40 protein-coding genes and 1 riboswitch (2 of these 41 only partly in view) are annotated in these 57,671 nt (G+C 45.3%); of the genes, 16 read left to right on the top strand and 24 right to left on the bottom strand.

The genetic code is table 11. The annotated features are described in order from the left end of the window. Positions 1 to 79: riboswitch (ZMP/ZTP riboswitch) on the bottom strand; it reaches 1 nt to the left of the window's first position. A 217-nt stretch (positions 80 to 296) separates the two neighbouring features. Beyond that, positions 297 to 959 (top strand): class I SAM-dependent methyltransferase, encoded by a 663-nt coding sequence (locus tag LOZ80_RS11675; protein ID WP_238171597.1) that lies wholly within the window; start codon positions 297 to 299, stop codon positions 957 to 959. An 84-nt stretch (positions 960 to 1,043) separates the two neighbouring features. Here LOZ80_RS11675 and LOZ80_RS11670 read toward each other — a convergent pair whose 3' ends face one another. From LOZ80_RS11670 to LOZ80_RS11645, 6 genes are all read right to left on the bottom strand, one after another. Continuing rightward, complete coding sequence (locus LOZ80_RS11670; RefSeq protein ID WP_238171596.1) at positions 1,044 to 1,937, bottom strand: DMT family transporter; 894 nt, start codon at positions 1,935 to 1,937, stop codon at positions 1,044 to 1,046. 55 nt (positions 1,938 to 1,992) lie between these two features. Next, positions 1,993 to 3,531 carry an extracellular solute-binding protein gene (locus LOZ80_RS11665; protein ID WP_238171595.1) on the bottom strand — a complete coding sequence of 513 codons (1,539 nt, stop codon included), beginning with the start codon at positions 3,529 to 3,531 and terminating at the stop codon, positions 1,993 to 1,995. A gap of 215 nt (positions 3,532 to 3,746) precedes the next feature. Continuing rightward, entirely contained in the window at positions 3,747 to 8,213 is a 4,467-nt protein-coding gene (locus LOZ80_RS11660) for a heparinase II/III domain-containing protein (protein WP_238171594.1), read from the bottom strand. Between the two features lie 341 nt (positions 8,214 to 8,554). Then, positions 8,555 to 10,558: a helix-turn-helix domain-containing protein gene (locus LOZ80_RS11655; RefSeq protein WP_238171593.1), complete on the bottom strand. Its 2,004-nt coding sequence runs from the start codon at positions 10,556 to 10,558 to the stop codon at positions 8,555 to 8,557. Between the two features lie 336 nt (positions 10,559 to 10,894). After that, positions 10,895 to 12,121, bottom strand: coding sequence for an MFS transporter (locus LOZ80_RS11650; RefSeq protein WP_238171592.1), 1,227 nt, complete (start codon positions 12,119 to 12,121; stop codon positions 10,895 to 10,897). 155 nt (positions 12,122 to 12,276) lie between these two features. Further along, positions 12,277 to 12,750 (bottom strand): MarR family transcriptional regulator, encoded by a 474-nt coding sequence (locus tag LOZ80_RS11645; RefSeq protein WP_238171591.1) that lies wholly within the window; start codon positions 12,748 to 12,750, stop codon positions 12,277 to 12,279. A 194-nt stretch (positions 12,751 to 12,944) separates the two neighbouring features. Between LOZ80_RS11645 and cyoE the strand changes: the two genes are divergently transcribed. Then, entirely contained in the window at positions 12,945 to 13,859 is a 915-nt protein-coding gene (gene cyoE, locus LOZ80_RS11640; protein WP_238171590.1) for a heme o synthase, read from the top strand. Positions 13,860 to 13,881: 22 nt separating this feature from the next. On the opposite strand, the gene LOZ80_RS11635 is transcribed toward cyoE, so the two are convergent. Then, positions 13,882 to 15,231: an LLM class flavin-dependent oxidoreductase gene (locus LOZ80_RS11635; protein ID WP_238171589.1), complete on the bottom strand. Its 1,350-nt coding sequence runs from the start codon at positions 15,229 to 15,231 to the stop codon at positions 13,882 to 13,884. A gap of 195 nt (positions 15,232 to 15,426) precedes the next feature. Here LOZ80_RS11635 and LOZ80_RS11630 point away from each other — a divergent pair, with 195 nt between their 5' ends. The 5 genes from LOZ80_RS11630 to LOZ80_RS11610 all read left to right on the top strand — a co-directional run bounded on the left by LOZ80_RS11630 (position 15,427) and on the right by LOZ80_RS11610 (position 20,348). Beyond that, complete coding sequence (locus tag LOZ80_RS11630) at positions 15,427 to 16,212, top strand: methionine ABC transporter ATP-binding protein (protein WP_238171588.1); 786 nt, start codon at positions 15,427 to 15,429, stop codon at positions 16,210 to 16,212. After that, the gene (locus LOZ80_RS11625) at positions 16,209 to 16,877 is read left to right on the top strand and encodes a methionine ABC transporter permease (protein WP_238171587.1); all 669 of its coding nucleotides are present in this window, start codon (positions 16,209 to 16,211) and stop codon (positions 16,875 to 16,877) included. Before LOZ80_RS11630 ends, LOZ80_RS11625 begins: the two co-directional genes overlap by 4 nt. A gap of 75 nt (positions 16,878 to 16,952) precedes the next feature. Then, positions 16,953 to 17,840 (top strand): MetQ/NlpA family ABC transporter substrate-binding protein, encoded by an 888-nt coding sequence (locus LOZ80_RS11620; protein ID WP_238171586.1) that lies wholly within the window; start codon positions 16,953 to 16,955, stop codon positions 17,838 to 17,840. Positions 17,841 to 17,939: 99 nt separating this feature from the next. After that, positions 17,940 to 18,050, top strand: a complete 111-nt coding sequence (locus LOZ80_RS11615) for a YjcZ family sporulation protein (protein WP_238171585.1) — start codon at positions 17,940 to 17,942, stop codon at positions 18,048 to 18,050. 399 nt (positions 18,051 to 18,449) lie between these two features. Then, entirely contained in the window at positions 18,450 to 20,348 is a 1,899-nt protein-coding gene (locus LOZ80_RS11610; RefSeq protein WP_238171584.1) for a TOMM precursor leader peptide-binding protein, read from the top strand. 97 nt (positions 20,349 to 20,445) lie between these two features. Here LOZ80_RS11610 and LOZ80_RS11605 read toward each other — a convergent pair whose 3' ends face one another. Beyond that, a complete protein-coding gene (locus LOZ80_RS11605) occupies positions 20,446 to 21,606 on the bottom strand; it encodes an SMP-30/gluconolactonase/LRE family protein (protein WP_238171583.1) in 1,161 nt (386 codons plus the stop codon). Between the two features lie 91 nt (positions 21,607 to 21,697). Next, entirely contained in the window at positions 21,698 to 22,540 is an 843-nt protein-coding gene (locus LOZ80_RS11600) for an SDR family NAD(P)-dependent oxidoreductase (RefSeq protein WP_238171582.1), read from the bottom strand. 280 nt (positions 22,541 to 22,820) lie between these two features. On the opposite strand from LOZ80_RS11600, the gene LOZ80_RS11595 reads away from it, so the two are divergent. Further along, the gene (locus LOZ80_RS11595; protein ID WP_238171581.1) at positions 22,821 to 23,480 is read left to right on the top strand and encodes a TetR/AcrR family transcriptional regulator; all 660 of its coding nucleotides are present in this window, start codon (positions 22,821 to 22,823) and stop codon (positions 23,478 to 23,480) included. Positions 23,481 to 23,614: 134 nt separating this feature from the next. Here the strand turns inward: LOZ80_RS11595 and LOZ80_RS11590 are convergent, their stop codons facing one another. From LOZ80_RS11590 to LOZ80_RS11570, 5 genes are all read right to left on the bottom strand, one after another. Then, positions 23,615 to 24,655 (bottom strand): stalk domain-containing protein, encoded by a 1,041-nt coding sequence (locus LOZ80_RS11590; protein WP_238171580.1) that lies wholly within the window; start codon positions 24,653 to 24,655, stop codon positions 23,615 to 23,617. 395 nt (positions 24,656 to 25,050) lie between these two features. After that, positions 25,051 to 25,950 (bottom strand): haloalkane dehalogenase, encoded by a 900-nt coding sequence (locus tag LOZ80_RS11585; RefSeq protein WP_238171579.1) that lies wholly within the window; start codon positions 25,948 to 25,950, stop codon positions 25,051 to 25,053. A 22-nt stretch (positions 25,951 to 25,972) separates the two neighbouring features. Then, entirely contained in the window at positions 25,973 to 26,422 is a 450-nt protein-coding gene (locus LOZ80_RS11580; protein ID WP_238171578.1) for a MarR family winged helix-turn-helix transcriptional regulator, read from the bottom strand. A gap of 142 nt (positions 26,423 to 26,564) precedes the next feature. Next, a complete protein-coding gene (locus LOZ80_RS11575; RefSeq protein WP_238171577.1) occupies positions 26,565 to 28,823 on the bottom strand; it encodes an S-layer homology domain-containing protein in 2,259 nt (752 codons plus the stop codon). Between the two features lie 277 nt (positions 28,824 to 29,100). Continuing rightward, positions 29,101 to 30,708 (bottom strand): helix-turn-helix domain-containing protein, encoded by a 1,608-nt coding sequence (locus tag LOZ80_RS11570; protein WP_238171576.1) that lies wholly within the window; start codon positions 30,706 to 30,708, stop codon positions 29,101 to 29,103. Between the two features lie 169 nt (positions 30,709 to 30,877). Here LOZ80_RS11570 and nikA point away from each other — a divergent pair, with 169 nt between their 5' ends. Genes nikA through cntE form a run of 6 tightly spaced genes read left to right on the top strand, consistent with a single transcriptional unit; the run spans position 30,878 to position 37,155 of the window. Then, the gene (nikA, locus tag LOZ80_RS11565; protein ID WP_238171575.1) at positions 30,878 to 32,494 is read left to right on the top strand and encodes a nickel ABC transporter substrate-binding protein; all 1,617 of its coding nucleotides are present in this window, start codon (positions 30,878 to 30,880) and stop codon (positions 32,492 to 32,494) included. Next, positions 32,481 to 33,431 (top strand): nickel ABC transporter permease subunit NikB, encoded by a 951-nt coding sequence (gene nikB / locus LOZ80_RS11560; RefSeq protein WP_238171574.1) that lies wholly within the window; start codon positions 32,481 to 32,483, stop codon positions 33,429 to 33,431. Before nikA ends, nikB begins: the two co-directional genes overlap by 14 nt. Positions 33,432 to 33,439: 8 nt before the next feature. Continuing rightward, the gene (gene nikC, locus LOZ80_RS11555) at positions 33,440 to 34,261 is read left to right on the top strand and encodes a nickel ABC transporter permease subunit NikC (RefSeq protein WP_238172959.1); all 822 of its coding nucleotides are present in this window, start codon (positions 33,440 to 33,442) and stop codon (positions 34,259 to 34,261) included. A gap of 20 nt (positions 34,262 to 34,281) precedes the next feature. Beyond that, positions 34,282 to 35,118 (top strand): ABC transporter ATP-binding protein, encoded by an 837-nt coding sequence (locus LOZ80_RS11550; protein WP_238171573.1) that lies wholly within the window; start codon positions 34,282 to 34,284, stop codon positions 35,116 to 35,118. 16 nt (positions 35,119 to 35,134) lie between these two features. Beyond that, positions 35,135 to 35,965, top strand: a complete 831-nt coding sequence (gene nikE / locus LOZ80_RS11545) for a nickel import ATP-binding protein NikE (protein ID WP_238171572.1) — start codon at positions 35,135 to 35,137, stop codon at positions 35,963 to 35,965. Further along, a complete protein-coding gene (gene cntE, locus LOZ80_RS11540) occupies positions 35,962 to 37,155 on the top strand; it encodes a staphylopine family metallophore export MFS transporter CntE (RefSeq protein ID WP_238171571.1) in 1,194 nt (397 codons plus the stop codon). Before nikE ends, cntE begins: the two co-directional genes overlap by 4 nt. Here the strand turns inward: cntE and LOZ80_RS11535 are convergent. Continuing rightward, complete coding sequence (locus LOZ80_RS11535; RefSeq protein ID WP_238171570.1) at positions 37,143 to 38,021, bottom strand: helix-turn-helix domain-containing protein; 879 nt, start codon at positions 38,019 to 38,021, stop codon at positions 37,143 to 37,145. The two genes, cntE and LOZ80_RS11535, sit on opposite strands and share 13 nt — an antisense overlap. Positions 38,022 to 38,172: 151 nt before the next feature. Between LOZ80_RS11535 and LOZ80_RS11530 the strand changes: the two genes are divergently transcribed. After that, positions 38,173 to 40,818: a family 78 glycoside hydrolase catalytic domain gene (locus LOZ80_RS11530; RefSeq protein ID WP_238171569.1), complete on the top strand. Its 2,646-nt coding sequence runs from the start codon at positions 38,173 to 38,175 to the stop codon at positions 40,816 to 40,818. A 37-nt stretch (positions 40,819 to 40,855) separates the two neighbouring features. On the opposite strand, the gene LOZ80_RS11525 is transcribed toward LOZ80_RS11530, so the two are convergent. The 5 genes from LOZ80_RS11525 to LOZ80_RS11505 all read right to left on the bottom strand — a co-directional run bounded on the left by LOZ80_RS11525 (position 40,856) and on the right by LOZ80_RS11505 (position 50,411). Then, on the bottom strand, positions 40,856 to 41,872 hold the full coding sequence (locus LOZ80_RS11525) for a M14 family zinc carboxypeptidase (RefSeq protein ID WP_238171568.1): 1,017 nt from the start codon (positions 41,870 to 41,872) through the stop codon (positions 40,856 to 40,858). Positions 41,873 to 41,896: 24 nt separating this feature from the next. Further along, positions 41,897 to 46,762, bottom strand: coding sequence for a heparin/heparin-sulfate lyase HepB (gene hepB / locus LOZ80_RS11520; RefSeq protein WP_238171567.1), 4,866 nt, complete (start codon positions 46,760 to 46,762; stop codon positions 41,897 to 41,899). Positions 46,763 to 46,878: 116 nt separating this feature from the next. Continuing rightward, complete coding sequence (locus LOZ80_RS11515) at positions 46,879 to 48,465, bottom strand: ABC transporter substrate-binding protein (protein ID WP_238171566.1); 1,587 nt, start codon at positions 48,463 to 48,465, stop codon at positions 46,879 to 46,881. A 57-nt stretch (positions 48,466 to 48,522) separates the two neighbouring features. Further along, complete coding sequence (locus LOZ80_RS11510; RefSeq protein WP_238171565.1) at positions 48,523 to 49,398, bottom strand: carbohydrate ABC transporter permease; 876 nt, start codon at positions 49,396 to 49,398, stop codon at positions 48,523 to 48,525. Positions 49,399 to 49,412: 14 nt separating this feature from the next. Further along, a complete protein-coding gene (locus LOZ80_RS11505; RefSeq protein WP_238171564.1) occupies positions 49,413 to 50,411 on the bottom strand; it encodes an ABC transporter permease in 999 nt (332 codons plus the stop codon). Between the two features lie 262 nt (positions 50,412 to 50,673). Between LOZ80_RS11505 and LOZ80_RS11500 the strand changes: the two genes are divergently transcribed. Next, positions 50,674 to 52,977, top strand: coding sequence for a helix-turn-helix domain-containing protein (locus LOZ80_RS11500; RefSeq protein ID WP_238171563.1), 2,304 nt, complete (start codon positions 50,674 to 50,676; stop codon positions 52,975 to 52,977). A 97-nt stretch (positions 52,978 to 53,074) separates the two neighbouring features. On the opposite strand, the gene LOZ80_RS11495 is transcribed toward LOZ80_RS11500, so the two are convergent. The 4 genes from LOZ80_RS11495 to pgmB form a co-directional block, all read right to left on the bottom strand. Then, positions 53,075 to 54,835 (bottom strand): sulfatase, encoded by a 1,761-nt coding sequence (locus LOZ80_RS11495; protein WP_238171562.1) that lies wholly within the window; start codon positions 54,833 to 54,835, stop codon positions 53,075 to 53,077. Positions 54,836 to 54,860: 25 nt separating this feature from the next. Next, positions 54,861 to 55,748 (bottom strand): carbohydrate ABC transporter permease, encoded by an 888-nt coding sequence (locus LOZ80_RS11490; RefSeq protein ID WP_238171561.1) that lies wholly within the window; start codon positions 55,746 to 55,748, stop codon positions 54,861 to 54,863. Positions 55,749 to 55,763: 15 nt separating this feature from the next. Beyond that, a complete protein-coding gene (locus LOZ80_RS11485) occupies positions 55,764 to 56,711 on the bottom strand; it encodes an ABC transporter permease (RefSeq protein WP_238172958.1) in 948 nt (315 codons plus the stop codon). A gap of 487 nt (positions 56,712 to 57,198) precedes the next feature. Next, on the bottom strand, positions 57,199 to 57,671 hold the 3' portion of the coding sequence (gene pgmB, locus LOZ80_RS11480; RefSeq protein WP_238171560.1) for a beta-phosphoglucomutase. Its footprint extends 169 nt past the window's final position; the window shows 473 of its 642 coding nt (coding positions 170–642); its start codon lies beyond the right edge, outside the window; its stop codon occupies positions 57,199 to 57,201.

Raw genomic sequence — 57,671 nt, 5'->3', positions numbered from 1 at the left:
TACTTTGCCCAGGCGTACGGCTGCTATTCTGCGTGCTCCCTCATGGTTCACCATGTTCGCGCCAGTAACACACAGATTAATTCTTAAGACAATTTTACACAATGGAGTCATTATTTACAATGCATATGGATGCTCATGTTGTTCCAATTCTCTTGGTTATTCAATTAAGACGACTCCGTCTGAAGACGGAGCTGCATTTCATCCGTCGGATGGTTCAGGCACGCTAATCCATCCCATATAATGAAATCGATAAGATGCAAAAGGAATCGATTTCACTATAAAGGAGATATATGTATATGATGAAAAACAAACGAAAAAATAAAGATGTCGGAATTTATGGCTTAACTGCAAAGTGGTACGATAAGAATTCTCGCAAAAGTCGAATGACTCAAATGCAAGATTACGCGAATGAAGTTGCAGCTTTAGTCGGCACAAATGCACATATTTTGGAAGTTGCGCCTGGGCCGGGTTATTTGTCGATTGAACTCGCCAAGAAAGGGTTTAACGTTACAGGAGTCGAGATAAGCGCAGACTTTGTGAAAATAGAAAAAAATAATGCAAAAGAAGCAAATGTCTCCGTTGATTTTAAGGAAGGTAACGCATCTAATCTACCATCCGAAGATAACTTTTTTGATTTTATTGTTTGCAGTGCTGCATTCAAGAACTTTAAGGATCCGTCAAAGGCGCTGTGTGAAATGCATCGAGTGCTGAAAGAAGGTGGAACATCCCTAATCATCGACATGAATCATGAGGCAACCTCTGAAGATATTAACAATGAGATTAAACAGACAGGAATGAAAGGATTTGACAAGCATTTTGTGAAATTCGCATTTAAAACTTTCCTAAAACAAGGTGCGTACACAATAAAAGATTTTGAATCACTTTTAAACGAAACACCATTTAAGAACTACCATATCAAAAAAGAGGGCATTAGTTTATTTGTCTATCTTTATAAATAGACCGGGAAAGAAGGATCCTTTTGGGGCGTCGACGATGATTCAACAGCTCCCATTAACTGCAAAGCGCAGTTTTTTTCTTGTCACTCATGCACCTACTGATGTCTCTGCTCGCACCTTTTTCATCGAGGCCGTTATGGTAGCAAGAACCAGCAGAAATCCGCAAATGATGATGCCTGTTGAAGGGACGTTGCCAAGCAGGATGTAATCAAAAACAGCTGTTATAACAGGCTCCAAACAAAACACAATCGCTACAACAACCGATGACAGTTTTCTCTGTCCAATCGATTGCAATAGGTTGGAAAATATAGAAACAATGACGATCATAAACGCAATTGCTGCAATTGTATGGACATCTCTAGGTATTATTTGTGCAGAGAACCATTCAGAATGAAACAGTCCGTAATACACGGCAACCAAACCAAAATAGAATGCCGAACCCGCTACGGTAAGAAAAGAAACCTGAATGACCGAAGTTTGTTCCTTTTGCAATAACTGATTCATAATTACAATTGTATAGGCATACCCAATCATACCTATGAGGCCCAGTACGTCTCCGATCTGAAGAGTCAGCTTGTATGGCTCAAGCAAAAAAGTTATCGCTATCAAGGATATGCCTATTGCCATTTTCTCATTCAGACTAATCTGCGTCTTATAGTGTATATATTGCAATAAGGGAACAACGCCAACGATCAGGCTATTAATCATGACGATCCTCGTCGGAGTCGTATATTGTATCGCATATATGGAAAAAAAGCTGAGTACGAAGTTGGCCAGCCCTAGTTTGAACAAGCCTGCTACCCACAATTTCGCCTTAATTCTCCTGATCGATTTGTAGAAAATAATGACGTAGATCGCACTCACAAGCACATACCGCCATAATTGAAACAAATCCTTCGGATACTGAGCCGTTCCATCTTTCATGAATATATAAGACAAACCCCATATGAGTACCGCTAAAATTAATGAAAAATATGCCACTGCAGCCACTCCTAGCGATATAAGCAAATCATGCTTACTTCTGTTCTTTCATCCCTTATTTACTTGCATTCGCTTTTTGTCGGTCCAATGCGGTCTGATACGTAGTGAGAAGTTTCTTCAAGTCGTATTTATCCAGATCCTGGGTGAATTTATCCCACTCGCTCATCGGTGTATCACCCAAAATAAATTTACTTATTGATGTTGTGTAAAATTTGTACAATTGATCATTAGAAACAGTGACCGAAGCCGCTTCTTCCAGTGTCAGAACAGGCAGTCTGTTGTATGTAGGGAATCGATATTTAGGAGCTTCCTGATAGGAGAATTGCTCACTTTCTTTGACAAGGGACAGCCATGCATGAAAGTCAAACCATCCATACGTACCCGCTGTTTGAATACCTGATTCCCGGCGTAAATCGTTGGCTTCTTTGTACACGTCCTTGAACTTGCGCTTACCCCCTTGGGTGGTATAGGTTTCACCTTCCTTGCCCCAACTTTGGATTTCCTTGCCTTTCTCTGAATAGATGTAATCCAGATAACGAAGGGAAGCATCCAGCTTCTGGGTCTTAGAAGCAACCGCAAATCCATATTCCTCGGTGCCGCCTTTTGGGAGATACGGCTGCGTACCGATACCAATGGGTGGTGCCATAAACTTCAAATTGCCTTCTTTCAACTGACTGTTCATAATTTCGATCTGTCCGATAAATTGAACGGTGATGAATGATTTATTCGTTGTCATGAATTGTGTCCATGCTTTATAGTCCATCGTGAGCCAGTCAGGCGGAATTAACTTTTCTTTATTGAATTTATTTAAATTCTCAATCATCGTTTTGGCTGCTGGCTGTTTCATGCCGTAGTCCATTTTCTTTGTATTTGGATCCTGATATAAGCCGGGGTAGAATCCAAAGGCTGGACCGAACGTGTCCAATGTGCCAACCCCATGGCGGAAGACGAACGGATAGCTATCCGGATACAGCCCTTTCAGTTTCTTCGATGTTTCGTAAAGCTCATCCCACGTCTTCGGCACCTGCAGATTGTGTTTTTTGAAAATATCTTCACGGTAAAACCACACCATTTGACTGCCCGCACCCGCTCCGTCATTAATGATGCTGTAAATTTCTCCGTTCGGCATCGTAATCCGCTCGCGGATTTCCGGGTTCGCCTTTAAGTAGGCTTTCACATTAGGCATTTTATCCAGATGTTTAGATAAATCCAAGAACGCCCCCTGCGGTCCGAACTTCTGTACTTCTCCCGGGAAGACGGACAATACATCTGGCATGTCTCCCGATGAAACGGAAAGCGACAGTGATTCAGGACCTGACGCCAATTCCTGCTTTACAGTAATATTCGTCTCTTCCTTCACCCACTTCCATACGCCCCAATCCGGTTTTGGCGGCCATGACGTCGAATTTTCCGTAAACAAACGAATCGTAGCCGGTTCCGGAAGCTTGGCTGTTGGGGAAGAATGTGAATCCGAACTTGGTTGATTATCTTTTGCTCCCGATTTCGTATCGGCATTGCTGCTGCATCCCGTGACAATCAGAATGGAAGATAAAATCATGGTGATGGCAAAACTGCTTTTTTTTACATGTTTCATTGGGTGCCCCCTTTCTGTATGCAAATCAATTAAATTATGTTTGACTCCATCATCATAAATAAAGGCGGCTGCTAGGTAAATAAATGAATGCCATGAAAACATCAACTTTATTCGATTACATGAAAAAAAGTTTAATTTCCTGAAAAATGTTTCCTATCCAATTATTCAGGCAAGGAGGACTGCTGATTCATCCTCCTTGCCTAGATGCCTTTAGATCAATCCGGCTGCGAAGGAGCTAACGATGTGGTCGTTACAGGTGCGGTCGTATCATCTTTTACCTCGACCAGACCGACCCAATCCAGATTCATCGGTCCCGCCACGTTCCATATTGTTAAATCCGTAGTCCCTTGTGCCAGGTATTGGCCGGTGCTGACTCGCAGTGCCTTCCAGTACTGGCTTTCGGTTCCCCAGTCATATGTTTTCAGAGCCTTCGTCGTAAAGATGCCGTCACCCAGTTTAATCAGACGCGTAGTCCCATAATTGTCCGGAAGACCCCAGCCGGCGACATATTTGAGAACGAGATCGTATCGGCCAGACTTTGGCACATTCAGCTTCCATGAGATGCTTTGTCCTGATAAATTCCAGTCGGCAACACCGGCTCCATTGGACAGAAACTTCCGTGTCGAATAAACTCCGACAGTACCACCACCGCTAGTTTCTTCAAAAAACTCCGCTTCTTTGAAAACGTCGAGTTCCTCTTTAACGGTATTAAAATCATCCAGCTGCAAGGATGGCGTTATCGAACCGGTGCCAGCTGTTTTTAACCGCAGCGTGCCTCCGTTCTGAAGCAGGAACACTTTGGGAAACGCATCCAGATACAAGATGGGCTTCGGCGAGCCGAATTTCTGGAACAGAAGTCCTGCAGGTGCCTCCAGCACCTCATAAAGACCAATCGGTACATTGGTCAATTGTCCCCATCCGACGATGCCTCCCATGTACGTTCCATATGTTTGCAACATTACTGTTGAAGCCACCCCGTCTACTTCGACGTTAAGTGTAAACGGCGGTTGCGTTCCGGGCTGCTGTACCGGATGCAGCTTGAAACGGTGCTCTCCGCGTTCGGCTGTAACCGTCAGCACATTGCCGGACTTGCTCCAATAGACCCCACGCGAACGAATCGCTTCAACAACGTTGCCGCCCTGCGGAATGGATTCCTCGTTCTCATTGACCAGCATATTGACACCTTGTGCATAAATCTGTGTTTGCACTTGTGTCGCACTCGAGATCGAAAGCTCATCGGTATTCAGGGTGATCGTTGCAGGCTTATCTGTCTGCAATAAAGTGACTCCATCCTTAATGAGCTTCGTGCCTCCTACAAGGAGAATGTTATCTCCTTTTACAGCAGCAGCAACCCCGTCGAATTGCATGTTTCCAGCTTGGACGAGCCCGCTGCTAGACAACCTGACGTAAACATCGGTTCCATCGGTGAAAGTAATCCTCTGATAGGTGCTATAGGTAGCCGAAGTAACTGTTCCTACCGGCTGTGAACCCAGCCGATAAGGCTCAAAGGTGGAAATTAGCGTTGAACTTTGTGCGATAGGGAACGTAAATTTGGCATGCTGCTGAAAGGGTTTGCTGGCATAGTCGCCTGTTGGCATGACCACCTTACCGCTTGCATCCAAATATTGATCCGTCACCGATGCATTTGCTACGGTCGGGTATAGAAAATCAGCTTTCAATGCCGCCTTGTTCTGCACGATGGTCGCGCCTTGCTGGTCGGCGTCGAGGGTCAGGCTTTTATTAGCGTGCAGCAAGAACTCGAATTGGGAGCCTCCCGGGTTTTTGGCTTTCAGATTATCGATGACAACGAACAGATTGGGCTTCACATAAATGATGCTCCGCTGAGCCTGATCAAGTCCCGGATTTGCCGGGTCTGTATTGTAGGCATTCGCGGCATCTCCGACCGTCGCGTCAAAAGCTTTGCTTGTCGCAAACCCAGTAATTCTCCCTGAAGCGTTCATATCCCAGATTTTCTGCCCCTTACTGCCGTCGTACGTAATCGCGTTATGTGCCAATGTCGTCCTTTGATAGCGCCTGTCGTGCTCACTGTTATAATAATCGTACTGTCCGGCGTCAATCGCCAGCGCTTCTCCGTAAGCATCGATCACGAAACTGTTCTGGTCCGCGTGATTGTGATTGTAACTGCCATATGAACTAGACTTGAAGTACAGCGAGATCCGCTCCGGATCATAGAGGCTGGAGTGCATCGCAACCCAATCGACGTCTTTGAGCCACTTGGCAGTCGGCAATTCCACAGGCGGGCGCTCTGGTAGATCCTTATCTCCGTATGGGTAGCTGTATAAATAGTACAAGTCTGTCAGATCGCGACCGGCATCTGTGGAATGAGCATACCATTGCATCACTGGATTCTGATAGATTTGCGCTTGCCGCAGTGAATTCGTTACAGTGCTTGCCGTGATGCCATACTTTGTATCGTCACCGAATACACCATGATTCTGGCCGTTAGGCAGAAAATAAAGTCCGAATGACGGCTCATTGCGTGTGAATGCCTTCTTGTACATATCAACGCCTGTTGCAGACAACAGAACGTCAGCAACCAGTTTGTCCGCGACATGAGAATACTGCCAGTAGCCCGTACCCGAAGCCCATCCGCCTTCATCATCTCCTACGGGAGGATAGACATTAATCCGGACCGGAGCAGCCAAACGGAACCAGTCCTTTGCTTTGACCGACACAGGTACGCCATTAATGGCCGTGCTGTCGTTTAGCAGCGCAGTAGAAATCGTGGTGACATACCCAGTAGCCGTCCACCCATGGGAGTTCCACGGATTTTTCAATAGTGAGGAGATTCCAAGAATGTCATCGACCATCGTTTGGGTGCGTGTGCTTATCATGGAAAGAACCTGGGTTTTCTCCGTTTCCGTTAGTAGCGGATATATCCAGTCATAAGTAACGGCTCCTGAGAGCGCAATCTCCCTAAACGCTTGATCAACTTGAAAGTAATTGGTGGACCCTTCCGGATCCCATTTCATGATATTCAATAGTCTCGTCTTGGCAAAGTTGCCGTACGTATTGTTCCCGGTAATTAAAAATACGAATGCTGCCGACGTCATAATATTGGTTTCTTGCAGCGTAGCGTTCCTTACGACACGTTGAGCAGCCACAAACTCGTCTTTGGTCTGGTCATAATTGCGCGGGAAGCCGAGCACAGGCTCACTCGGTAGCGGTGCGCTTAGATTGGCATTCACCACGGCCTTGTCATAGACGGGTTTTCCTACTCCTTCTTTAAGAGCGCGGAAAGTGTTTAAATTGCTTGTATTTGTTAGAATTCGCGGATGAGTCAGCGGGACCTGATTCAGCATCGTTTCCACATCAGGGACCATGAATGTCACCGCATTCGCCTCTAATCGAAATTGACGGCCTTCACTCCACACTGACCAACCTAACGTTTTATGGAAACGCACACGCCAATAGTAGGTATTCCCAGGTGTTAAAGGAGTAGGCAGATTATAAAAATTGGGTTTTATATCATTTTTACTGTAAACAATTTGGCCGAAGGAGTTATCCGTCGCAATCTGAAGTTCATAATTATCGGCATCTTGAATAAAAGGCCATGAGAAATCGGGTGCGTTCTGGGTTGTCACCAATTGATCCGCAGGACGGAAATGCATATAAGTTCCCGGAACTAAACCTGTGGGCCAGTCTTCCTTGTCTTTGAGCAACAGACTTACAGCATCGATATAGGCAAGCGTTGGAAATTCGGCCTCTCGCTCATAGATGAAAATCACCATATGATCGCTGTAAGCTTGCGGCGGGGTTACGTTTAAAGAGAGATTCTGCCAGCCGTTAGCTGCACTCCCCTCAGTATGTGCTAGCTGGTAGTTTCCGCTTGCGTCATAATACCGAACTTGCACGTAGATATTTCCTTGCAAGATATTCGCTTTCAGCTTAATCCCATAGATTTTGCCGGATTGAATCGGAATGTTCATTGTCTTCACGCCAACCTCCCGGTTTCCGCCGACGCCATCATCATGGAGTTTCAAGCTTTGGGTCCCTTCATAAACGGTAGAAGTATCCGGTGTGATATGCGAAGCTTGCGCAGGTACCGTCGGCAGCCAGCCAAACGGGAATCCGTTCTGAAGATTCTCAAAGCCGCCATTGTCAACAATATTCAGACTCTTTTCTACCATAGAAACGTCGTCGATGTATACCAGCGTCGGAGATTCGGAATCTCTCTCGTAGATAAAAACAACCATATGATCACTATACAATTCCGGAGGCGTTACGGTAAGAGATAGCTCCTGCCAACCGGATGCCGCATTCCGCTCCATATGATCCTGCATATAAGCTCCGCTTGCGTTATAATACCTCGCAAGAAGATGAATTTTACCTTGCTGAACGTTCGCATTCAACTTAATCGAATAGGCGTATCCATATCGAATCGGGACGCTCGCTGTTTTCACGCCGACTTCCCGGTTTCCGCCGACGCCATCATCATCAAGCTTCAAGCTCTTCGTTCCTTCATACACCGTAGAAGTAACCGAGGAAATATGCGATGCTTGCGCAGGCACTGTGGGTTGCCAGCCTGCAGGGAACCCATTCTGAATGTCCTCAAATCCGCCGTTTGTCAGCATCTCTTGGTTGGACGGCTCGGCTCCGAAGGCTATCTGATTTTCGAAATCGCTTGCAAATAAACTAATAAACAGGATCATAATTAGCATTAATGAAATTCTTCTTTTTACCGTAACACAGTCCAATAACATACACCTCTTTCATGATTAGATGCCCAATTTGAATGATTGACCTGTGCATCTGGAAGCCATTCATCCACTTAACTTAATGTTGCTTCCCCCCCATCTATCCTTCTAAGATCCTGCTAACAATGTACTGTAACAGCATCAGACCACTTCCTGTGCTGTCATCATCATAAAAAAGTCCCACCTATCCGTAAATTGACGAAAGCCCCGGCGCCTTCAACTTTCTTCGGAAAACGGAAGAAAACTTAACGTTTCATGAAAATGTTTAAAAAAAAGAAGAAAACTCTGCAGGTGCAAAGCTTTCTCTAAGAGGAGGTATTTAAGTTTTTGCGGAATTCAGTTGGCGTGAGGCCGGTATATTTTTTGAACATTCGATTAAACGAAGTATGATTTCGATAACCGACAGCTTCTGCAACATCGTGAATTTTTAGCCGGTTTTTTTCCAAGAGGTCCGTCGCCTTGATAATCCTGATCTCATTGATATAGTCCACGATATTCGTACCGGTTTTTTCTTTAAAATAAGAGGATAAGTAGCCGCCGCTCAAATTCAGCTTTTGAGCCAGTATATCCAGATATAAGTCTTCGGCGTAGTGCTCGTTTACGTAATCCATAACAAAGCAGGTAACCGGATCTTTCTGCTCGGCTCGTTTTTTCCTCTCTCTGACTGCTTTAGCGGCAAACGTCACCCCTTCCTGCAGCAGTTCCTCCGCTTCAAGAACGGTGACACACTGTTGAATCTTTTCGTTTAAATGTTGCAATGTGGTTTGCATTCCGTCGTCCTCGCCGCCATCCAATATGAAGGAGACTTCATTTTTAACTTTATTCAGCAGCATTTCGGCAAAGCCAGTAATTGAGTCAGCACATAGCTCATTTCCTTCCCATTTTGCATAAAACCGCGCCATGAATGCTTCCAATTGCTCGACGTTACCTTCTCTCAGATTTACATTGAATTCTTTTTCCTGATTGGTTGTAAATCCACTCAGTTGCCGTGACACATGCCCGGCGGTCACAATTTGCCCGGCGTCGATCAGCTTTCGTTTGCCAAGCACAGCTTGAGCCTCCTGATAAGCATCTGCAATATGCTTCGAATGATTGTATAGGGAAGTGACGGCCATGGTTATATTTCCGTATTCGCTATCTTGTCCAAAAGTTGCTTTCATCCTTTCAAGCAAATCTTCAAGATCATCCATATGCTCAATGAACACAAGACTCAGAATCTGATTTTGTTCAATTTGGAACGTCAATGAATCTGGAAATACCTGGTTCAGCTCATTTTCAATAAATACTTTGATGTAATATAGCCATTTCTGGAAGGACACATGCTCCCAAGCATAATTCTTCTTACCCGCCACATGAGAAAGAACAAAAACAAAATTTTTCTCTGTAAAATCAAGTATAGCCGCAGTTGCTTCGTTATGTCGAATCGCTTTCAGATGGTTGAACAACGCAAGCTGCTGATCTGCTTTTTGCTTATCGTAAAGTTGAGAGCTAATGATATCGAACTCTCTTATATTCGACCGGAACAGTCTGCCTTTTTGAGTTGATCTAATCACCTTTTGTAACGGATTGTTAATGCGTGCAGCGATGAGGAACGCGGCGACCACACTAAGCGTGATCGCAAGCACTAATATGGCGACAAGTGAAAGATTCAGACGCGTTTGGGAAGCAATTTTTTCAATCGGAACACGGTGAATGTAGGTAATTCCGCTCACTTTGCCTGTTGCATGGAAATAATAGTTGCCATTTACAATTAGTTCATTGCTTTCATTCTTCCGCAAATCATTTAAACTTAAAAAGGATTCCTGCACACCACGATTAAACATCGTTTGTCCTTGAGCATTATACATAATAAAATCATCGCTCGGAGCTACGCGAAATGCCTTGAACATTTTATCCGCATTGAGAAAAACAACGATCATAAAGCCGCTATTCCCCTTGGCTTTATATATAATCGGGATCAACTCACCATTTGATTCCGTGTGTCCATAGCTCTCATTGTAGAAACCGGCAGAAGGTAGAATCCGGCTGCTATAATTTTCGTCGAATTGCTGCTGCCAGAAATTCAACGGGTATTCCTTGCTGACTTGGAAGACATTAAACATCGTTTGCGCATCGGTACTCGTACCTTTCTCCAGAATGAGTTCATCGCGCTTTGTATACAAGACGATATTTTCGATGAATAAATAGGAATTGGATACCCATGAATTAATCTCCCTTTGCAGAATGGGATAATTAATATATTGGGGAGTATATTGAAACCGTTGTACTTCTTCACTATAGAGATACAAGTGCATTTGTTTATTGACCATTTCAATATGCTTCTCGTAACTCTCCATCGTACTATTGAGCATGAGGGAATTGTATTGAACAATTTCCTTTCGGACGTTCAGCTTAGAAACAGAAATGGAATAGACCGTGAGGGAGACAAGCAACAGAATGATACACAAAAATCCTGCGATAAGTCGCAGGAATAAAGAATTTGACCTGTTCCGGATATAAACTAGAATAGGTAGAAGTTTACTGATAAGATCCCTCCTTTACTATCGATCCGTTCGTGTGATCTACTCGCTGCTTCCTATTAGTTCCAATTAAAACAAACGACGTCACTTTTGTAAAGGTTAAAGCTGAGCTCTTTAGGCATCATTTCATTTCGTATCCTTATACAGAATTGGTATTGCCGCTGCTATAAGGATTATACCCATAAAAGCGGGTGCGGCATGACCAAGTGATACATAGATTTGACCTCCGATGATAGGCCCAATCATTCTTGCTAAAGCCTGAATGGATTGGCTGCCTCCTTGTATCCTCCCTTGTTCACTAGAATCGACAGACTTGGAGAGCATTCCATTGAATGAAGGCCCAAAGATCGAATCACCAAAACCAAATATAAACATTCCAGCGATAAGAAGAGGATAGAAGGAGAACAAAGCAGATAGCGCAATGAGACTGTAGCCTATAATCTCCGAAACCATTCCGAGAATGGCTATCTGTTTATCACTAAGTTTTTTCAAAAGTTTCGGCATGATGAAACCTTGCGAAATGATGTCTTGGACACCCATAATTGAGAACATAAGTCCAATTAGTGCAGGCTTCCAATTGAAAGTATCCATTGTAAATTGTGAAAAAACAGCCTGTAAAGATCCATTAGGTATCCAAAGTAAGAACGCTGAAACAAGCAGCCTATTTAAGTTTTTCATGGAAAGTAGGTTTGCAAGCTGTGTAAATGGATTCAGTCTTACATAGGTAATCTCTTTCAGTCTATTAGTCTTGGCAAGACTCTCAGGCATAAAAAAGAATCCATAAACAACATTCGCTAAAGTTATTATTGCTCCAAAATACATGGGGACTGAATAACCAAACTTGGCAAGTAATCCGCCTAGTGTTGGGCCAATGACAGTACCTACACCTACAACCGCGCTTACCCATCCAAAATATTTGGTTCTCTGCTGCGGAGGAATGATGTCTGCAAAATAGGCGAAGATAGTGCCTATGCTGCCGCCTGTTATACCCTCTATTATGCGCCCAACAAATAGTATCCATAGAGCCCCTCCTATGCCAAAAACGAAGTACCCGATTGCGGAACCCAAAAGGCATACTAAGAGCAATGGACGGCGGCCATATCTGTCGCTCAAAGTTCCAAGTATGGGGGCAGCAAAAAACACGCAGAATGCATAAACAGAAGTCAGCAGCGTAACAACTATCGCTTGTTCTTCCGGATTGCTTGTATAAGGCTGCACTAAGAATGGGACGACAGGTGCTATGATACTGAAGCCTATTCCGCAAAGAAATACAGAGATAAGACCGAATAGTAAAGCGTGTTTATCTACGGTTTGTTCTGTCTTCTTTTCATTATGTGATCTAAAGATGGACATTTAAATTCTCTCCTCTAAAGTTATGTCTTTGATTCCTTGGAAACAAAATAATCGTATTACTATTTTGTTTCCTTGTCAACAAAAAATAACAATAAAAAAGCAGCCTGTCCTCAATAGAGTTTGGCTGCCTGTAATTTCTTATGCATTAATTAAATTTATTCGGGCTTCATATCTATGCCCTGTTTCTTAATTTCTGCATCCAAATGCCTATTATACTTTGCCACAAAGCTAAGCATGCTCTCAAATTGTGCCTCGGTTACCTGCTCAAATACGGCTTTGTCCCGCTCTTGGAACTCTTTGTGCAGGTCCTCATGGATTTTATAAATGACTTTACCTTGCTCTGTAAGCCTGAAATAGATTTCTTTCTTGTTTTCCGATTTCTGGTAGCTTTCGATAAGTCCTTTTTGTATGAGCTTCTGAGTTAATTTACTTATAGCACCGCGAGTCATATAGAAGTATTCCGCAAGTTTGGTCACATTGGAATCTACATTTTTTTCGATGTATTCGATGCAATGTACTTCAGAAGGCTTATAACCCTTAAGACTTTCTTCCATCTTATCTTTGTTAAGCCAAACCAGCTTGTTATATAGGTCCCTGAAACCCATTAAGACCTGATCTTCTTTGTTCATGGCATGCCCTCCCACTCGTTGGTTCATTAGCAATATTATATAATAAAAGCATTCCGAAACTGGTTTTTTTCACGAAAGCGACAAAGATTTTTGACAGAATCATGATGATTTGTTGAGGATCGGCATATAAACACCCCCTATATGGTAACCTTAGCCTATAGAAATTAATTTACTTGTAAGGGTGTGTTAGCGACATGCGAATCCAAAGCAATATGGTTAGTATCGAACCAATTCCGACCTCAGTCACGAAAGTGCTTTTCGAAACGATAAAGATAGGCATTATTAAATCGAACCTCATCGCCATGATCGCAGGAATTAGCATGGCATTGTTCGTTCATCGTATACCTCTCTTCGATAAGATCGGCAACATTACGTTGGCACTCATCGGATCTGCCTTGGTGATCGGAGCGGCCGGTATCTTTAATAATTTATATGACCGCGATATCGATCGCATTATGGAACGGACAAAAAATAGGCCGACTGTTTCAGGTATCATTGACATCGGGAGCGGGCTGATCATTGGGTTCTGGATCGCAATCGGCGGTCTGGTGGCACTGTATATTGCTTCTCCGTTATCCGCTTTTGTAGGCTTCTTGGGACTGTTTCTCTATGTCGTTCCTTATACCATGTGGACAAAACGCAGAACAATCTATAATACAGAGGTAGGAAGCTTGTCGGGTGCGATGCCACCGTTGATCGGTTGGGCCGCGATCTCTCCTGATATTTTGCATCACGATGCGATTGCATTGTTCCTGTTAATGCTTATTTGGCAGATGCCACATTTTTACGCAATCGGAATTCGGCGTATGGAGGAATACCGTGCGGCTAACATTCCGATGCTGCCAGTCGTCAAGGGTATTCGTAGAACTTACGTGCAGATGAACGCTTATCTGGTTGTTCTGTGCCTGTGCAGTTTCTTGTTCTGGTCATTTAATCCGTACATTGCCATAGCGAATGCGCTCTTGAGTTTGGGCTGGTTGATTCTGAGTATCAATGGTTATCGTCGGAAGCAAGAGGAACAGTGGGCCCGTTCAATGTTCATTTTCTCGCTAAATCACATCACGGTGCTACTGTTGATGATTGTTGGCTACTCCCTAGTAGCTGTTTAAGTAAAAAAGGCAACCGATCCAATCAGATCGGCTGCCTTTGTTTTTGTAAGCTATACCGATTCGGGGGCACCGGTAAATTCAGATGATCGCGAAGCGTGTCACCTTCATAATCAGTCCGGAATAAACCTCTCTCCTGCAAAAGAGGAACGACCAGATTGACGAAATCTTCTAAATTGTTCGGTAAAAGTGGAGACATCAGCATAAAGCCGTCTACAGCTCTTTGAACAAACCATTTTTCTAAATTATCGGCTATTTTTTCAGGCGTTCCTACAAAGTCGTTGACGGTATAAGACCCGGTTAACAAAGAGTACAGTTCTCTAAGTGTGGGGTTTTCTTTGATCACGAAAGGACGAAACTTTTCATATTCGAATCGGACACCCGTCAGCTCGCCAAATCCAATATCAAGCGTTCTGGCTTCTAGCGTATGCTTACTCAAATCCAATCCTCCAAAATAATCGGTCAGGAACTTTAAGCCCGTTTCGTCGGTGATTAATGATTCTAAGTAGGCTAGCTTCTGCTGTGCGATCTCTTCAGTTTCCCCAATAATCGGCGAAATACCCTGAAGAATATGAACTTCATCGGCGGAGCGGCCGAATGAGACGACCTTGTTTTTGAAAGAACGGTAAAATTCCTGAGAGTCCTCGAGGCTATTCTTATGTGAAAAAATGACTTCTGCGCTCCTGGCGGCAAACAGTTGTCCAGGCTCTGAAGATCCAGCTTGCACGAGTACAGGATAGCCTTGTCTAGAACGATGAATATTTAACGGCCCCTGCACCGAGAAAAACTCCCCTGCATGATCCAGCTTGTGAAGCTTGCTGCGGTCAAAAAACTGCCCGCTTTCTTTGTCGCGGATAAAAGCGTCATCCTCCCAGGAATCCCATAAGCCTTTAATCACGTCAATGAACTCTTCAGCCCGCTTATACCGAAATCCATGCTCAAAATGCTCACTGCCATTGAAGTTCAATGCTGTATTCCCGGACAAATCTCTTGTCGTTACAATGTTCCAACCAGCTCTGCCCTTGCTGATATGATCAACGGACATGAATTGCCGCGCCAGATTAAAAGGTTCCACATAAGAGGTCGAGGCTGTTGCGACAACTCCGATCTTTGAAGTCGCCCCTGCTAACGCAGTAATTAAGGTGATAGGCTCATAACGGGTCAAAATATTCGGATGCGACTCCTCATTGATAGCCAAGCTATCTGCAATAAAGACAATATCAAACTTCCCTTTCTCCGCAATTTGTGCCAAATGTTTGTAATAATCAATATCAATGCTGGAATCCGCCTGAGCATCAGGATGTCTCCAAGATGCAACGTGCATACCAGTTCCCACTAAATAGGCGGACAACTTTATTTGTCTTTTACGAGACATGAGATCCCATCCTTAAATTCCGAGTAATTTAATAAACTTAATATGTTTTAATTTACCACCCTCTCTAATAACCGTCAATCCCAGGATGATAAGCCCGAACAAGTGGCAAAAGAAATTTTCTTGACAGAATTTAGGATGTCATTTAAATTATACTAATAAACTAGGAATACTTGGTATTAAAAGTGGAGGATTATCATGATCGTCATCAAAAATCTGAATAAAACATACCGAACACGCCAATCTGTGTTCACTGCTTTAGAGAACGTCAACCTTGAGATCGAAAAAGGGGATATCTTTGGCATTATCGGTTTTAGCGGTGCAGGCAAATCAACACTAATCCGATGTCTAAACCGGTTGGAGGAACCGGATTCCGGGAGCATTGAGATTGAAGGCAAGGTCATTACAGATCTGTCAGACAAAGACCTGCGCTTAGCTAGACTGAAAATCGGTATGATTTTCCAACAGTTTAACCTCCTTGATTCCATGACTGTATTTGAGAATGTAGCCTTCCCTTTGAAGGTTGCAGGCCATCCCAAATCGTACATTCACCAGCGTGTTAGAGAAATACTGGAACTTGTAGAACTAAGTGATAAAGAAAATGTCCATCCATCCCAGTTGAGCGGAGGTCAGAAGCAGCGAGTTGGCATCGCCAGAGCTCTCGCCAATGAGCCAGACGTACTGCTCAGTGACGAAGCCACATCAGCGCTTGATCCGCAAACGACCTACTCCATTCTAGAGCTGTTAAAAGACATTAACCGTAAGCTTAATTTGACGATTGTGCTGATCACCCATGAACTCGATGTCCTGCAGCACATATGCAAAAACTTTGCGGTCATAGAAAAAGGCACAATCGTTGAACAAGGATCCGTGGACCAATTTTTCCTGAATCCGGCAAGCGATACGGCCAAGAAATTCGTGAAAATCATAGATTTCTATCGCAATAAGCATCACGTCGAAGAAAGGGTGAGAGTCAGCCTATGATTCATGAATTAATCGAATTACTCTGGCCTGCTCTTTTAGAAACACTCTATATGCTATTATGGTCTTCCATTTTCGCATTGATTATGGGCTCTGCACTCGGCGTCACTCTTGTGGTAACGGAGAAAGGCGGAATTCTTGAAGCTACGGGGATCCATAGAGTCATTAATATGGTCATTAACTGCATTCGCTCTATTCCTTCTATCATCCTAATCGTCTTGCTGCTGCCTTTATCTCGTATGATTGTCGGAACCACGTTGGGTCCTACCGCAGCTATTGTGTCGCTTTCGATCGGTATTGCACCTTTCTTAGGCAGGATTATTGAAACATCGCTGAAGGAAGTTAGCCTTGGGAAAATAGAAGCGGCCAAAGCCGTTGGAGCTTCCCCGTTTACGATTATTTTCCGAGTACTTATTCCGGAATCCCTGCCAGCGCTTGTACGCGGAGTAACGATTGCCATCATCGCCATCACCGAGTTTACTGCCATTGCTGGAGCTATCGGTGCCGGAGGACTGGGCAGTTTGGCTATCCGATTCGGATACCAGAGATTTCGTGAAGACGTCCTCATCGCAACTGTCATAATCATTATTCTTCTCGTACAAATTTTTCAGTGGACAGGAGACTACATCTCTAGGTCAATAAATAAAAAACGCTTCAAGCTTGATTAAAGCTAAAGCATTGTTGTTCCTATCGGTTTCATTGCATGACCAAATATACATAAAAGAAATAGGAGTGAGTTATCCATGGGTACAAAGGGATTATTTTCTGTCGTTTCATTATTCGCAGCTTTTAGCGTTATCCTTGCTGGGTGTGGTGCTACTAACAGTACAGAAGCGTCAAGCAGCCCAAAAGCGTCCTCACCAGCAGCAACTGCCGCAGCACCAAGCAGCGCTCCAACAGAAGCACCAAAAAAAGAAGTCACTTTAACCATCGGATCCGCCGAAATCCCACATTCAGAAATTCTTAATTTCGTTAAACCGAAGCTAAAGGAACAAGGAATTAACCTTGTTGTTAAAGTCACGGATGAAGGTCTGTTGAATCAGCTGCTTAAAGATAAGCAAATCGACGCAAACTACTTCCAACATGTGCCTTACTTCGATTCAGTCAAAACAGAAAAAGCCTTCGACTTTGTGAATCCAATTAAAGTTCACGTTGAGCCTATCGGCTTCTACTCCACCAAGCTCAAATCAAAGGATGAGATTAAGGATGGCGCGAAAATTGGCATTCCAAACAACCCCTCCAACGAATATAGAGCGCTTGTACTCCTTCAACAGCAAGGTTTAATCAAGTTGAAAGAAGGTCTCACTACCTACCAAGCAACACCTAAGGACATCGTCAGCAACCCGAAGAACCTGAAATTTGTGGAAGCTGAACCCCCTACTTTAGCTAGATCCTTACAAGATCTTGATGGCGCGGTTATCAATACAAACATAATTATTGAGGCAAAAATCGATCCCAAAACAGCCTTATTCAGAGAAGATGCAAACTCTCCTTACGCCAACGTAATTACGGTTCGCAAGGGCGATGAAAACCGTGACGAAATCAAGAAACTGGGAGCTGCATTGACCTCTTCAGACGTGAAGAAGTTTATTCAAGACAAGTATGGAGTTTCTGTAGTTCCTGCATTCTAATATTCCAAGACTCAATAGGGTACATACGTCCAATCAATTACTATTTAACGTGCATAATTTATACCGTAGTGACAAATCACCTGAAGGGAATGATTAAACATGGGAGCAGTTGGTTATGGTGGAAGTTGTGCAGGTTATGGTAACAGTACAGCAGCAGTTTTGGTTCTTTTTATTCTTTTAGTTATCATCACATCCGCATTTGTATGGTAATTCCTTAATCTAAGGTAAAAGAAAAAAGTCACCCTTACTCTCAGGGTGACTTTTTCATGCTCCAACGCCAATAAATTCCTGCGGGTCTATCCTATCACCCTCCTGTGACACATACAAAATGGAATCAAATGGCCTTAGAGCCTCCCGCCCAACTCTTCATAAGTAATTTTATGTACTGCTATTTGTCCCTCATGTCTTATACTTTATGGAAAGCTCCAGCAGCCAATGGGCATTGGAAAAGCATATTGTGGGTAAGGAAAGTTCTACAATCGGGAAGCAAACCATATAGCAATCATAGGGGCTGCCGATCGGCAGTTCCTTCTCTTCTGCCTAGGGGAGATTAGCGGAGAAACCCGCCGAAACGAACGGGGCACATTGCTGCGAGATGAGGTGAACTGCGTGAATGCTATCATATCAGTTGTCGGAAAAGGTTTACTGGCTGACTACGTATGCGGAGAGCTATTGGACCGTTATCAGGTCGTTCGACAGACAGATTTCACTTCAGACATACCGAAAGCGGCGAAATTGGTTGTGGTGCTGCACGATGAATGGCCTTCCTCCGGATACTTCGAGGCTGAAGAGATTCTGCAGCAGGCTGGTATCCCTTGGTTGCGGGGCTTTATTTCAATGGACGAGAGCATAGTCGGGCCTCTGGTTCGTCCGGGTATGCCGGGATGCTCCCAGTGTGCAGATAACAGGCGTTTCACGGCGTCGCCGGGAGACATACAACACGTGAAATTTTCACTCTCAGGACTTTGGCATACAGCTCACTTGCTGATTGCCGAGACTCAGCGAGTGTTGCAGGGCAGCCGAGCCCTTACGGAGGAACATATATACATCGTTAACCTGCAAACTCTGGATAGTTCACTCCATTTCATTCTGCCTGACCCTCTCTGTGAGGTGTGCGGCAGTTTGCCCGATGACTCATCGGCGGCGGCCAACATTTTGCTTAAGCCGAGACCGAAGATAAACGCCGACAGTTACCGCTGGCGTCCGATAGACGATTTGAAACAACATTTGACCAAAGACTATTTGGATTCCCGGACCGGCGTATTTAATGCCAAGATGATTGACCTCGTGTCGCCGTTTGCCGGGGTAGCGGTCAATCTGCCATCATTTTTGATGGAAGACGAAGTATCTGGAGGCCGCAGCTTTTCTTATGCGGAAAGCGAATCTACCGCGATCTTGGAAGGGTTGGAGCGACACTGCGGTATAACTCCCCGTGGCAAACGGACCGTAATATATGACAGTTTCAACCGTGTTGCGGATCATGCGCTTGCTCCCCATAAGGTTGGGTTATATTCAAAGAAACAGTACTCGCAACCTGATTTCACATTCGAACCGTTTGATCCCGACCTCCCGATCGATTGGATATGGGGCTATTCGCTAGTGCAGGAATGTCCGATCCTTGTTCCAGAGAGTCTCGCTTACTACAGTTCGGGTTTCGGCAGCGGCTTTGTTCAAGAAGGCTCCAACGGGTGTGCGATAGGAGGAAGCTTGGAGGAAGCCATCTTGTACGGAATTTTAGAAGTAGCGGAACGCGACTCGTTCCTGATGACTTGGTACGCGCAGTTGCCTATCTCTCGCCTTGACCCCTATTCCGCTAACGATCAGGAACTGCTGCTTATGGTCCAAAGGTTGCGCACAGTTGCCGGATACGATATACATTTGTTTAACATGACAATGGAGAATGGGATTCCGAGCATTTGGGCGCTCGCGAAAAGCGTCAGCCCCGGGAAGATGAATCTTATCTGTGCGGCGGGAGCTCATTTGGATCCAGTACGGGCCGCGAAAAGCGCCATTCACGAATTGGCTGGCAGGTTGAACTTCCTGCAAGAGAAATTTGAGGCGGGCATGGCATATTATAAGCAAATGCTCAACGATCCGTTTCTCGTAGTGCAAATGGAGGATCATGCCATGCTGTATGGTTTGCCGCAAGCAGAGGAACGGCTGCAATTTTTGCTGGACGGACAGCGTCCGCTCAGAACGTTTGACGAGGAGTTCAAACGCAAGGCAAACCATGCGGATCTGACCGATGATCTGAAGGAAACGATCGAGGTATTTCGCCGCTTGAACCTAGACGTGATCGCGGTGGATCAGTCGTCGCAGGAAACGCTGCGAAACGGGCTGCATTGCGTAAAAGTTCTGATTCCGGGAATGCTGCCGATGACGTTCGGACATCATTTGCAACGCTTGACGGGGCTGAAGAGAGCACTTCGGGTGCCTGCGGAGCTTGGATATGCGAAAAAGCCACTGAAGACCGGACAACTCAATCCGCATCCGCATCCTTTTTTATAAGATACCATGGTTCTAGCCAACTACGTTCTCACTGGTAAGCCAATTTCATAAAATAATCGCCTTCTGTAAACCAGAAGACGACATGTTAAATCCAACATTATTTGGTTAGAAGCACGCGATAGACACCTCGGCTACCCCCAGGTGCCGTTCCTATATATAAATATTCGTTGTGGCTCTCAGCCGTAGTTACACCATACAGTGATCCTTCTGGGTCGTGCCAACTTTCAATAATCTTCCCTTGCGGACTGAGCTCCACAGCAAGCCCATGCTTCGCCGGTGCGCTAGCACCGCTAAGCAGCGACTCCGGAATTTTGGCCATAATACCGGCCAACCATGGGCTCCGATGCATCTGATCTACGAAAGAAATACGAGTCGTGAAGATCCCGACCCAGAAATGACCTTGTTCATCACGTGTGATATTGTCTGGAAATCCTGCGAGATTGTCCGCGAAAATATCAGATGTCCCCTTCTTTGGTCCCTTGAGCCAGTACCTAGTCAATTGATAATGATAGGATTCCGCCACTAGCACAAAATCTTCATCTGCAGACAAGGCAACACCGTTCGCAAAATAGAGTCCTTCTAACAAGACACTTGTCTGTTTGGTCATAGGATCATACTTCAGCAAACGTCCATGCGGCTTATTCTCGGCAATTTCTTTGAAGGTCACACTGCCATAGTTCGAGGTATCGGAAAAATAAATAGAGCCGTCCTTGGCAATATCAAGCTCGTTAGCTAGATAGATAGGCTTGCCGTCCACTTGATTGGCCAATACCTCTACGTTTCCGGATGGGTCTATTGACAGCAGCCCCTTCTTGACATCAGTAACGATCAAATTTCCATTGGTGTCGAATTTAAGACCATTAGGCGTTCCTTTAGTGTCTGCGAACACCAGGGCCTTTTTCGGATTGCCTTCTGCATCGAAAGGAACCTTATAGATTTTCCCATCGGAATCTCCTGTATAAAGCTGACCTGCCTTATCGAAGGTAATGAATTCAGGGGATTGCGGGGCATCCGTAACAAGCTGAGCCGAACTGAGTTTGTAGTTCTGCTTCCACGGGCCAGCTTCCTGAAAAGTGGGAGCTGTCGGCGCCAGCCATTTTGCCGGTTCGATAGGTGAAGGAACAAGTAAGAAAACAATGACTCCAAGAAGAAGCAACGCAAGCAGCGATAGCCCCAATCTGCGTAATTTACGTGGTGAGCCTTTATGGTGATTCAATCCTTCAGTTGATTTAACAGAGAGAATTGGTGTTTTGGACATCAATGAACGCCTCCTGTAGCAAGGAAGTGAGAGTCGAGTTCCACCTGGGTCAGTTCCTCGAAACCGAAGTCATTGGTCAGTTGTATTGTTTTCATTGAATTGTCCTCCCTGCAAGATCAGATTGATTACCAGGATTCTTATTACTGCCAGATCCTTCACGCGGACGAAGCATGCTTCCAACAAGACGAAGACCTTGCTTTCGTGTAATAAATCGCGCTAACTGCGCACCGAGATAATTCTGCACACCCGGAACGACATATATTTTCCCTTCCTTCAACGCGCGAAGCGCAACCTCTACGACTCTTTCTGGCGTATCCTTTTTTCCAACGGAAGCTTCTTCCGCTCCTACAACATTAAAGAAACTGGTGTCCGTCGAACCAGGGCAAAGTGCGAAAAATTTGATGCCGCGGTTACGGTTTTCCCACCATAATGCTTGTGTAAACGACAAGACGAACGCTTTCGTCGCCCCATATACTGCCATAAAGGGAAGCGGTTGAAATCCGGCTGTTGAAGCCACATTAATAACTGCGCCTGAGTTTTTGCGCAACATGTTTGGCAAGAACAAGTGCGTCATATCTACAACAGCAGCAACATTGAGCATAACTTCTTGATGTTGACGCTCACCTGACACTTGCTCGAACAAACCATGAGTAGCAAAGCCTGCATTATTGATTAGCAGTTCGATCTCCACTTTCAGAAGTTCACACTGCCGAAACAACTCACTGGGTGCGCCCTCTTTCGCAAGATCGATTGAGATAACCTCGGCTTTGATGCCATACTTCTTTCTAAGCTCATCTGCTAGGCTCTCAAGCTTACTCGTTGATCGAGCAACGAGTACCAAGTGACTGCCTTGTTTGGCTAGTTGTCTAGCAAATTGCTCTCCAATACCGGAAGAAGCTCCTGTGACTAGCGCCCATTTCCCCTGAATTGTCATCGTTCATCTCTCCTTTAGTTACTTCGTTATTATTAGGAAACAACGTTACCGATTGGTCGAAATTAATTCCCTTCCCTAAGGAAACTAAGAATCATCATCCCTAATCGGTAACAGTGTTTCATTCGAGATTCATTGTAACTCGTCTTTTTTTGAAAGTCAACATGCACTTTCCCACATTCTCGATCTCATTGACATCTCTCTGACAACTGTATAAAATCTCTGGTAAGAGAGTCAGAAACCTTGTTTCCTGACAAAAACACGATAACCGAAGGTGATGATTATGAGCGACCAAGATATCTCTTCCAATACGACCACACGAATATTGAAAACCTACAAAGAAGCTCGCTTGCAAAATAATGAAAATCTACGCAAATTAGTTGTAGAAACAGCAGCAGCCCTCCTGCAAGAAGAGGGCCCGGAAGCTGTTACGGTTCGCAGAGTAGCTCAGAAAATGGATTGTTCTACAAAAATCATTTATAGTTTGTTTGTCAATAAAGAGGGGTTAGCACAGCAATTGTATCTGCACGGTTGTAAGCTTCTCGCTAACGAGTTCGAGAGGACGCCGCAGACTGCTGATCCAATACAACATTTACTGACTTTAGGTGAAGCCTATTGGCAATTCGGGCAACGTTATTCCGGCTATTACAAGCTGATGTTCGGAGGAGCCTTCGCCGATTTCAAACCAGATGAAGAAAGCATGCATGGCACAGTAACAGCCATGAGGCAATTTTTGACCGCGATTAGCCATGCGCAAGGGCAAGGACTGATTCCAGCCGGGTATGATACGGAATCTGTTGTACGTATATGCTGGGCGTCGCTCCACGGCGCTATTCATCTTTACATGGGTGGGCACTTGGGAGATGAACAAACAGCCTATGGGGTTTATAGACAAACGTTAACTATGATTGTCAGTTCATTGATGCCGGATCATAACACCTAAAGACTACAAATAGACTGAAATCACCAAAAAACGGAGCCGCGTATGCAACGCGTTCTCCGTTTTTAGTTTGCCTATACAAATGGTTGTTTAGGATTGTGTTTGATGACAAAATCCCCTGCCCGCCCTCTTGCCTATTAGAACAATCTGCGTGCCGTAACAAAACGCTTCTTCCACTTCTCATCGAAATTCTCTATATGAACGCCAAGGTCTTTCGAATAGGTATGTAGCAACTGATTATCTCCTGCATAGATGGCTACATGACCAATATCGAGCCCGCGAGCGCTAAAAAACAAGAGATCACCTTTGCGGATTTCATCGAGCCCAACTTCTTTTCCTGTTAGCGCCTGATCGTAGGAAACACGCGGGAGATTAATGGACAGCGCCTCGCTGAAAACATATTTCACAAAAGATGAGCAATCGAATGTATGGGTTTGACCTGTTGCGGCGCCAAATTCGTAAGGTGTTCCTAGGAATTTGGTTCCCAAAGTGATTAACTGCTCCGCTTTCTTAGCAGTCAACGACTGGCTCATGTAATCGGAATACATCGGAGCGGCAGAGATAAATCCAATTGTGCCGTCTTGGGTTTGAACCTCCAACCAATTCGGGTCCATTTCGCGGATTACGTGAATTTTATCGCTTTTGGGAAGCATTCGGAGCACGCTTCCGTCCGTCGTATCTTTATCGGGAGTGTCACGCAGGTTGACGCCGTATTGAATCGTAGTTTCATAGTCATGAACAGACGAAATCGTAATTGTTCGGGAATAATCATGCCATGCCACGAAATTACCAAGCGTTTCGCTTATAAATCGAAGTGGAACCATCGTAGACCCAGCAATAATTTTACCGGCTATGGGCAACTCTAGTCGTTGTTGATTTTTATAAGCAGCCATTGCACCGATTTGGTATGTAAATATATCACTGTTTTTCTTAGCTGTAACTGTTCGTGTGCTTTCGTCCCAAGAAATTTGGGCACCTTCAGCCTCAAATAGCGTACGCATCGGAACGAGGCTATATCCATTTTCAATAACCGCAGGTGTTTCAAAAGACAACAGATGACCGTCCAAATACACAGAAGGCGAAGGACTTTCGTCAGCGTGAACAGAGGTTGTATGGAGCAATGCCATACTGAATAATGTAATTTTGATACTTTTTATAACGCCTGAATGAATTCTCATGTTAAATGACCCCTCATAGGTTAATTCCTATATATTTCGAGATCATCATAATCCTTTGGTCCGTAATAAGAGATACCTTATAAAGGAAAAGGCCCATCGTGCGGAAATAAGTGTGTCCAGCCATTCTTCATGAGCAGTGCTCCATGGCATCATTCCATGTGGGAGCATCCGTTGATGTTCCCTTTGGGCTATGCGATATCGCAGAACGTAATGTGAAAAGGAGCTATGATCCACTAATTGGCAGGAACCGGGGTAAAAGTAGCATGAAAGGGAACTGAGGTATGCTATTTAGCAAAAAATGATCATTCTGACCGGTAAATGGAGATATAGCGGATCGTAGTTCCTTTTGGAGTGGAATTAGGCAATTTTCTGTATTATAGCGGATCCTAGTTCCCTCAACCTCCCGATAATGACATTTCCGGCAAATTTCTCAGCCATGCAGCAAGCGCTTCACCAACTTCATCGGGTGCGTCCTCTTGGGGATAGTGGCGGCCTGGCACAGTAACTTCGGTTTGCGATGGCCATGTACGGCAGAAATCGATGTGGGATTGCGGCAATAAGCCGGGGGCGCATTGAATAAATAGTTTGGGAACAGCGCTTTGCGCCAGATATTCTCCGTACTCAGTGACAATCTCCGGTACGTCAGTCGGATCTCCAACGAATGGAAGCTGGCGTGCCCAGCTGAGCATTGGACGGCGGCTTTCGCCCGGCTCCAGGAACGGTCGACGGTACTGTGCCATCTCTTCATCCGTCAGCTTGCGCAATATGTTGACTGGCAGGTTGAACTCGATGAACGAATTTTGCTCTAGCACCATGCGCTCCCCTTCCGGCGTCCGGAGTGTTTGGAAGATCTTACGTCCATTCTCCGGCATTTCACTCCAACTGCGTGGCTGAATAATCGCTTCCATATAAGCGATCCCTTTGACCGCTTCCGGATGGCGCTTACTCCAGTCGAAGCCTAGTACCGATCCCCAATCGTGCACCACGAAGGTCACACGCTCGCTCACGCCAAGCTGATCGAGTAGTTCATCAAGATAACGGCGGTGCTGGTCAAAAGTGTACGCGTGAGGCCCGCTATCCGGAAGCTTCGCCGAATCTCCCATTCCAATAAGATCAGGCGCAATGCAGCGGCCAAACTTCTGAGCATAAGGAATAATGTTGCGCCAGAGATAGGAGGATGTTGGATTGCCGTGTAGGAAGACGATCGGGTCACCGCTTCCTTCCTCCACATAGGCCATCTCTAATCCGAATACTTGAGTTCGCTTTTTCTCATAGGGGAATGCCTCGTTAATCATTTTTCATCTCACCCATCAATTTTTATTTGGTCAGATTACGGAGCACGATTGTCAGCAAGCGCAGTAATAAGTCATACTCTTCATCGGTAATGCCGTTCCGTGTTTTGTTCTTAACGCGAGCCAGCGCTTCCTGTACCTTAGGTACAACCTCACGGCCCGAGTCTGTCAAATAGAGCAGATGATAGCGGTTGTCGGCGGGATCGACTTCCCTCCTTACGTAACCTTCTGCTTCCAACTTGGTAATCGCTTTGGCGGTAGTCGTTTTATCAATGAACAGTTTCTCACTTAGCTCCTTCTGAGTGATCGGTTGCTGAAACGCGATCGCCATCAGAAAAATATACTGTCCGCTTCCGATTCGATAGGGTGCCAGTTCGGCTGAGATCGCTACCTGCATGTGTCGATAAATTGCTGAGATGTATTGACCGTGCGATTCCGATGCGTCCTTGTCATTCTGCCTCCAATGTTGGCTCACATGATCTCCTCCTTTAATAGAATGTTATTGCAACTAATTTTAAAATACACCAAATAGGATGCTATTGCAACTATTATTTGTAAATACAAAAACAAACTTAGAGGGTCGATTAGGACCGTCCAAGTTTGTTAGCGTTACTTCACTACTTGCTCTTCTGAGCCAACATTTTCAGCAGAATCGTTACGGCTTCAGCCCTTGTAGCATGGTCTTGAGCGGCGAATTGGTTCGCGTCTTTTCCTTGCACAATGCCTGCTCGCTTCACGTTAGCAACACTGCCTTTCGCCCATGTCGGAATATCCTTGTCGTCTGCGAAGTCAGTTGCGGCATTTGCTTCGATAGTCAAGTTCATAGCGCGAGCTATCATCACGGCCATCTCCGCTCGTGTAACTTCTGCATTCGGACGGAATGTGCCATCCTCATTGCCATTAATGATGCCAGCTTGTGCGGCTTGCGCGACAGCCTTCTGCGCCCAAGCTCCGATTTCCCCAGAATCTGAGAAGGTCGGTGCTACTCCTGCTCCTTCCGGCTTCAGCGTATTCATCAGCATGACAGCAAATTCCGCACGAGTCACGGTATGATTCGGCTTAAATGTATCATCCGGATAACCCGCGATGATTCCACTGCTTATCGCTTGCTTGATGTTCGCCTCTGCCCAGTGCTCAAAGATATCACTAATCTTAACTTCCTTTGGCTTTTCTGTCGGTGGCGTTTCCGTTGGATGGTTCGTTACTGGCTTCCCTGTAGCTTTATCAACAACGAGTACCGCAAACTTCCCAAAGTGATTAGCTTCTACACTTATGCGGTTGCCGTTGATCTTATCCCCGGAGACACCTATCCATTCTTTCTTCCCATCTTCATAATAGAAGACAGCCACCGATTGATTGCTCTTCAAACTTGTTGGATCAAATGTTAATGCTATCGTTACCGGTTTACTGAAGTTTTCCGGGAAATTTTTCAGCACTTCAAATATTGAACTGCCCAAAACCTCTTTATTATTTAGCATATTTTGGGGGTTTAGGACTTTCTCTATCGTTAATTTCAGTTCGTTAGTTGTTGCATTAGCCGGAATCGAGATTCCGATCTTATCTTCAAGACTAACCTCGCCTATTGTACCCACGGGAAGAGTCATTTGACCATTCGTTGAAGTCAATTTGGTTTCAATAGGTGGCGTAATCGGTGTTGATGACTCTTCTGTATCCGGTTGGGACGGTTGCACTGGCAGGTTCGCGGTTTTAGCTTCCACCAGATTGGAAGCCATTCTGTAACCTGGAGCAAAATTGGCGCTCAGGCGGAATTGATAGTTTGTATTGTCTGTCAATGGAGCAATCGTTGTCTGCGTTTCATTGGCAGCCAAGGCTTTTTTGCTCCAGCTTTTTCCGTCTTGCGACCATTCAAGTTCGAGATCGTTTGCCCCCTCTACCTCAGACCATGTGACGGTTGCTTGGTTTGAAGTTGTCACGATTTGCGGGCTGACCAAGGTGAGTGAAAATTTTTGCACACGGCGCAGCATGGAATCATCTACATAGATATTCCCGGCATTGTCGGCGGCAACACCGAATGTAACTTCAAATTCTCCTGGAGCTGAGCCTTCCTTGCCCCACATTCGGATTGATTTCCCGTACGGATCAAGTACTTGAATTCGATAATTCTTCGTCTCCATCACATGCAGATTTCCGAATTGATCAAAGGTGAGCGCTTGTGGAAAACTGAATTTCCCCGGTTCGGCGCTTTCCGTCTCTCCCCATTGTCCAAGATACTGGCCCATGCTATCGAATTTCTGGATGCGGAAGTTGCCCGGGTCCGCGATAAAAATGGTGCCATCGCGGTCGACCGCGATGCCAGACGGCGCATTGAATTGACCTGGATCAGCCCCACGCGCTCCCCATGTGAGCAAAGTTTGACCCATCGGATCATATTTGCGTATCTGATGCAATCCGGCATTCGATACATACACATTCCCCTGTTGGTCGACTGCCATTCCCAATACACCAGCATTCAGATAATTACTATCATCCCAATGCCTCAGCTCGGTGCCGTCTGACTGAAATACCCGAATGTTACCTTGTCCATTATTGACATAGACAAGACCGCTATGATCAACCGCAATGGCCCTCGGCATGCCGAAGATCATTCCGTCAATATCCCATGCTTGCAGAAACTGCCCATTTGATGTGAATTTCTGTACACGGCTGTTCATTGTATCCGCGACGTAAAGATTTCCTGCTTGATCAATCGCCATCCCTTGGGGAAAACTGAATTGCCCCTCTTCTTCGCCATCTTCTCCCCATTGACTAAACACAGGAGCAGCGAACGCCTTTTCTCCATATCCGACGTACAGTGCAGACGTCATTACAGTAGCTGACAAAACACATTTTAAAATTATTGACTTGCTTTTCTTCATTGTCTCACATTCCTTTTCAGCATTCTTGTTGGTATAAATCAATCTAGTAGCTGTTAAACCTGATCCTTACTGCATATTTCTCCTCTCAAAATAGCCCAGTTAATTGATAGGGATAATCATTCTCAATTGTTTCGTAAAAAAAGAGAATGACCTCTCTTATAACAGCTTACTTTTTGTGATAATGAAAATCATTATCAGGTATGTAATATTGCTATAGTAGCAATAAAACAAATTTCTTGTCAAATTAATTATTTTATGAATGTCGTAGTTCCGTCCTCTATCTAATAATTCGTGGTAATAACGGGAGAAGTCGATCCATCGTAATCGGATCGTCAAAATTCCATTTCGCTTCAAGCACATGAACGTGATCTTCCCCCATCGATTTCCAATAAGGATGATTAGTCACTTTCTGAGCCTTAATCTTCGATCGCTTACACTCATCCACAAGAAGAAACAGATGGTCAGCCTCGTAATCATTGATCATCTCGTGTTCAATAGCGAAAAATGGAATGTTCTTAGCTATCAAATCCTTCACTTTGTCAGAAGGCTCGAAAGCAGATGATGGATGATATAACGTAAACGCTACACCTCTCATTCCCATGACATAGATAACACCATCGTTCACGACAAAAATTGTGGCTTGTTTCCGATTGTCCATAGGATACGCAAACAGCTGCTTCCATATCTCTGTGGATCTCATCTTATGGCTCTCCACCCAATTGCGAGCCTGGTTGGTCCTACCGAATAGATCAGCTACTTTTATAAGCCGATCATACGTATGTTCAAACCGGTCAATAGCTACGATGGGAGAAATATTAGACAGCTTATCTATCCAATCGAGCCGGAAACCACTATATACAATGAGATCGGGATTCAACGCTTTCACTTTGCCGGGTTCACCTAAGAGCCCGACATCTGCGATGTTGTTCAATTCCTCGCGATAGACTACTTTTTTGCCAATTACCGTCATATCTGCACCAATCGGCCTAATGCCTAAAGCCAATAAATCACCAAGGACAGCACCCACTGCCACAACTCTTGTGAAAGGGCTTGTGCTTCGTTCATTGGTTACCCCTTTGTTGCTTTTTGAGCGGACATATTGTTTGGGCGTCATCCCCATCTCATGCCGAAACTTGCGGGAGAAATAATACTCGTCCTTAAAACCGACTCGGCGGGCAATTTCGCGTAAAGGGTCATCCGTTTGGAGAAGAAGCTCCTTGGCCCTGTTAATGCGTACCTCCGTCAAATATTCAAGCGGTTTTTTGCCAATCAACGACTGAAACAAATCACTATATTTCCAACGGCCCACACCTGACATTCGCGATAGCAGTTCAACCGTAATTTCTTCCCGATAGTTGTTATTGAGATAGTTAATGGTCTGTTGAACAGCTGATGTGGAATCGGTGAAAGAATGCATGGTTTGGACATTTTCCATAAGCAATACAAGAAGCTCTTGCAGACGAATCTGCTGTTTACAACGTTCTATGTACTCATGTCTCAAGGCATCACTAGCTCCATGAGCAACCTGTTCTAGTAAATCGACAAGCCGCGACAATGGCCTCACATCGATCTTCGTCTCGTAGGGAACACAGGGCCCAATATCCATCGAAGGTTCTTTTTCCCCCATGGCATAGGCATGGAAACGAATCATATACACAGCTCCAAGCAGATCACTTCCGCCGCTAATCTCTATTTCCGCCTTGTCCCCAGGGGCCAAAAGCATACAAGATCCTTGCTCCGCATACAGGATATGCCCGGCCAGACGAAGGTTCCCTCCCATTCGGGCAAAGCAAATGATGCGATGGCCCGTCCTATCCGTTGGAACAACCAACTTGTTAGATAACAAATCTATGATTTTTACCTCTAATATATCGTATATGTGCATGTGCGGGTTCCCTTCCTTTTCCAGTCAATCATGCTTGTGTCTCGGGATATCTTCTCTTTTTTGTCCAATAAAAAAACAGTTATTTCTCCATTGTTAAGTATAGCAAAACAAAATAATATAAACGAGCATGATAATCATTATCACCACAATACAAAGGGGAATTAATCCGATGATCCGTAAAAAATCAACTCGCTTCCTACCCAAAATAGCGGTGCTATTAGCCTTGCTTATCACTGTATTAGGCTGCGCGAATCCAAAGCCAGCAGCCAACGATAAAGCTGCTCCGACACAGAAACCAAAGGAGATCACCGTTTCCTGGATGAGAGATTTGGGCCCGTCGAATCCTCATGCCTACTACCCTAATCAATTATTTTCACAATCGATGATTTACGAGCCGCTTGTCAGCTATAACGAAGGCGGAGAGCTTAAACCTTACCTTGCCGAGTCATGGAACATTTCCACGGATGGCAAAGAGTACACGTTCAAACTTCGTAAAAATATTAAGTTCTCGGATGGTTCGTCATTTAACGCTGCTATCGTGAAAAGAAATTTCGATGCCATCCTGAAAAATAAAAGCACGCATTCTTGGCTTGGCATCGCAAAGGTGCTGGAAAAGACCGAGATTGTTGATGAGCAGACGATTAAATTAACGCTCTCTGAGCCGTATTATCCAACTTTACAGGATTTGGCGACAGTTCGGCCTTTCCGTTTCCTAGGTGAGGCTGGCTTCCCAGAAGGCGATGATACCCTAAAAGATCTAAAAGCACCGATAGGTACAGGACCGTGGATGATTACAGAGTACAAACAAGATCAATACACCGTTTTCACTAGAAACCCTAACTATTGGGGTGAACAGCCAAAGGTTGATAAGGTAACGGTTAAAATCATTCCTGACAGCGAAACACGTGTACTAGCTTTTGAAAAAGGCGAACTGGATATGATATTTGGCGAAGGCGCGATTAGCCTGGATGCCTATAAACAACTGCAAAGCACAGGCAAATACGGAACTGCTCTCTCGGATCCGGTAGGTACTAGAAATATGTTGTTGAACTCCTCCAACGAGAAGCTTGCGGATCAACGCGTTCGTCTTGCACTCCAACATGGCTTGAATAAACAGAGCATCGTGGATGGTATTACAGGCGGTGTAGAACAAAAAGCCGATTCGCTTTTATCTAACAACTATCCGTACGTGGATTTGAAAGTTAACCCGGTTGATTACAGCACAGCCAAAGCAATGGCATATCTAGATGATGCCGGTTGGAAACTGGCTCCGGGGCAAACCATTCGGGAAAAAGACGGCAAAAAATTAGAGCTGGAATTAGTATACGATAAAACCGATCCGATTCAAAAAGTAATGGGAGAAGCCGTACAGGCGGCATGGGGAGAAATTGGCGTTAAGCTGAACATCGCCGGTGTGGAATTAACGACCGCAACGAAGCTGCTCCGAGAAGGCAAGTTCGACGTCCGCTTCTGGTTTAATTCCGGCGTCCCTTATGATCCCCATACGCTTATTAATGCTGTGAAAGAACCAAGCTTTGGTGTAGCCGAAGCCCATTCACGAATTCCTATGAAGCAGGAGCTGGACCGGAAGATACAGACGGTACTTGCTTCCACGAATGAAGTCGAACGCAAGAAGCTTTATACGGAAATTTTGACAACTTTGCATGAGCAGTCCGTCATCGTCCCCATTTCTTACATTAAACAAACCGTTGTTTACAATAAATCATTATCCAATGTTACCTTCCCTGCAAGCCGTTGGGATCACCCTTTCAATGGAATTAAGTAGCTATATCGGGAAGCGACTGCTCGCCATTATTCCTTTGGTTATATTCGCTACACTTCTCACATTTATCTTGATTCAGCTTTCGCCGGTAGACCCGGCGGAAGCTTATTTCTCCGCTTCGCATATTCAACCGACGGAGGAACTGCTTGCTGAGAAGAGGCACGAACTGGGACTGGACCAACCGCTTTACGTGCAGTACTTGCATTCATTAGCCCAAATCGCCCGGCTTGATTTCGGAACATCCTATCTGTCCAATAAACCTGTATGGGACGAGGTGACACTGCGACTGCCGGCCACCTTGCAGCTTGCTTTCACCAGCATCATATTGACGATTATTGTCAGCATAGGACTGGGGTATTTGTCAGCTGTTTACTCCCACAGCTGGGTGGATTATTTCAGCAAAGCACTTTCCTTTTTTGGCGCATCCATTCCGCAGTTCTGGCTCGGCTATCTATTGATCTTTTTCTTCGCTGTTCAATTGGATTGGCTACCTGTTAATGGCATGGGAAGCTGGAAGCATCTAGTCCTGCCTTCACTAACCCTGTCACTTGCACTTATCGCGGTCTATAGCCGACTTTTGCGGGCAAGCATTTTGGAGCAATTACAAGAAGTTTATGTGTTATATGCCAGAACTCGTGGTATACATGAAAAAGTGATTATGCTTAAACATGTGATGAAAATTGCCATCTCCCCCGTCATTACTGGCTTAGGTATGAATTTCGGCAAGCTGCTCACGGGGACGATTATTGTAGAGCAAGTGTTTTCATGGCCAGGGATTGGCAGATACTTCATTGAAGCCATCTTTAATCGAGATATCCCGGTCGTTCAATGCTATGTGCTTCTCGCTGCATGCGCATTCCTTCTTTGCAACCTGATCGTTGATATTGTTCAAATGTATATGGACCCTCGAATTTCCTTGAAAGGAAGAACCGATTCGTGATTAAACCTATGAAGAATCTTCTCTCCGGTAGGAAGACCATCATCGCGTGTTCTTGCTTCCTGCTGCTTTGTTTCTTAATCACGATTCTGGCACCTTGGCTTGCCCCCCATGATCCGATCAAGGTCAATCTAGCCTTGAAGCTGCAGCCTCCTTCGTCTGACTATTTATTAGGTACGGATCATTTGGGGCGTGATCTATTATCCCGACTGTTGTACGGAGCTCGCATATCGTTAGGCTTAGTTTTCCTTGTGTTTATTTTATCCTTAACTATAGGGCTAATCGTTGGAACGGTTGCGGGCTACAAAGGCGGATGGATCGATACCTTCCTCATGCGCTTCTGCGATGGCGTTATGGCTTTTCCAAACCTTGTGCTTGTGCTCGGAATTGTAGCGATGCTAGGTCCCGGTATTATGCAGATCGTGTTTGCCCTGCTTCTTGTTCAGTGGGTAACCTATGCTCGTATGTTTCGCGGCCTTGTTGTCAGTTTAAGAGAACGCCAATTTATTACGGCTGCTATGATAAGCGGGTCCTCACCATGGACCATTATGAGGCAACACATCATTCCGAATGTTCTGCCCCCGATTGTCGTAATCGGGACACTTGAGATTGGTTGGGCGATTATGGATATATCTGCGCTGTCTTTCCTTGGCTTAGGCATTCAGCCGCCTACCCCTGAGTGGGGCGCCATGATTCATGAGGGCAAGAGCTACATTCGGAGCCATCCTGAACTGATGATGTACCCCGGATTTTTTATTTTACTTGTCGTCATTAATTTCAATCTGCTCGGTGAAGCGCTATCGAATAAATTTGGGGTAAAAAAACGATTTTAAACAAGAAATGAGGCTCTTAGATGGACACAACTCGCAAAGTCTTGCAGGTAAGTGGGCTGAACGTCAAAGTCACAACAGATCAAGGCCAGCTTCAGCTTCTTCATGATATTCATTTTGATTTAAATGAGGGGCAAATTCTCGGTCTAGTCGGCGAAAGCGGCTGCGGCAAAAGCATTACATGCCATTCACTCTTGCAGTTGATGGATCAACATACCATTGTCGAAGGCAGCATTCAACTGGGTGGCCGGGAGCTTAACGGCTTGGATCCGAAGGAGATGCGCCGCATTCGCGGCAAAGAAATAGGCTTTATTAGGCAAAATCCGATGAATGCCTTCACGCCAGTGTATTCAATTGGCAATCAATTTATCGAGACCATCCGTACGCACTGTAAGCTGAGCAAAAAAGAAGCCTATGAGTTGGCTGCCGTTTCGCTAGAAAAAGTGAATTTGCCCAAGCCTTACGAGATTCTCAAGATGTACCCTTTTCAACTGAGCGGCGGCATGCTGCAGCGGGTGATGATTGCTATGTGCATGTGCCTGAAGCCCGCCGTCGTCATCGCTGATGAACCAACGACTGCACTCGATATGGTCAATCAATTGCAAGTGTTAACACAGCTGGAACGGTTGCGATCGGAATGCGGCACAACCATTTTGCTGATATCTCATGACTTAAGCGTCATTGCAGAGATGGCAGATGAAGTTATGGTCATGCAGCATGGGAAAATTGTTGAACAAGCCAATGTCTTTGAGCTGTTCGATCACCCTGCAAATGCCTATACCAAAAAATTGCTAAACGCGAGGTTGCAGCTGCCCGATCTTTCTAACAAGCAGACGGTAGAATATGCTGTAAACTTTTAAAAATGGGGTAACAACAATGAGTTTGTTGCAAGTACAGGAAGTCAGTCATACTTACGGAAAAAATCGATTATTTGGCTCAATTCGCCAACAACGGCCGATCCTTTCCAACATTTCTCTCTCTATCAATGAAGGCGTTTGTCTCGGATTATTGGGAAGCAGCGGAGCTGGGAAAAGCACGCTGGGAAAAGTCATTCTTGGTTTGGAAAAACCACAGCAAGGCAAGATCACCTTTATGGGGCACGATATGTACAGCATGAATGCAACAGCCCGCAGAAAGATTCGTCGGGATCTGCAAGTTGTTTTTCAAGATTGTTATTCGGCGGTTAATCCACGGATGTGTGCCGAACAAATCATTGGAGAGCCGCTCAGCAACTACAAGTCCATGTCGTCACTTGAACAAAAGCGAGCGATCGGCGAGCTGTTGGAAAGGGTCGGTCTGCAGGCAGCGGACATGGTGAAATACCCCCACCAATTCAGTGGCGGCCAACTGCAAAGAATCAACATTGCCAGGGCGATTGCGCTAAACCCGAAACTCATCGTGTTAGATGAGCCGATTAGCAGCCTTGATATGGTCAATCAAAGCCAAATCCTAGCATTGCTGCATGACTTGAAGCTATCATTTGGGCTTTCTTATCTGTTCATTACCCATGATATCAAGGCTGCTTACGCCCTTTCGGATCGGTTAGCGGTCATGGATCAGGGAGAGCTCGTGGGACAGTTCGAAAATAAGGAATCGATTTTCACATCGGCACATCCTGCTGTGAAGCTTTTGTTGCAATCTGTCCTTGCTGAGCATCCTCGAGACCGGAAAATCAAGTCCGTTAAAGCGGAATGTCGGTCGCTATGAACAGAAACGGCCCCTTATCTTTACCTTTTATCAAGCTATACGCCATTACTTTTCTATTTTTCAGCGCGAATCCGATCTTGAATATCATTGTGCCTTTACGCAGTGAAGCTCAAGGTGCGAGCAATGCAGCAATCGGCGTTATGATGGGCGCTTATATGATAACGAGCATGCTCTTCCGTCCGTGGGCGGGCAGCATCGTTCAGCGCTTCGGACCGCTGTCTGTCTTACGTGTTTTATTACTCACAAATGGCCTTATTCTAATTCTGTATACGATTTCAAGGCTGGAATGGTACTTCGCACTTCGTGCAATGCAGGGTATAACGACGGCATTTTTCTCCTTATCGCTGCAGCTAGGTATTGTTGATAAGCTGGCTCACAAGGATCGTTCTCAAGGCATATCGCTTTATTTGTTAGCGGGCATGCTGCCTACCGTAATCGGTCCTATTCTGGCATTAACCTTGTGGGACTGGGGTGGAATGAACGCATTCACCATAGCTATGATCATTATTGCCCTTGCCACAGGTATCTTAGGCTTCAAGGCTCCGCTACCCTCAGGTTCGCAAGTCACTCAGGATGAGCAGCAGCAAGCAAGCTCCATGTCTTCTCAACTGCGCCAACTCTGGACTCATCGCGCCTTTCTCGTATGCAGCACAGCCATGCTGATTGCTTCTGTCTCCTTCGGGGCTGTTACAACATTTATTGCGCTCTATACCAAACAAAGCGGTGTCGGTCATGCCGGCATTTACTTGATGCTCCAAGCTGGTGTGATGGTATTTTGCAGATTCGCCTTACGCAAAAAAGTTCCTTCAGACGGCCAATGGCATCCCCGTTTCCTCGTCTGCTTACTGCTAAGTATGGCTGTTGGCTTACAGCTATTGGCACTAGCCGTATATGGCGGAGCCTCATTCATGTATGCGGGTTCCATATTGATTGGGTTAGGCATGGCACTGCTTTACCCTCATTTAGTGACGTATTTGACCATAGTTCTGCCAATGTCATCCCGCAATACGTTAATCGGTGTGTTCATTGCCGTATCCGATCTGGGCTCTGTACTTGGCAACATCGTGATGGGCACGATTGCCGATCATTTGTCCTACTCTTATATGTATGGCATATGCGCTGGCTTATTGCTGACCACTGTTGCGATTATACTCATAACCGGTCGCCGTTTAGCGACTTACTCGAACTGATTTCGATAGCTTCCCGGCGTCATGCCGACAATCCTTTTAAAAATCGAGATAAACGAATTTAGATCCTTGTACCCTACCGATTCCGCAATCGATCTAATCTTATGCGGTGAATCGCGCAGCTGCTCGCAGCTTTTGCGGATACGCAAGCTTTGCAGATAAGAATGAAAGGTTTGACTTGTATGTCGGTTAAACAATCGTTGAAGCTGCCGTTCACTCCATTGAAATTTCTGCGTCAGATGAGATAATGTCAACCCCTCAGCATAATGCTGCTCCATATAAAGAAGGACTTGGAGAAACCTGTCCGGTTGAGCGGATTCAGCCGGCAGTCCTGCTCTTTGCTCCCTGTTAATCAATCGGTAAATCGTAACAAGCAGCTGCAGCAGGAGACTGTTCAGGTAAGTTGTGGACCCGCTCTGCGGTAAAGAAAACTCCTGATACAGCGCAAGGAACAGCTTCTCGATCGAAGCATCGACATCAACAATCGAATCATATTTGTACGCCTCTTCTTTCAGCAATTGCATAAACGCCGCGATAGCCGGATCGGTTACGCCAGGCAGCAAGCTTTCGAGCAATTGCGGAGTGAAAATGCAGTTATATATAATTAACGGCTCTTTTGATTCATCGGCTGACGATGGGCGAAAAACATGTGAAACCCCGATCGGGATGACATAGAGCTGGCCTCGCGCTGCCCGATGAACCTCATTTTCAATATAATGAAACCCTCTGCCCTCCCCAACATATGCCAGTTCGATAAACTCATGCGAATGCTGGGATAACCGGAAAGTTTCCGTTACTCGGTTAATGTAAAGCATCTGATGATGCGGGAAAAAAAGATCCCCTTTAAGCGTATGCTTTGGAAACTCCATGGCGCTTAACCCCCTATTCTATAAAATGTCCGTTTAACCTATATTTGATGTCCTAAATACCTACATAAAAGCAAGTTGGAACTCTTTTATAATTATAATAGAAATTAAATACATGGTAAATTGGACATTGAAATCAAAGGGAGTGAGCCTCATGGCATTAGTAAACAAGCTGCGATGCGAGTATAAGGAAAATCCAATCGGTATCGATATCCGTCATCCAAGGATCTCTTGGCAGATTCAGTCGGATACGCGGTCGTGGCTGCAATCCGCTTATCACATACAAATTTCGCAGGATCCCTCATTCTCCAGACTTCTCTGGGACTCTGCCAAGGTGCATACCGATCAATCCATCCATGTGGAACTGACAGCTTTGGTTTGGCAGCCAGGTGGACGCTACTACTACCGCGTTAAGGTTTGGAGCGATCAGGGAGAGGAAACGGATTGGTCGGACCCTGCTTTCTGGGAAATGGGGCTGCTCGATGTTCAAGATTGGCAAGCTGCGTGGATCAGCGCTCCAATAGGATTGTGGGGAGCGGAGTCCTGTCCCTTGCTGCGTCGCACATTTCAGGTCAACAAACCAGTGAAAAGCGCCCGCATTTATGCCACCAGCCTGGGACTTTATGAAATGCTGCTGAACGGCCGCAGAGTAGGCGACTATTACTTCACACCCGGGTGGACCAGCTATAAGCATCGTCTACAGTATCAAACATATGACGTTACGGAGCTGCTTTCGACAGGTGGCAATGCGCTCGGCGCTGTACTCGGAAACGGCTGGTACAAGGGTAAATTAACCGGGAAGCATCGGCCGAACGTGTATGGTGAAAGATCAGCTTTCCTGATGCAGCTGCATATCCAATATGAGAATGGCACGAAAGATGTCATCATGACGGATAGCGATTGGAAGACAGCGGAAAGCCCGATCCTGATGTCGGAATTGTATGACGGGGAAACGTATGATGCTCGATTGGAGAAAACCGATTGGAGCATGTCTGGTTACGACGATGCGGAATGGATGGTCGTGGATACGCTGCCGCACGCCAAAGATGCCCTTCTCGCTCAAGAAAATGAACCGGTGCGGAAAATCGAGGAGATCCCCCCCGTCGCTCTGCTGACGACACCATCCGGAGAAACGGTTATCGATCTGGGCCAAAATATGGTCGGATGGGTGAGGTTCACAGTACAAGGCCACTCCGGTCAAGAAGTGACGCTGCAGCATGCCGAAGTGTTGGACCGGGACGGCAACTTTTATACAGATAATTTGCGCAATGCCAAGCAGACGATCCGCTATGTGCTGAGAGGCGGCGAGCCCGAAACCTACGAGCCCCGCTTCACCTTCCAAGGTTTTCGTTACGTGAAACTCAACGGTTTTGGGGCGAAGATTCAACTTGCGCAATTCACCGGTATAGTGCTCCATTCCGACATGGAGCGGACAGGCGATTTTCAATGTTCGGATCCACTGGTGAATCAACTGCAGCACAATATTCTTTGGGGGCAGAAAGGCAATTTCCTCGATGTGCCCACCGATTGTCCGCAGCGCGATGAGCGTCTGGGTTGGACGGGAGATGCGCAAATGTTTATTCGCACCTCCGCCCATCTCATGAATGTTGCTCCATTCTTCAGCAAATGGCTGCATGACTTAGCAGCAGATCAGCTTGCAAGCGGTGGCGTTCCTTTCGTTATTCCCCATGTGCTCAGTGAAAACAGCCACTCTTCAGCAGCTTGGGGCGATGCGGCCGTCATATGTCCATGGGAAATTTATCAACTCTACGGTGACAAGCGAATTCTCGAGCAGCAGTACGAGAGCATGAAAGCCTGGGTCGAATATATACACAGGCAAGGTGAAAACACCTTTCTATGGAATACGGGCTTCCATTTCGGCGATTGGTTAGGACTGGATTCCAAGCCGGGCAGCTATATCGGCGCTACCGACCGCGACTTCATTGCAACCGCTTTTTATGCCCACTCGGTCTCACTGCTCGCTAAAACAGCTAAAGTGCTGAAGAAAGATCATGATGCAGAAAGCTATATGGAGCTGCACACGCAAATACGGAATGCTTTTCAACAAGAGTTTGTTACACTGGGCGGAAGATTGTCTGTCCCTACACAGACGGCACACGTATTGGCGCTCATGTTCGAGCTAGTGGATGGCAACGCTAAGGAACGTGCGGCCCATAAACTTGTAGAACTTCTGGAAGAAAGCGAATTCCATCTAACGACCGGATTTGTCGGCACCCCCTATCTGAATCTCGTGTTAAGTCAAACAGGTCATACGGATGCGGCTTACAAGCTATTGTTTCAAACGGATTATCCGTCTTGGCTGTACCAGGTTACCAAAGGAGCTACCACGATTTGGGAGCATTGGGACGGTATCAAGGAGGATGGAAGCTTCTGGAGCACGGATATGAATTCATTTAATCATTATGCTTATGGCGCCGTTGGCGAATGGTTGTATCGCTGTGTTGCCGGTATTCAGGTTGATGAAGATGCGCCAGGGTACAAGCATTTTCACATTAAACCGCTGCCGGGCGAAGGTCTGACTTGGGTGGAAGCCTCTCTGGAATCCATGTATGGATTGATCCATTCAGCATGGCGGCGGTTGGAAGATCAATCGATGGACATCAGGGTTAGCATTCCACCGAATACGATGGCAACCGTGCATCTTCCGAATGCCAAAGAGACCATACTCCGTGAGAATGGCTTGGCGTTGGGGCAAAGCGAAGGAATTCAAGCCATCAAACCTTCCGACTTGGGTGTCTCGCTGACTTTAGGATCAGGAACATATCGTTTCACCTATTGAAGATAAGGGCACCCTTAATGGGTGCCCTTGTTGCTTCTTAACCTCTCAAGTTAAACCGGAACATTTCTTCAAACAACACGAAGTGGCTATCCAAAATCTCATCTGCCGTCAATTTAATGCCAGGAGCATCCAATCCCATATTGGATTCAAAAGTCATACTCATGCCTCCGCAAACATGGTGGATCGCAGAAGTGAGATTAATCGAAGGATAAGGAAATATCCCTTCATCCACGACCATTTGATTCCGTTCCGTAAACGGAAGCCCTTGCTTCGCATATGCATCAACAAGACTATGGTTGAACGCCTGTTGCTTTTGCATAACGACATAGGGGAGATAATGAATTTCATAAAAATGATTTTCATAATTAGCTCCACCATGCAGCAAAACTGTGAAATCAGTAGCCTCTTGGTCAGCCAGACCAAGCAGTGCACTCGTTTCCAGAGCCATAGGGACAAAAAAGTTGTCGTGCATCAAGTTGACACCATCATCATTAAAATAGGAGCCCAAATAATCTGCATAATCCTTGATCGGATGAACCGCCTTACAGTCTGGCCACGCGCATAAGGTGCCGTCTTTCCACGTCCCCTGCATATAGTAAACGAATTTCTCATAACTTACATCGATCATCGTATCAACTGGCAGCCGTGCCCTTCCATCAGGATTCATGCAAGGGATGAGGAGAAGCCGGAATCGATGGGCATTTTCATAGATGTAATCATGCCGCTTCCCCCGATAATCCGTACCCGTTTCGAGCAGATGAATCAAATTCATGACAGCGACAATACCTTCCAATTCCCCGCCGTGTATGCCTCCGACAAGGAGCAGCACAGGTTTGCTATCTTCACCTTTATGTGCATAATGCTCCGAATTCCCCGCACCAGTAGCTGAACTGTAATTGGCCCTCCGGACAAAGTCTTCCTTCTCTCCGTATTCCACCATATAAATGTCTCTTCCACCCGCCGATGTAGCAAGTACTCGGGTGCTGCCCAAGGTGACATTCGTTAGGTATTCCTTGATCTCTGCCAACCTACTTTTCCAAAATGATGCAACCAACCTGAACCCACTCCTACCCTAAGTCTACTTAAATTCATGCATAGCCAATATCAGACTAGCAACAGCTGCAAGGTCAGCAAAGTTGATGATGCCGTCATTGTTGATATCCGCTTGTTTGTATAGATGCCAGTTAGGATCAGCAGACGTGCTTCCATAATGTGCAGCAACGATACCTAGATCACCAATACTGACTTTACCATCACCATTCAGGTCGCCTGGAATAGCTGCATTCACTGAAACTGTAAAAGTTTGTACAGCCGCCTGTAACTGCGTGAGGGCTTGATCCACTTGCAATTGGGTAGCCGTACTCTGATTGGCTACTGCTCGCGCGCTATCGATTGCCGCTTGCAGAATGGCTTTCGCACCAGTCGGATACTTGCCTACTCCCGCTCCCTCTACAGCCGCATTATGTAAAGCTTGGCTGCTCATAAGCAGCGCTTGTAAGGCCGCTTTCTCCACAATGGTAATTTGAACCTGATGAGCGGCAGCGTTGTTCACAATCGTTTCGAGCCCATTTCCATCCGAGACAACTACGTTGGTCAAGTAAACGGAGCCTGTCACGGTTTGCGTTACTTCTTTGGCCTTGAAGTGCAGTTTCAGCAAATCAGCCGTACCCGTTACCGCATTTACCGCCCCCGAACTTGCCGCAATGATTCTCACTTGGCCCGGTGTCTTATTTTGCTCTGCAATCGAAAGTCCGCTTTGGAGAGACTCCGCAGAAAGGAATTCATATTGAGTGGCATCATACTGCAAGGTTACATCCTGTGCAAATACGCTTTGTGTAACCTGGCTCAATCCATAGGTCACATCAAATGACTGACCAGACATGACACTAGTGACTCCGGTTAATGTAGATGTAGGTGCAGTTACACCTGTACTACCCATATAAGTAAGTGTATACGTTCCCACAGTTCCGTTAAAGTAGAGGACACCCCCCTCTTCACTTACTGTTCTAACAGTGTCAACGCCATTACGACTTATTTTCCACGTTCCAGACACAAGATCAGTGACCACATATTGCATATTGGTTTCTGTTCCGTACACCGAAAGCGTTACGCTGCCGTCGAGGCGATTGCCGGTCTTGCTGAAGAATACCGCATTATCTGCGACTTTCGCGCCAACCATCCGCTCCATATCAAGCTTCTGTGTAACGAGTGGCTGTGTGCCGTTGTTGTCCATGACCTGCATAACATTGAGGAAATAATCTGTTTGTGCGGGTGCATTCGGCGAAATCTGTACGCGCCATGCGCCTGCTTCAATGGAATTAGTTGCTGCCGGTCCCGATCTTGATTCGGGATAGTTCGTGCCAAACACTTCAAATTCGTGCCCTGGGCCTCCGACCTTCTCGATGTTGGTATTACCTGCTACAGGCAGAAGTGTTTCATTAACTAATTTAGAGTTATATCCATTTTCATTGCGTGTAATGGTTGTTGTATTACCGGTTACTAATGGCTCGTTCATACTGTGCAGCAGCCAATATTTTTTGAAATTTGGATTAGAGGCCGCCACTTTGTCATACACGATCATTGCAGCTGGGTGTTGACTATTTTTTAAATTCAGGAAAACGAAGGAACGCATAGATTGTTTTACTTTCGCTGTATAAGCAGCTGTTAAATCACCTTTGAGATAACTGAAATTCGGAGCAAGTACATTAGGACCAAATTCGTGACCAAGCACCTTGCCCATATAAGCGTCTTTTCCAACTAGTTCCTCCAGCTTCAACGCATCATATCCCTTGTTCGCTCTGCGTTGTCCTCCATCGTTAGCTACAGCTGCTCCCATCCAAGTTTTTGTTTCATTCGGATCATAGACTAACATCGTATTATTAGCGATTGCTTGTTTATTGTAATTTCTGTCATAATATTTGCCGTAGCCGCTTTCGCTCCCGTTGGCATCCCCTTCGTAAATACCGCTATTTAGCGCGAGACTGCCCTTATAATAGATGTCGAAATTCCCCATATCCTGATGTTGATGATTATTAAACATGTACCCGCCGACCTTCATCTCCGTTACGACCGCAGGTGAAGTCTTATTGATGGTTGCTCCAGTGTCCCAACCTGTACGAGCCATCATTGTGCCAATGGGAAACCCAAAATATTTCGTGAGCGGTAACTGCTGATCAGACTGCGTAGGCAGATTCATATCAACAAATAAAATCTCACTAACAGGATCAATCGTGCCAGGTTGGTATTGACGCAAAAATTCGTTTTGCAGATAAGGATCTCTGTAATAAGAGGCCCCCAGCATGATCGTAGGCGCATACTTCCAGTACGTATCTCTAGCTGTATAGGTCGCTGAGAAGGAATCCCCCGAACGCATTAATTGTCCATCCGGACGCCTTTCGTAGAGGGCACGATAAAGTCTGGCTCCTCCTTGCTGCTCATTGTATACATTCTCAATCCCCATTCCCTTGAAAATCGTACGTGCCCACAGCTCCGCTTCCATTCTGGTTTGACCGTAGGAATCACCTTGGGAGTTCATATCCGCCATGGAGATAAAATCGTTCGCTGGCACATGCTCCTGGAAAAACCGAAGCGCGGAATGCTGATACATATTCGGTTTCTCATCATAGATGGCAACTCCACCCGCAAGCAAATATTTCAATAGTTGATTGCCGCTGCCGTGACTAACAATCGCCCCCTGGTTGAAAACTGGATATCCGAGTTCTGTTTGGGATGCAATAAATTCTATTCGGTTAATGATTGTGGTTTTCTCTGCTTCCGTTAACAAATCGAAGCACCAATCATACACCATAGCAGCTGCGTTAATCGTGTCACCAATTTGTGTATACTGGCCTTGATCCGTAAACTGAATCGAGTTCAAATTATTCATAAGCATCGTGATGGCCCTTCTACCCCGCTGCGGATCACCTTCCAATAAATAAATCAAAGCGTTCGAATCAATCGCTTTACGGACAGCAATGGAATAGTTCATCGGTTTCGTCCCTAGAGGTTCGACTGTCCCCTCTGGTACGGTAAGACCCAATTCGATCTTTGTCCATGAGACATTATCAGACGATACATAAATGTCAAAGTATGACTTTCTTGTATGACCTGAATACCATGCGAGCCCTACGGATCCAACAGGCTGAATAGAGCCAAGATCATAGTTCAACCACTCCCCTGATCCCTCCGCCGACCACCTCGACTCCGGAGCCATGTTGCCGTCGAGTGTCTTATCAGGGTCACCGCCGCTAGCGACCACACTTTGTACGGCCAACTTATTAGTTACGCTCGCAGAAACGGTAGGATATATTTCCGTTTCTACGATGGAATTCCAGAGGCTGCCCGAACTGCTGCCATACCCCACGATTTTGACATAGCGCGCGTTGTTAACACTCGGGAAGCTGTATGTCTCGATCTCATCTGTTGTACCGCTGGATGTACCTGTATAGGATGCGCTTTCACTCGTCGCAATCACCTTATTCCATACCGCATTCATCGGTCCCCCAACGGCTATTTTCTGCTGCAGGGCAGGAATATCGCCCTGTCTGACATAAAGACGCGGATGTTCAGGCGGTGGCGTCGGTATTGTCTGTGCTGTAGCTGTGACAGCAGCAGGCATACGAATATCAGCATTCACCGCGTCAGACTCGAACAAAGCCAAGGGGTAATTGGTTGTCATATATCCCCCTAATGTGGCTCGAACGACATATCGGTTACCTACCAAACGGTTATTAATAGTGAAGCTCCCATCCGCTGCCGTAACGGCTGTTCCGAGAGAAACAAGATAAGAGGTATCCCCTTCCGCATAGACATTCAGTACCGCACCAGGAAGAAACTTCACATCGATCTCTGCTGCTTTCACTTTCCCGCTTATTGCGTATAACGGATCTGAAGCATCCACGGCTAGATGAAAATCCGTGTTAGACACATCGTTGTCCGTAAACGTTAGGGGGATTGATCCGCTCATGAAACCTGCTTTATTAGCCTTTACTACATAAGAGCCGCTGCTTGGTACAATAAGTGAATAAGTACCATCAGGTAAGGTTGGCATGCTTGCAAGCGGCGCAGCAAATGTTGTATCAGCAGCCGCATACAAGCTCACTGTTGTCAAACCAAGTGCCTCACCCGCCGTATTCGTCACTTTGCCCTTCACGCTTAGTAATGTCTTGACGGTGACATCATCGATATAATAGGAACCTGAATTAGCCCCTGTAGTGAACGAAAACTGATCAACACTCGAAATGCCCGCTGTAATAAAATTTTTACCAAGCATCGCAACGGTATTAGGACCCTCTCTCGTAATTCCACTGCTTAAATAGGAAACATGAGCTTCATCCAATTGATCACTTGTCATGTTAACGTCATATGTGCCAGCATTCATATCCAGCACGACTTTCATCGTATACCAGCTGTTATCCGTGATGGCTGCAGACGCACTTGGAATAAACTGTCCGACAAAAGGTTCCGATTGAATTGTGTACCGAGTAGCACCGTTGTTCAATAGGGAGAAGGAAACAAGCGGCTTCGACGACGTATTAGATCCCACCTTACCATTCAGATTGAAGTTCAACACATTAAACGTATTCGTTGCATCCTTTTTAAATTTATATTTGGTTTCAACAATGAGCTTCCCACTTGATATGGGAGTAAACGATTTAGTAATCGTGGCACCGGCACTACCCGAATCGGTATCCTTCAGCTCGATGCTTTTGTTGCCATTTCCGGCTGGATCATTAATGAGAGCGCTACCACCGGAACCAGAAACTAGATATCCTGCAGGTGCTGCACCTGTCTGTTCCGTGTCGAACGTATCATTGATAGGTAGAGTGACTACCGCCGCCTCAGCACGTTGGGGCACTAATCCGATAAGAAAACCGCCGAGCATAGTCAAGCATAATACCGTAGAGATCCATCTTTGATTGTTTCTAGTCAAGCAGCTGACCATTCCACTCACCCTTTCTTTTGTAGCATGGCTTCTCTCTTCTTACCGACACATGATCTAACGGTTATCCGTAGGATACCTCTCTAGGCATCCCAGGATAACCTTTCTTATCTAAATGATTACTTATTTGTAGCCAAATATTGCGCAACCTGTTTGGCCATTTCTTCACGAATTTTTTCCAAACCTGCTTCTTTTAATTTCTGGTTGAGCAACGGTAATGCCGTCTGTGGATCAACTAAACCAAAATTAATCGGTTCTCCATACTGTTTGACAACACCCTGTACAGCAGCCAACTCGGCTTTGAACGGTGAAGTATCCAGTATGAAATTGGTTAGCTTCGCATCGTATAAATTGCCTTCCAACTTCTTCTTGGTGTCGACATATTTGGGCCATACTTGATCGGCTTCTCTTACGAATTGCTTAACTCTCCATCCCCATCCACCCAATGCTTCTGGTGCAAGACCGTTATCCACAGCGCTCAGTCCTGCAGGCAATGTCAATCTGCCCTCTGGCGTTAATTCATAGTTTTTACCTTTGATCCCGTACATCGTTAAGTCGTAATACTCCTGATTGTTACGCAGCAATTCAAGAAGCATGAGTGCGCGTTCCGGATTTGCCGCTTTGGCATTAATCGCCATCCCATCGACGATATAAGAGCTTCTTGCAATCGGTTTGTCCATTCCTCCATAAATAATCCAATCTAGTTCCCAATCCGGATGCTTATCCATGATTTTCTTATATTCATCTTTCGCATTCATTAGGTTCATGTAGGCAACCACACTTTTGCCATTGATGAAGGAGTCCTTAGCATTGGTCTGATTCGACAATACACTCTTAGACCAATAGCCCTTGGATGACCAATCCTTCATTCGATCCGCAAACTTGTTAAATCCCGGAGTCTCATACAGGGTTAACAGCTTATCGGGATGGTCGTTATCATAGAAAAATGGAATTGAACCTGTTCCGCCGACACCCAGCCAATTTTCCTTGCTTTCCTTAAAAGCCCAGTAGGTAATGTTATTCTTGTCAACGCCGCCTATGTTATATGGAATCATATCGGGCTCGTTTTTCTTAACCGCTTCCAAATAGACACCTAGATCGTCCAACGTTTTAATCGATGGAACATTATACTTCTTTCGCAAGTCTTCGCGAATCATAATCCCTTGTCCGCCTGGCACACTGTCTGTTTGCGGGGTCATATATATTTTCCCGTTAACTTTCGATTGCTCCCACGCCACAGCTGGGGTTTCCTTCAGTGTTTTTGGCGCATACTTCGGCAATAAGTCATCAAGCGCCATAAACGCACCTTTTGGTGCCTCTTGTTGGAAAAAAGCCCAATTCGACGTATAAATGAGATCAAACTTCTCACCAGAAGCAAGTAAGAGCGGATATTTCGTATTCTGGTCACCCCATGAAATATAGTTGATTTTCAGGGTAGCGTTAATATCATTTTTTAGCTTTTTGTTCACTTCCTTCATGACCGGTTCTAGATCTTTTGGCGGATCTCCAAGCAGGTACATCGTGAGTTCAACTTCCTTCTCAGGCTTTGTCACTACTGCCTCGGTGGCCTTCTGACCTTCCATAGGCTTTGGGCTTACGGTCGTTTGTTTGCTTGTGTTTGTCGTCGAACAGCCTGTAAACACAGTGATGGCAAGTGTAAGGCTAAGTAGTACTGCGGCCGAGCTGATGCGCTTTGTTCTTCTCATTGATTATGCCTCCCGTTTAAAATGAATCGAAACTATATGCCAACCGCTTTCGCGGATTTAGCCTTTGATCGCGCCAATCGTCAGCCCTTTAACAAAATATTTCTGAACGAATGGATAGAGGAATACAATGGGTCCCGTCGCCACAACCGCCATAGCCATTTTGAGCGACTCCGTTGGCACTTCTGGCAAGACGATGGACGCCTCGGAAACAACTGTTTCTGCAAACTTAGCTTTATTCAGCATGTTGTACAAGAAATATTGCAGCGGAAAGAGCTTCCGATCTTCGATATATAACATCGCGTGAAACCAATCGTTCCAATAATTAAGCGCGATGAACAATCCAATTGTAGCCAGTCCCGGTGTTGCTAGCGGCACAATAAGTCGGATGAATATCTTAAAATCGCCTGCCCCATCCATCTTGGCCGACTCGATAATTGCATCTGGAATCGTCTTTATAAAGTTCCGCATCAGGAAGATCAGCCAAGCGCTGAGCAGCCCCGGCAGTAATAAAGAAAGGAAGTGATCTTTCAACTGCAAATATCGAACGACCAGGATATAAGCCGGAATCAAGCCCCCACTGAACAGTGTTGTAAAATAGAAGAAAAAGGCAAAGTGATTGCGGTATTTGAAATCATACCGCTGAAGAACGTATGCCGTCATGGATGTGACGAATAAACCGGTAATCGTCCCAAGCAACGTCAGTTGGATCGTTACGCTGTAAGCGCGTAGCATATCCATTGGCGCTTTGAAAATGACTTGATACGCCTCCAATGAGAATTTGGATGGAATCAACCTGTAACCATCCTTGAAAATGGACTCATTCTCGGTAATCGAAGCGGATATCAGCAGCAAGAAGGGAATCAGGCACAAGATGGCCACCACGCCGATAAACAAATACCCTATCGCTTGAAAAGCAACTCTGTCTTTAGTCATGTGTACTCCCTCCGTTAAAACAACGCATATTCACTGTTGATTTTTTTGATGATGTAATTGACTGTGACAACGAGCAGGAGGCCGAATACCGACTGATAAAATCCGACTGCCGATCCCATGCCGATATCGAAGCTTCGTGTTAATGCCCGGAAGACGTAAGTGTCAATAATATCCGTAGCTTCAAACAAATTTCCGTTATCACCAATCAATTGATAAAAGAGATCAAATTGCCCTCGCAAAAGCGAACCGATATTGAACAAGAACAGGATGACTACAGTAGGCATAATAAGTGGCAGCGTAATGTAGCGAATTTCTTGGAAGACTGTTGCTCCGTCCATACGCCCCGCTTCATAATACTCACTATTGATGCTCATGATTGCTGCTAGATATATGATAGATCCGTAGCCGATCCATTTCCATAAATAGAAACAGCTAATGATATATTTCCAAATCCAAGGCGTGCCATAAACATCCATGGGCGCTAGGTTAAACGTTTTCAACAACGTGTTTAGAGAGCCAAATTCGAAGTTGAATATATTGTACACGAAAGCGCCAAGCAATACATAGGAGATAAAGTAAGGCAGGAACATTAGAGATTGGCTCAATTTTTTAAAGTATTTCCCCGTCATTTCACTCAAAAAGACAGCTGCTGCAATCTGAGTTACCGTGCCTAACCCAATAAAAACAAAATTGTATACAATGGTGTTGGTTGTTATCCGATAAATCGCCCCAGAAACGAACAAAAACTTGAAATTATCAAAGCCAACCCATGGGCTATTGAAAATACCGTCCGTGTAATTGTAGTTTTTGAAAGCTAGTACAAGTCCTGTCATAGGAAAATAAGCAAAGACGATAAACCAAATGACGGCCGGTAACAGCATCAGAAACAATACTTTGTTTTTTTTCATTTCATATAGAAGTCCTCTATTCTTTGGTTTGGGTGCAATACTTCCCCTTCCGGTTTTAATATCTGGGAGCCTGTTAGAAGCCGGTTCGGTACCAACTGCATTCATATAAGCTGCCTCCTCCTTCATATTCTTTTGTAAGTCAACGGTGTCTGCCTGCCGTCTTACCTAACAACACTGTAACGGTTTCTTTCTCTCAAAAAAACTGCAAATCGGTGTGTGCCGCTCTATTTTCAATGAAAAAACCACTCTAAAAATCGTACATCACTGTAAATTTGATAAACAGGTAATAAAAGGGTTGTGTGCATCCCGTTCGGTTGCTTATAATGGTTCCACTTAGATCAACTTATTGGATAGTGGAGGTATGGACATGATGACAGAACAAACAGCTTCCACTAACACAAATCGTCTTTACGCCAAGCTGCTTTTATCACTTGTCGTCTCTATTGTCGTTACTCTTTTTGTTGTTTCATTGATCCTGTATATGAATTTTGTTAAGGTCATCTTCTCTCATATTAACGATTCGGAGAAAACGAGCTTGTCCCAAGCTAGCTTCAGCGTTAAGTTTATGAATGATTCTGCCCAGACGCTGGCTCTCCTCGTGTATTCCGACCCAGCCATCGCACAGCTGTTGTATTACCCTTCCCGTAATCCGGTTGAGAATAATAGTGCTTTAGACAAATTACACACGTATCGGTACATCACACCATTTATTCACTCTATCTACATTTATAACGATAAATCGGAAACATTTTATATTACATCCCCGGTTATCGACGAAACTGTTCAAAGCAAAACGACGTTCATTGATAAAGAAGCATTGTCTCTCATCCAAAATTTTCGAAGCTATAAAGAGTTCAGCCCCATTCCTCGCTTAATTCCAGAAAGGTCTGCCGGTGGTGAAACAAAGATGGTCAGCGTGTATACCTATTTGTTTCACGACCTACCTGGGAACAGTGAGAAACTAGACAGTGTCGTTGTTCTAAATATCTCTGAGCAGTGGATGCGCGATACGATTCAGGCGTTGGATGCTGGAGCGCCAAGTAACACTTTCATCATTAATGCCAAAGGTCATTTGATTATCAGCAACCAGCAGATGCCCATGTTTACCGATATAACCGATCAAACTTATATTCAGCAGATTCGTCAGTCCGATCAGCAATCCGGTTATTTCGTGGACAATGTGGACGGCGTGAAGTCACTGGTCATTTATGTCTCCAACGATGCACTGGATTGGACGTTTATCCGTACGATTCCGTACGAACGCATTATCGCCAAAATTGATCGCATGAAGCAGTTGACTCTGCTGATCGGGATTGTGATCCTCTTGGTGGGGATGGCGATTTCCTATGTACTTTCTCGTAGGCTTTATAGGCCAATTCATACCGCATTAACGAACTTGAATGTGCTTCAAATCGAGAAAAGAGATCGTTTTCATCAGGATAAACAGGAGTTTTTGCGAAATTTGCTAAGGGACACAGAAGGAAATGCCAACAACCTGTCCAAACATTTTACGAAGCTTCATATTGACCTGCGGATGGATCGGCCCTTGGTGCTTCTCTTATTACAAATCGACCATTATGTCTCGTTTTGTTCTGACTATCCTTTTACGGACCGCAGGCTTCTGAAATTTTCTATGATGAATATCGCATCTGAACTCATTGCTGAACATTACCACCCAGAAGCTGTTGATATGGAGAACGATCAGTTAGTCATCATATTGAATATTGACAATGACGACCGAGAAGCCTGTGATCAAACTCTGTATGAGCTGATCCGTCAGGTGCAAGCATCTGTACAGTCTTATCTCCATCTCACCTTGACTGCCACCATCTCTGCTCGTTTCCATTGGAGTGATGGCATCCATGAGGTATACCAAGAAGCGGCGCAGGCTTCTCAGTATAGACTTGTATATGGTCACCAAAGCATCATCGATGTCGAGACGCTAGGTGAAGATACATCAGACCATTTCATGTATCCCTCTCAAAAAGGGCAGGTCTTCTCAGAAGCCTTGCTTTCCGGCAAAATAGAGGAAGCGAAGATGCGCTATGCGGACATCGTCAGCCAGGCTGTATCAACCAATAACTACCCGACCATTCAACTAACCCTTACTCATCTGGCTTTCTCATTCAGTAGATGTCTCGATACCATGAGAATAAATGGCAGCCGCATTCCCGACATCAAGAATAGTCCATTTGTTACCCTAATTAATCAATTAGAGACGCTGGAAGAGATTGAAAAAAACTTTTTCCATCTGTACGAACAGTTGATAGCTGATCCGGAAGACAAGAAAAAATCACGCTATGAAGAGCTTTCATCCAATGTCATCTCACTCGTACAGGAACAATACATGGATCCCAACCTATCCCTTGTGAGTGTGGCCGATACCGTTGGCATGTCTCCAGCCTACTTGGGAAGGCTATTCAAGAAAATGACGGCCAAATCGATTCCGGATTATATCCTTGAGGTACGCATCGACAAAGCCAAGGAACTACTGGCCTATTCCAACGCGTCCATCAACGACATTGCGGAACAAGTCGGCTTTGCCAGCAGCCCTTATTTCTTCAAAGTGTTTAAGAAAACAAATGGGGTAACACCGAACGATTACCGGCAAAAAGCTGCTTTGGGAACTAACACCCCTGTTGATAATACGCTGGATTCCTGCAATGAATAGAATTTGTTCCGATAAAACCAAAAAAACCGCAATTTCTGCGGTTTTTTTGGTTTATTTTCTTGTCTCTCGACACTTGGCATAGGGCCTGCCTTGTCCATTACGTCAATAACATTTTCAGAAAACCAGCAAGCCTAGGCGCGTGATTGCCAAACAAACTCGTAGCAAGTTGGAGAACGTCATCTTCACTTACTTCCGGTGAAGCCTTTCTCTGCACTATCAACGCAAGCTTCGCGTTCAGCATCGATCGCATCGGATTCGGCGTCAGGCAGCTCAGGGTGAAAAAGGCTTCTTTCGACTTCACGCCCCATCGCTCATTTAGCCCCAAATCAACTTCGTTTTGTCTCCGCTTCATTTCTTTTTCCTGTTCAAGTTCTTCTACCGTCACCATTCCGTCCTTCGGAATTCCGATACGCTCATACTGCTCGGTTGGTGCATCATGCTCTCGCATTAGCCTTGCGATATGGCCGATCATGGTCACCTCCACCACCGGATCAGCTATGACGGTCTCTTGTGACGAATCGGTTTCAAGATCAAACAATAAATCACCGTATAGGTACGGGTTCAAAAAGTTTGAGGCTAGGAGCCTCATCACGGAACACCCTTTCGTGAACGAAAACGGAGCGGCGAGTTCCATTCCGGCAAACTCTTTCGGATTGAACATATGATGCATGTGCGTCGGCATCAGCGTATATTCATACAGCGGGCCGTTGTTTATGTCCTTAGGTCCCCTCATGTACACGTACCTTCCATCGGTGCAATTAATTTGACCGCCATGTATGCCAAATAAAGCAGCTACACGAATGGGACTATTCGATTCGATAATCGGGCGGATGGAACTGCCCTGCATATCGGCAGGAATGTCTACCTCGAAAAACTCGAGCAGCGTTGGAGGAAGATCGATCGTTTGAACGAGTGCGTCTGTTCTCCTGCTTCGCACATCGTATCTGGGATCCCAGATACATAGCGGGAGGTTCGTGATCTCATTGTAGAGAGGTTGGATGTTTTTCCCCCACCAGCGATGTTCACCTAGCAAAAATCCATGATCGGTATTCACGATTAGCAGCGTATCTTTCCAAAGGTTGTACTGATCGAAGACGTCTAGCACTTTACCCAAATATTCGTCACACATGCTGACGAGCGCCGCATATTCGTATTTCATATGCTGAACTTCCTCCGGCTGTTGTGTGACTTTCGAATAATCCGGCCAGTCGTAATGTTTGCCTTGATAATCATGAGGATACAAATCCTTATATTTGGAATGGGTAAAAAAAGGCTCATGCGGATCGAAAGCTTCGATTTGCAAAAACCAGCGGTCTTGATCGTGGTTCTTCTCAATGAATTCAATACCCCGGTTAAATGTTACTGCCAGTGGCATCTTCTCTTCACTATCCAAATATTTCCGATTCACCCAATCCTGTCTCCATAAATCACCCTGCTTGGGACCGCTCAAGCTTTCCGGAATGTGTGGATCCTCGACGTTTCCTTTCCACGGATCTCCCTCTTGACCGCGGGCAAATTCCCAAGAATTGTACCTCGTGTGATACGTAGCTCCCCCGTCCTCGAAATAATGAGTATGATCGGTCGTTAAATGCGTATACACACCGCTTTTCCGAAGTAAATCGATCATCGAATCGTCATAAGGCTCAAGCGGCCCCCAGCTTCGATGCAAAAAGTTGTAACGTCCTGTATGAATCTCACGCCGTGACGGCACACAGGGCAAGCTGCCCGCGTAGCATTTGTCAAATGTCATCGTCCGTTCAGACAGACGTTGAAAGTGGGGAGCGTGAATCCAATCGCAGCCATAATTCGGCAGCATATGTTTATTTAAAGAATCGAACATGATCATGACCGCTTTCATAGCCTCATCCTCCCATCATTACCCATTATTTCACAGAACCAATTGTAATCCCTTTGATGAAGTACTTTTGGAAAAACGGATACGCCACCAGAATCGGAAGTACGCCGACGACAGCAATCGCCATTTTTACCGATGTGCTCGGAAGCTCTGCGACCTTCGCCCCCACGCCCGATGCCATGTCGGAGTTGCTGCTCAAAAATTGGACGTCTTGAATGAGCCGATTCAAAATATTCTGAATGCTAAACAGCTTAGGGTTGGTCACATAAGTCAATCCGTTAAACCAATCGTTCCAATACAGGATGGCCTCGAAAAGACCGATGGTCGCCATGATCGGTACCGACAGCGGGAGAACAATTTTGTAGAACGTTTTAATCTCTCCCGCCCCATCGATTTTGGCCGCTTCGATAAGCGCTGGCGGAATGGATGTCATGAAGAAGGTGCGGACGAGCAGGACGTTAAATCCGTTCATGAGCAGTCCAGGAATAAGCAGCGCCCAAATCGTATTTTTCACATGCAAAACCTGCGTATAAATCAAGTACGTAGGGACAAGGCCCCCATTAAATAAAAGTGTAAAGAAAACAAAGAATGCCCAAAATTTCTTCCATGGCAGATCTTGACGGGAAATCGGATACGCCAGCATCGACGTGATGGATAAGCTTGCAGTGGTGCCCACCACCGTAATGAACACGGTAATCCCATACGCGCGGCCCAACTCTTGCCAGTGATTCAGTAAATACACATACGCTTTGGAACTAAATTCTTGCGGAAATAGAGAGTATCCATGTTGAATAATGCTTGTCTCACTTGAAATGGAGGACATGATGAGCAGTAAAAAAGGCAGAAGGCTTGCAGCGGATAATGCGATCAGAACAATATGAGTAGTCCACTGCAGTGCTTTACTATCTTGTGCCATGAATCTTTTCCCCCTCTAAAATAAGGCATTGTCTTTGCTGAATTTGCGCACCGCATAGTTGGATACGATAACCAACACGAATCCGACAAGCGATTGGTACAAACCGGCTGCCGATGACATCCCGATATCCCCGAGGTTCATCAGGCCTCTATACACGTAGGTATCAATGACATTTGTCGTTTTGGACAATGCGCCCGAGTCCATTGGCACTTGATAAAACAGGCCGAAATCCGAATAAAAAATGCGTCCGATCGCCATCATGGTCATCATAATAATGACAGGCATGATCAAAGGAATGGTAATGGAGCGAATCTGATACCATCTTGAAGCGCCATCCAGTGTCGCTGCCTCGTAATACTCCGTGTCGATGCTGATGATGGAAGCTAAATAAACGACGCATAGGAATCCGACACCTTTCCAAATATGCACCAGTGTCAGAATGTACGGCCAGTACTTCGCTTCTGAATACCAAGAAATGCTGTCAATTCCGAACAGCGGAAGAATGGCCTTGTTCATCAACCCTGATTCGACACTTAACATGGAATAGACGAGATAGCTGACAATAACCATAGAAATCAGATATGGAAGCAGAATGACACTTTGATAAAAACGGGATAAAAATTTCTTCTTCACTTCATTCAGTAAAATTGCCACAAATATAGCAATTACTGTGTGTACAACGATAAAAAGCGAATTGTACAGAATCGTATTGCGTGTAATGATTAAGGCATCTTTCGTTTTGAATAAATATTCAAAATTTTTAAAGCCGATCCAATCGCTGCCGAGAATACCTGCCTGATAATTGATATCTTTGAACGCGATGATAGCACCGAACATCGGTACATAATTGTTAATGAGCAAGTAAAGCACGCCTGGGATCATCAAAAGGTAAAGTGGAAAATAATTTTTCCACCTGCTGCGCCTATTACTGGTTGAGGATTTATTCGTTATTGCTTGTGTCATCATGCACACTTCCTCCACTTCATGGCATCTATTGGTTGCTTACACTCTCATTATAGGAAGTAGCCGGGACCGTCACTACTCCGTTTTCGACTTCCCGTTTGTACGATTCCGACCAGCCATTCTCTCCCTATGTAAAATGAGACGTTTAATAGGAGAAAACCAGCTTCGCCCCCTGAGAGATTAGCCTCTTAAAAAAAACAAATCCTGTTAAGGGAACTCTAGGGCGCTATTTAGGCATATAACAGGGATCCTAGGGTAATAGCGGAACTACAGGGCCTTATTTCCACGAAAAGTGCTGAATTTCCCATCAAACAGCAGAATAACGCCCTATAGTTCCCTCAATCTAGATAAAATTCCACTTTTTACTATAATAGCGGATTGACGTTCCCTTATCTCAGAGCGAGGTAGCCGGGGCAAGCTTCGCACACCTTCATATATGGTAAAAAAAGAAGGAGCCACCGTCCGCTCCTTCTTCCCCTATGTTTATTTAACCCCAGATTACAGCTGTCAGCTCTTCCAAACGATGAAGATGATGGTCTGCTCTCGCACTCTTAATAGCTGTACCCGTGGCAGCTGTCTTCATGCCGGCACGCTTAGCAGCGATTAGGCCAGCCTCCGCATCTTCAACGACAATACAATATTTGGGATCTATGGCAAGCTTCTTCGCTGCGAGTAGAAATACTTCAGGATCCGGCTTACTATTGACGATCTCATTGCCATCTGCCACAGCTTCAAACAGGTGCGTAAGGCCAAGCCTTTCCAGAATGACTGGCGTATTCCTACTGGATGATCCAATCGCAACTTTAATCCCCTGCTCCGTGCAAGCAGCAAGGAGTTCGCGTGAACCAGGCGCCGCATCTGCTGGCGTCAATTGCTCAAGCAGTTCACGGTAGTAGCCGTTCTTCCGCTCGGCGAGTGCCTCTTTTTCAACGTTTGTATACGTTCTGCCGCTCTTCTCCA

The organism is Paenibacillus sp. HWE-109, assembly GCF_022163125.1.
In the GTDB taxonomy this organism is placed as follows: Bacteria; Bacillota; Bacilli; order Paenibacillales; family NBRC-103111; genus Paenibacillus_E.
Note: the sequence above shows the minus strand (reverse complement) of the source record. Positions and strands in the feature narration are given on the sequence as shown.

Bases quoted from the DNA above. Each gene is read 5' to 3' on its own strand.
- LOZ80_RS11675 (WP_238171597.1), top strand. From the start codon at position 297: ATGATGAAAAACAAACGAAAAAATAAAGATGTCGGAATTTATGGCTTA.
- LOZ80_RS11665 (WP_238171595.1), bottom strand. From the start codon at position 3,531: ATGAAACATGTAAAAAAAAGCAGTTTTGCCATCACCATGATTTTATCT.
- LOZ80_RS11660 (WP_238171594.1), bottom strand. From the start codon at position 8,213: ATGCTAATTATGATCCTGTTTATTAGTTTATTTGCAAGCGATTTCGAA.
- LOZ80_RS11655 (WP_238171593.1), bottom strand. From the start codon at position 10,558: ATGGTCAATAAACAAATGCACTTGTATCTCTATAGTGAAGAAGTACAA.
- LOZ80_RS11650 (WP_238171592.1), bottom strand. From the start codon at position 12,121: ATGTCCATCTTTAGATCACATAATGAAAAGAAGACAGAACAAACCGTA.
- LOZ80_RS11645 (WP_238171591.1), bottom strand. From the start codon at position 12,750: ATGAACAAAGAAGATCAGGTCTTAATGGGTTTCAGGGACCTATATAAC.
- cyoE (WP_238171590.1), top strand. From the start codon at position 12,945: ATGCGAATCCAAAGCAATATGGTTAGTATCGAACCAATTCCGACCTCA.
- LOZ80_RS11635 (WP_238171589.1), bottom strand. From the start codon at position 15,231: ATGTCTCGTAAAAGACAAATAAAGTTGTCCGCCTATTTAGTGGGAACT.
- LOZ80_RS11630 (WP_238171588.1), top strand. From the start codon at position 15,427: ATGATCGTCATCAAAAATCTGAATAAAACATACCGAACACGCCAATCT.
- LOZ80_RS11625 (WP_238171587.1), top strand. From the start codon at position 16,209: ATGATTCATGAATTAATCGAATTACTCTGGCCTGCTCTTTTAGAAACA.
- LOZ80_RS11620 (WP_238171586.1), top strand. From the start codon at position 16,953: ATGGGTACAAAGGGATTATTTTCTGTCGTTTCATTATTCGCAGCTTTT.
- LOZ80_RS11615 (WP_238171585.1), top strand. From the start codon at position 17,940: ATGGGAGCAGTTGGTTATGGTGGAAGTTGTGCAGGTTATGGTAACAGT.
- LOZ80_RS11605 (WP_238171583.1), bottom strand. From the start codon at position 21,606: ATGTCCAAAACACCAATTCTCTCTGTTAAATCAACTGAAGGATTGAAT.
- LOZ80_RS11600 (WP_238171582.1), bottom strand. From the start codon at position 22,540: ATGACAATTCAGGGGAAATGGGCGCTAGTCACAGGAGCTTCTTCCGGT.
- LOZ80_RS11595 (WP_238171581.1), top strand. From the start codon at position 22,821: ATGAGCGACCAAGATATCTCTTCCAATACGACCACACGAATATTGAAA.
- LOZ80_RS11590 (WP_238171580.1), bottom strand. From the start codon at position 24,655: ATGAGAATTCATTCAGGCGTTATAAAAAGTATCAAAATTACATTATTC.
- LOZ80_RS11585 (WP_238171579.1), bottom strand. From the start codon at position 25,950: ATGATTAACGAGGCATTCCCCTATGAGAAAAAGCGAACTCAAGTATTC.
- LOZ80_RS11575 (WP_238171577.1), bottom strand. From the start codon at position 28,823: ATGAAGAAAAGCAAGTCAATAATTTTAAAATGTGTTTTGTCAGCTACT.
- LOZ80_RS11570 (WP_238171576.1), bottom strand. From the start codon at position 30,708: ATGCACATATACGATATATTAGAGGTAAAAATCATAGATTTGTTATCT.
- nikA (WP_238171575.1), top strand. From the start codon at position 30,878: ATGATCCGTAAAAAATCAACTCGCTTCCTACCCAAAATAGCGGTGCTA.
- nikB (WP_238171574.1), top strand. From the start codon at position 32,481: ATGGAATTAAGTAGCTATATCGGGAAGCGACTGCTCGCCATTATTCCT.
- nikC (WP_238172959.1), top strand. From the start codon at position 33,440: ATGAAGAATCTTCTCTCCGGTAGGAAGACCATCATCGCGTGTTCTTGC.
- LOZ80_RS11550 (WP_238171573.1), top strand. From the start codon at position 34,282: ATGGACACAACTCGCAAAGTCTTGCAGGTAAGTGGGCTGAACGTCAAA.
- nikE (WP_238171572.1), top strand. From the start codon at position 35,135: ATGAGTTTGTTGCAAGTACAGGAAGTCAGTCATACTTACGGAAAAAAT.
- cntE (WP_238171571.1), top strand. From the start codon at position 35,962: ATGAACAGAAACGGCCCCTTATCTTTACCTTTTATCAAGCTATACGCC.
- LOZ80_RS11535 (WP_238171570.1), bottom strand. From the start codon at position 38,021: ATGGAGTTTCCAAAGCATACGCTTAAAGGGGATCTTTTTTTCCCGCAT.
- LOZ80_RS11530 (WP_238171569.1), top strand. From the start codon at position 38,173: ATGGCATTAGTAAACAAGCTGCGATGCGAGTATAAGGAAAATCCAATC.
- hepB (WP_238171567.1), bottom strand. From the start codon at position 46,762: ATGGTCAGCTGCTTGACTAGAAACAATCAAAGATGGATCTCTACGGTA.
- LOZ80_RS11515 (WP_238171566.1), bottom strand. From the start codon at position 48,465: ATGAGAAGAACAAAGCGCATCAGCTCGGCCGCAGTACTACTTAGCCTT.
- LOZ80_RS11510 (WP_238171565.1), bottom strand. From the start codon at position 49,398: ATGACTAAAGACAGAGTTGCTTTTCAAGCGATAGGGTATTTGTTTATC.
- LOZ80_RS11505 (WP_238171564.1), bottom strand. From the start codon at position 50,411: ATGAATGCAGTTGGTACCGAACCGGCTTCTAACAGGCTCCCAGATATT.
- LOZ80_RS11500 (WP_238171563.1), top strand. From the start codon at position 50,674: ATGATGACAGAACAAACAGCTTCCACTAACACAAATCGTCTTTACGCC.
- LOZ80_RS11495 (WP_238171562.1), bottom strand. From the start codon at position 54,835: ATGAAAGCGGTCATGATCATGTTCGATTCTTTAAATAAACATATGCTG.
- LOZ80_RS11490 (WP_238171561.1), bottom strand. From the start codon at position 55,748: ATGGCACAAGATAGTAAAGCACTGCAGTGGACTACTCATATTGTTCTG.
- LOZ80_RS11485 (WP_238172958.1), bottom strand. From the start codon at position 56,711: ATGACACAAGCAATAACGAATAAATCCTCAACCAGTAATAGGCGCAGC.